At 33.0% G+C, this 57,671-nt stretch carries 48 protein-coding genes, 1 other RNA gene, 2 pseudogenes and 1 riboswitch (2 of these 52 only partly in view); of the genes and pseudogenes, 5 read left to right on the top strand and 46 right to left on the bottom strand.

All coding sequences use genetic code 11. The features are described 5' to 3' along the window. The 10 genes and pseudogenes from ebh to AC2D8K_RS00815 all read right to left on the bottom strand — a co-directional run. Positions 1-6,494: pseudogene (gene ebh, locus AC2D8K_RS00770) on the bottom strand (hyperosmolarity resistance protein Ebh); its annotated part reaches 2,545 nt to the left of the window's first position; the annotation flags it as partial. Between the two features lie 213 nt (positions 6,495-6,707). After that, positions 6,708-6,767: pseudogene (locus AC2D8K_RS00775) on the bottom strand (YSIRK-type signal peptide-containing protein); the annotation flags it as partial. Between the two features lie 341 nt (positions 6,768-7,108). Then, positions 7,109-7,987: a 5'-3' exonuclease gene (locus AC2D8K_RS00780; RefSeq protein ID WP_002451163.1), complete on the bottom strand. Its 879-nt coding sequence runs from the start codon at positions 7,985-7,987 to the stop codon at positions 7,109-7,111. Between the two features lie 18 nt (positions 7,988-8,005). Continuing rightward, positions 8,006-11,452: a dynamin family protein gene (locus tag AC2D8K_RS00785; RefSeq protein WP_002451162.1), complete on the bottom strand. Its 3,447-nt coding sequence runs from the start codon at positions 11,450-11,452 to the stop codon at positions 8,006-8,008. Positions 11,453-11,644: 192 nt separating this feature from the next. Then, the gene (locus tag AC2D8K_RS00790; RefSeq protein WP_002451161.1) at positions 11,645-12,283 is read right to left on the bottom strand and encodes an SDR family oxidoreductase; all 639 of its coding nucleotides are present in this window, start codon (positions 12,281-12,283) and stop codon (positions 11,645-11,647) included. Between the two features lie 132 nt (positions 12,284-12,415). Then, entirely contained in the window at positions 12,416-13,558 is a 1,143-nt protein-coding gene (locus AC2D8K_RS00795) for a THUMP domain-containing class I SAM-dependent RNA methyltransferase (protein ID WP_002451160.1), read from the bottom strand. A gap of 178 nt (positions 13,559-13,736) precedes the next feature. Beyond that, an RNA gene (gene rnpB / locus AC2D8K_RS00800) (RNase P RNA component class B) lies at positions 13,737-14,116 on the bottom strand. Between the two features lie 163 nt (positions 14,117-14,279). Further along, positions 14,280-14,621 carry a cell division regulator GpsB gene (gene gpsB, locus AC2D8K_RS00805; RefSeq protein WP_002451159.1) on the bottom strand — a complete coding sequence of 114 codons (342 nt, stop codon included), beginning with the start codon at positions 14,619-14,621 and terminating at the stop codon, positions 14,280-14,282. A 10-nt stretch (positions 14,622-14,631) separates the two neighbouring features. Then, positions 14,632-15,198, bottom strand: coding sequence for an SLOG family protein (locus tag AC2D8K_RS00810; RefSeq protein ID WP_002451158.1), 567 nt, complete (start codon positions 15,196-15,198; stop codon positions 14,632-14,634). 11 nt (positions 15,199-15,209) lie between these two features. After that, positions 15,210-15,542 (bottom strand): DUF1798 family protein, encoded by a 333-nt coding sequence (locus AC2D8K_RS00815; protein ID WP_002451157.1) that lies wholly within the window; start codon positions 15,540-15,542, stop codon positions 15,210-15,212. Positions 15,543-15,885: 343 nt separating this feature from the next. Between AC2D8K_RS00815 and recU the strand changes: the two genes are divergently transcribed. Then, a complete protein-coding gene (gene recU, locus AC2D8K_RS00820) occupies positions 15,886-16,512 on the top strand; it encodes a Holliday junction resolvase RecU (RefSeq protein ID WP_002451156.1) in 627 nt (208 codons plus the stop codon). After that, entirely contained in the window at positions 16,509-18,758 is a 2,250-nt protein-coding gene (locus tag AC2D8K_RS00825; protein WP_484697825.1) for a transglycosylase domain-containing protein, read from the top strand. Before recU ends, AC2D8K_RS00825 begins: the two co-directional genes overlap by 4 nt. A 126-nt stretch (positions 18,759-18,884) precedes the next feature. Here the strand turns inward: AC2D8K_RS00825 and AC2D8K_RS00830 are convergent, their stop codons facing one another. From AC2D8K_RS00830 to cmk, 25 genes are all read right to left on the bottom strand, one after another. After that, a complete protein-coding gene (locus AC2D8K_RS00830) occupies positions 18,885-19,211 on the bottom strand; it encodes a YpoC family protein (RefSeq protein WP_002451154.1) in 327 nt (108 codons plus the stop codon). Positions 19,212-19,216: 5 nt separating this feature from the next. Beyond that, complete coding sequence (gene nth / locus AC2D8K_RS00835) at positions 19,217-19,876, bottom strand: endonuclease III (RefSeq protein WP_002451153.1); 660 nt, start codon at positions 19,874-19,876, stop codon at positions 19,217-19,219. Beyond that, positions 19,866-20,552 (bottom strand): DnaD domain-containing protein, encoded by a 687-nt coding sequence (locus AC2D8K_RS00840; protein ID WP_002451152.1) that lies wholly within the window; start codon positions 20,550-20,552, stop codon positions 19,866-19,868. Before AC2D8K_RS00840 ends, nth begins: the two co-directional genes overlap by 11 nt. 134 nt (positions 20,553-20,686) lie before the next feature. Beyond that, positions 20,687-21,979, bottom strand: coding sequence for an asparagine--tRNA ligase (gene asnS, locus AC2D8K_RS00845; RefSeq protein ID WP_002451151.1), 1,293 nt, complete (start codon positions 21,977-21,979; stop codon positions 20,687-20,689). Positions 21,980-22,140: 161 nt separating this feature from the next. Beyond that, positions 22,141-24,849, bottom strand: coding sequence for a helicase C-terminal domain-containing protein (locus AC2D8K_RS00850; protein ID WP_002451150.1), 2,709 nt, complete (start codon positions 24,847-24,849; stop codon positions 22,141-22,143). Positions 24,850-24,873: 24 nt separating this feature from the next. Then, a complete protein-coding gene (locus AC2D8K_RS00855; protein ID WP_002451149.1) occupies positions 24,874-25,845 on the bottom strand; it encodes a biotin--[acetyl-CoA-carboxylase] ligase in 972 nt (323 codons plus the stop codon). Further along, complete coding sequence (locus tag AC2D8K_RS00860) at positions 25,832-27,034, bottom strand: CCA tRNA nucleotidyltransferase (RefSeq protein ID WP_002451148.1); 1,203 nt, start codon at positions 27,032-27,034, stop codon at positions 25,832-25,834. The genes AC2D8K_RS00855 and AC2D8K_RS00860 overlap by 14 nt, the downstream gene beginning before the upstream one ends. Next, positions 27,027-28,166: an N-acetyl-alpha-D-glucosaminyl L-malate synthase BshA gene (bshA, locus tag AC2D8K_RS00865; protein ID WP_002451147.1), complete on the bottom strand. Its 1,140-nt coding sequence runs from the start codon at positions 28,164-28,166 to the stop codon at positions 27,027-27,029. Before bshA ends, AC2D8K_RS00860 begins: the two co-directional genes overlap by 8 nt. A 35-nt stretch (positions 28,167-28,201) precedes the next feature. Then, a complete protein-coding gene (locus AC2D8K_RS00870) occupies positions 28,202-28,519 on the bottom strand; it encodes a nucleotide pyrophosphohydrolase (RefSeq protein ID WP_002451146.1) in 318 nt (105 codons plus the stop codon). Between the two features lie 167 nt (positions 28,520-28,686). Beyond that, positions 28,687-29,382, bottom strand: coding sequence for a zinc metallopeptidase (locus AC2D8K_RS00875; RefSeq protein WP_002451145.1), 696 nt, complete (start codon positions 29,380-29,382; stop codon positions 28,687-28,689). Between the two features lie 44 nt (positions 29,383-29,426). Beyond that, positions 29,427-30,023, bottom strand: coding sequence for a DUF1405 domain-containing protein (locus tag AC2D8K_RS00880; protein ID WP_037552081.1), 597 nt, complete (start codon positions 30,021-30,023; stop codon positions 29,427-29,429). Continuing rightward, a complete protein-coding gene (locus AC2D8K_RS00885; protein ID WP_002451142.1) occupies positions 30,013-30,588 on the bottom strand; it encodes a YpiB family protein in 576 nt (191 codons plus the stop codon). The genes AC2D8K_RS00880 and AC2D8K_RS00885 overlap by 11 nt, the downstream gene beginning before the upstream one ends. A gap of 15 nt (positions 30,589-30,603) precedes the next feature. Then, the gene (locus tag AC2D8K_RS00890) at positions 30,604-31,848 is read right to left on the bottom strand and encodes a tetratricopeptide repeat protein (protein WP_002451141.1); all 1,245 of its coding nucleotides are present in this window, start codon (positions 31,846-31,848) and stop codon (positions 30,604-30,606) included. Positions 31,849-31,853: 5 nt separating this feature from the next. Continuing rightward, a complete protein-coding gene (gene aroA / locus AC2D8K_RS00895; protein ID WP_037552079.1) occupies positions 31,854-33,152 on the bottom strand; it encodes a 3-phosphoshikimate 1-carboxyvinyltransferase in 1,299 nt (432 codons plus the stop codon). Between the two features lie 11 nt (positions 33,153-33,163). Next, positions 33,164-34,228, bottom strand: coding sequence for a 3-dehydroquinate synthase (gene aroB / locus AC2D8K_RS00900; protein ID WP_002451139.1), 1,065 nt, complete (start codon positions 34,226-34,228; stop codon positions 33,164-33,166). Between the two features lie 24 nt (positions 34,229-34,252). Beyond that, complete coding sequence (gene aroC, locus AC2D8K_RS00905) at positions 34,253-35,419, bottom strand: chorismate synthase (RefSeq protein ID WP_484697830.1); 1,167 nt, start codon at positions 35,417-35,419, stop codon at positions 34,253-34,255. A gap of 258 nt (positions 35,420-35,677) precedes the next feature. Further along, the gene (gene ndk, locus AC2D8K_RS00910) at positions 35,678-36,127 is read right to left on the bottom strand and encodes a nucleoside-diphosphate kinase (RefSeq protein WP_002451137.1); all 450 of its coding nucleotides are present in this window, start codon (positions 36,125-36,127) and stop codon (positions 35,678-35,680) included. 133 nt (positions 36,128-36,260) lie between these two features. Further along, positions 36,261-37,220, bottom strand: a complete 960-nt coding sequence (locus tag AC2D8K_RS00915) for a polyprenyl synthetase family protein (protein ID WP_049425243.1) — start codon at positions 37,218-37,220, stop codon at positions 36,261-36,263. A 20-nt stretch (positions 37,221-37,240) separates the two neighbouring features. After that, a complete protein-coding gene (locus tag AC2D8K_RS00920; protein WP_002451135.1) occupies positions 37,241-37,948 on the bottom strand; it encodes a demethylmenaquinone methyltransferase in 708 nt (235 codons plus the stop codon). A gap of 1 nt (position 37,949) precedes the next feature. Then, positions 37,950-38,522: a hypothetical protein gene (locus AC2D8K_RS00925; RefSeq protein WP_002451134.1), complete on the bottom strand. Its 573-nt coding sequence runs from the start codon at positions 38,520-38,522 to the stop codon at positions 37,950-37,952. Positions 38,523-38,960: 438 nt separating this feature from the next. Further along, positions 38,961-39,233 carry an HU family DNA-binding protein gene (locus tag AC2D8K_RS00930; protein WP_001043863.1) on the bottom strand — a complete coding sequence of 91 codons (273 nt, stop codon included), beginning with the start codon at positions 39,231-39,233 and terminating at the stop codon, positions 38,961-38,963. Positions 39,234-39,403: 170 nt separating this feature from the next. Further along, on the bottom strand, positions 39,404-40,402 hold the full coding sequence (locus AC2D8K_RS00935; protein WP_002451133.1) for an NAD(P)H-dependent glycerol-3-phosphate dehydrogenase: 999 nt from the start codon (positions 40,400-40,402) through the stop codon (positions 39,404-39,406). 21 nt (positions 40,403-40,423) lie between these two features. Further along, positions 40,424-41,734 carry a ribosome biogenesis GTPase Der gene (gene der / locus AC2D8K_RS00940; protein ID WP_002451132.1) on the bottom strand — a complete coding sequence of 437 codons (1,311 nt, stop codon included), beginning with the start codon at positions 41,732-41,734 and terminating at the stop codon, positions 40,424-40,426. Between the two features lie 175 nt (positions 41,735-41,909). Continuing rightward, positions 41,910-43,088, bottom strand: coding sequence for a 30S ribosomal protein S1 (gene rpsA, locus AC2D8K_RS00945; protein ID WP_484697834.1), 1,179 nt, complete (start codon positions 43,086-43,088; stop codon positions 41,910-41,912). A gap of 283 nt (positions 43,089-43,371) precedes the next feature. Further along, entirely contained in the window at positions 43,372-44,031 is a 660-nt protein-coding gene (gene cmk / locus AC2D8K_RS00950) for a (d)CMP kinase (RefSeq protein ID WP_002451130.1), read from the bottom strand. Between the two features lie 76 nt (positions 44,032-44,107). On the opposite strand from cmk, the gene AC2D8K_RS00955 reads away from it, so the two are divergent. Further along, entirely contained in the window at positions 44,108-45,082 is a 975-nt protein-coding gene (locus AC2D8K_RS00955; RefSeq protein WP_002451129.1) for an asparaginase, read from the top strand. Positions 45,083-45,139: 57 nt separating this feature from the next. Here AC2D8K_RS00955 and ypdA read toward each other — a convergent pair whose 3' ends face one another. The 4 genes from ypdA to AC2D8K_RS00975 form a co-directional block, all read right to left on the bottom strand. Beyond that, positions 45,140-46,126 carry a bacillithiol disulfide reductase YpdA gene (gene ypdA, locus AC2D8K_RS00960; RefSeq protein ID WP_002451128.1) on the bottom strand — a complete coding sequence of 329 codons (987 nt, stop codon included), beginning with the start codon at positions 46,124-46,126 and terminating at the stop codon, positions 45,140-45,142. Between the two features lie 193 nt (positions 46,127-46,319). Then, a complete protein-coding gene (gene ebpS / locus AC2D8K_RS00965) occupies positions 46,320-48,176 on the bottom strand; it encodes an elastin-binding protein EbpS (RefSeq protein WP_484697836.1) in 1,857 nt (618 codons plus the stop codon). 151 nt (positions 48,177-48,327) lie between these two features. Next, positions 48,328-49,707, bottom strand: coding sequence for a RecQ family ATP-dependent DNA helicase (locus AC2D8K_RS00970; RefSeq protein ID WP_002451126.1), 1,380 nt, complete (start codon positions 49,705-49,707; stop codon positions 48,328-48,330). Further along, entirely contained in the window at positions 49,688-50,656 is a 969-nt protein-coding gene (locus AC2D8K_RS00975; RefSeq protein WP_002451125.1) for a helix-turn-helix domain-containing protein, read from the bottom strand. Before AC2D8K_RS00975 ends, AC2D8K_RS00970 begins: the two co-directional genes overlap by 20 nt. A gap of 111 nt (positions 50,657-50,767) precedes the next feature. Here AC2D8K_RS00975 and AC2D8K_RS00980 point away from each other — a divergent pair, with 111 nt between their 5' ends. Further along, on the top strand, positions 50,768-51,016 hold the full coding sequence (locus tag AC2D8K_RS00980) for a ferredoxin (protein WP_484697838.1): 249 nt from the start codon (positions 50,768-50,770) through the stop codon (positions 51,014-51,016). Between the two features lie 51 nt (positions 51,017-51,067). Here AC2D8K_RS00980 and AC2D8K_RS00985 read toward each other — a convergent pair whose 3' ends face one another. The 6 genes from AC2D8K_RS00985 to AC2D8K_RS01010 all read right to left on the bottom strand — a co-directional run bounded on the left by AC2D8K_RS00985 (position 51,068) and on the right by AC2D8K_RS01010 (position 56,577). Beyond that, positions 51,068-51,616 carry an ECF transporter S component gene (locus AC2D8K_RS00985; protein ID WP_002451123.1) on the bottom strand — a complete coding sequence of 183 codons (549 nt, stop codon included), beginning with the start codon at positions 51,614-51,616 and terminating at the stop codon, positions 51,068-51,070. 62 nt (positions 51,617-51,678) lie between these two features. Next, positions 51,679-51,807: riboswitch (FMN riboswitch) on the bottom strand. Between the two features lie 187 nt (positions 51,808-51,994). Next, positions 51,995-53,737: an ATP-binding protein gene (locus tag AC2D8K_RS00990; protein ID WP_037552075.1), complete on the bottom strand. Its 1,743-nt coding sequence runs from the start codon at positions 53,735-53,737 to the stop codon at positions 51,995-51,997. Next, the gene (locus AC2D8K_RS00995; protein WP_002451121.1) at positions 53,721-54,446 is read right to left on the bottom strand and encodes a response regulator transcription factor; all 726 of its coding nucleotides are present in this window, start codon (positions 54,444-54,446) and stop codon (positions 53,721-53,723) included. Before AC2D8K_RS00995 ends, AC2D8K_RS00990 begins: the two co-directional genes overlap by 17 nt. Before the next feature lie 131 nt (positions 54,447-54,577). After that, on the bottom strand, positions 54,578-55,318 hold the full coding sequence (locus tag AC2D8K_RS01000; protein ID WP_002451120.1) for a pseudouridine synthase: 741 nt from the start codon (positions 55,316-55,318) through the stop codon (positions 54,578-54,580). Beyond that, on the bottom strand, positions 55,311-55,853 hold the full coding sequence (gene scpB / locus AC2D8K_RS01005) for an SMC-Scp complex subunit ScpB (protein WP_002451119.1): 543 nt from the start codon (positions 55,851-55,853) through the stop codon (positions 55,311-55,313). The genes AC2D8K_RS01000 and scpB overlap by 8 nt, the downstream gene beginning before the upstream one ends. Then, positions 55,846-56,577 carry a segregation and condensation protein A gene (locus AC2D8K_RS01010; RefSeq protein WP_002451118.1) on the bottom strand — a complete coding sequence of 244 codons (732 nt, stop codon included), beginning with the start codon at positions 56,575-56,577 and terminating at the stop codon, positions 55,846-55,848. Before AC2D8K_RS01010 ends, scpB begins: the two co-directional genes overlap by 8 nt. A 92-nt stretch (positions 56,578-56,669) precedes the next feature. Here AC2D8K_RS01010 and AC2D8K_RS01015 point away from each other — a divergent pair, with 92 nt between their 5' ends. Then, on the top strand, positions 56,670-57,206 hold the full coding sequence (locus AC2D8K_RS01015) for a DUF309 domain-containing protein (protein ID WP_002451117.1): 537 nt from the start codon (positions 56,670-56,672) through the stop codon (positions 57,204-57,206). A 41-nt stretch (positions 57,207-57,247) separates the two neighbouring features. Here AC2D8K_RS01015 and xerD read toward each other — a convergent pair whose 3' ends face one another. Beyond that, positions 57,248-57,671, bottom strand: the 3' portion of a protein-coding gene (gene xerD / locus AC2D8K_RS01020; protein ID WP_002451116.1) for a site-specific tyrosine recombinase XerD. It continues 464 nt past the right edge of the window; the window shows 424 of its 888 coding nt (coding positions 465-888); its start codon lies beyond the right edge, outside the window — the gene reads right to left on this strand; its stop codon occupies positions 57,248-57,250.

Below are 57,671 nucleotides of genomic sequence, written 5' to 3' on the forward strand. Positions count from 1 at the left end.
ACAAATGTTGTGATAACTTGACCATTGTGTTTAATGACTAAGCGGTCCGCGTACGTATCAACTTGCCCTGTACGAGTATCAATGGCTTGGTTTGCACCTGGTGCTATTGTTATAACACCTTGTTTTGACTCGGAAATTTGAGGTGCAGTTGGTTGCACATTTCTAATGATAAATCGTACAGTTTGTGACGTTGCGAAAGGTTGTCCTTGATAAAATACATCATATTTCGCATTTAATATTTGAGCAGCATTTGGTTTAGTTAATGCATCCCAACTTTCAGTATTTGTACCTGTTGTAGCTTGGTTCCAACGATATGTGAAACCATCAGTTGGTAAACCGTTTTGATTCACAATATGTTGATATTGAGAGGCTTCAATACCTCGTGCGAAAGTTGTACCTAATGTTGTTGTATAGGCATTTGGACTAAAATCAAATTGATATACGTATAAACTCACTGGTACTTGAACAGGTGTAGCTACTCCAGGATAAGTGACATTAATGGTTAAGTTTTGAACGCCAGCTTGGTTTGTACTCGGTTGTGCTTGGTTTGCCCAATCTGCTGTTATACCACTTGTGTTGGTATTAGGATCAAATGTAATATAATGCATTGCTTCAGTACCTTGAGATAGTTGACCACCTTGTACCTCGCGCGTTGGTGCTTTAGCACGTGCGACTGGGTAAATGGTAACAGGTATATCTACATTTCGAGTACCTTGTCCATTCGGCAGTGTAACGACTGCTGTTTTAGTAAAGTTCCCTACATTATTTTTCCAGTTATCAGCATTATCTTGCCAAACAGCTGAAGCACCTTGAGGTAAATGGGCGATATATCTTGCTGCGCTACTAAAATCATTTTGTGCATCATCTTTGATGAAATGTGCACCTTCAGAGATTGCATGCAATTGCGGTGTTACGTGTACTGGGTTACTATCGAATGAATCGATTGTTATATCTTGTGTGACATCTTCAACTTGACCTTGACTATTTTGTGTTGTATAGGTGATATTTCGAGTTATTAAGCTTGTTCTGGCTTTGATTTCACCATCTGGTAATGCATCAGATACAACTACCACTGCATTATGACCTGGACCATAAGTTGTACGAGCAATCGCTAAACTTGTGCCATCGGATTTTAATAAAGTCACTGGTGATTGATTTAAAACATTGCTCACGTTGACTTCTTGATTGGTAAGACCTGCTTTATATAACACTGTATTAGAATCAATTCTAGGTGGATCTGGTCGTACACTTACTAAGAATCTAACGTTTTCACTTTGACCATTTGCATAAGTAACTCGAACTACTCTCGTTTGACTACCTACGATATGGAGGTTTGGTGGCATATTACCACTACCAACAAAGGAGAATCTCATATTTTGCTGATCATTATCCCAAGAATGATTAATTGGTTTGAGATAATCTTTAGGATTGTTTGGATTATCAATTCCAGGAATAGGTGTTACCCTACTCGTTACAAAGACTTGTTTTGGAATTGTTCTTACTACCATATAAGATGATTCTTTAACTATTGGTGTTGTTTCGCCATCAAATAAGATGTTAGCTCTAACTGTAATGGATTCACCAATACGCGTATTATTCTTGTCTGGTGAATTGTTTGGAAGCCAAGTAATGGTTGCATCTGGAACAGGATCACCACTCTCTAATGTAAAGAAATCATTCGGTGATGCACCCTTACCATTTGGGAAATCTTGACCTTGAATCGTATATTTTGGGCTAGCTATGACATTGTAGATGACATGTTTGACAGGAACAGTGATTGTTGATGTTGAACCGTCTGCATAAGTCACTGTTACTGTTGCTACAGGTGATTGATTAGATCTTCCGACATTACCAGTCACAACTTTACTTCTAATCTCATTTGCACCAGCTTTTGCATATGGTCGTGTTCCTGCGATATCAATAGTTGTTATACTATCAATAATCTTTTGTTGATCCGCTTGTGAAATTGCTGCGTTTTCACGAATATTAGTAATACGAATTGGATTTCCTACTGTTGCATTCGTTGTTACTTGATATTTATCTTTTAATGGTTTGACTGTGACGTTAAATGACTGATTAGTCGTGTTTCCACTTGTATCAGCTGCAACTATCGTAACGGTTTTATCACTACTTGAAGTGACATTTGGTGCTTGTAAAGTTACGGTTTGATTATTATTGCTAACTGTGCCATTTACTTGAGATTGAGGTGCTACTTGAACACTACCTAAAGCATAATTATCATTCGCGGTAATAGTATTGGTAAATGATTCACCAGAGTATACAGTATGGTCATTGTAATTTCCTACATTTAATGTTGGATTTACACTGTCACTCGGTACAAAATACACATTAATGACGTCTGTTGTGTTTGCTTGATTAGTATTAATCGCTTGTAAATATGCTGGTGGACCATATGGTGATAAGAATAATTGTGCTCTATATACAGGACTATTATTACCAGTAATCGTGTTGTTCTTAATCACATGATCTATTGTAAATGCTGGTACACCATTTCTAGCAGATTCATTCACATTGGTTAATGAAGAATTGGTTGTATTAGAACTTAAGTTTGAATACTTGATAGGTTGACCACCATAACCACGACTTGTTTCTACTAAATCTAAAGCTTGAATGATTTTACCGTTATATGTGAATTCACGTTGGCCAGCAGCATCTGGAGCTGTTAAAGAATAACCTACTGAATTATAGTTTGGTGTTCCGCCAGCTTCTGCTAATGCTTTTTCAGTACCTATAATATTTGTTCTCAAGCCAGGAATCGTTGTATTCGCTGTAATAAGTTTCAATACATCATTAGCATTAATTGTTCTACCACTTGTTGCATCATAACGATAAATTAATGATTTATGATCTTGTGACCATTGGAACCCTCCATCTGTTTGGCGACCAGGAATCGTTTGACTTGTCCAACCTACTGTGTAGTCATTCGGGAAATCGACCCATCTTAAGAAATTCATATTAGTCGCATTTGATGTAAATGATTTTTGTAATTTATCTTTAATGATATTTACCGTAATTGTACTTGTAGACAAACCGTTAAGTGTATTAGTAATGACGACATTGCTATCAGATAATTGAAGTTGACTTCTATTAGCGTTTATAAAGGCTTGCTTAATTTGTGCTTTCTCTTCATCTGTGACATTAAATGTTGAAATACGAAATACACGTTGATCACCTGTTGGTTGATTTACATCTACAACCTTTAATTTCAATGTTAAAGGTGCTTGGTCTTGTCTATAGGCATCATTAGCATTTAAACGATACGTATGTGTACCTACAGCAAATTGAGATACTTGTGCAGCATTTGGTAATGAATCAACTGCGGTAATATTAAATAATGTACCATCAGGTAAATCTGCACCGTTACTTAATGCAAAATATTGTTTTAAATCACCAAATTCAAATTGTTGACCTCTAGCAATTGTTACTGTTGCTTCTTTAGTATTGTTGCCATCAGCATATATTGATTTTCGAATAGGTTCATACGTAATCGCATTAGAAATAGAAATTCTGTCCGTTGACCCGTCTTTATAATTGAAGCTAATCATTTCTGTTGAAGGTATATTGATTGGACTTGAACTATCTAAATATTGGGTAATATTTGAATTAACGGCAGTTAAAGCTCTAATGACCTCTTTTTCCTCTGCACGAGTTAAATCTCCAGGATTGACTACATTCACCTTTTGAACGTTAGGTAATACAATTGGAGAGAAATCATTACTCATTTGACCAATATTAATTAAGATTTTCTTAGATTGGCGATTATTTGTTGTGTTATTGGCGTTATCAGTAGCACTAATTTTAAATCTGATTTGACTGTTGAATGGTTGATTATCAGATACAGTTCCTGTAATTCTAAGTGTACCGCCCTCACCATTTGAATTTCGTACAAACTCAGACGTCCATCCCTGTGGTAATCTACTAATATTTGTCGATTTAATTCCAGTACCATTTGCGCCGTCTGTAATATCAAGCGTAAAGTTGACTTGTTCACCTTTATAATACTTGTTTTTTAAACCTACAGGATTACCAATCGTTGGTGGTGTGTTGTCTGCCTGTACTTCAACCGCATTACTAAAATTAGACATAAGATTATCATTGTAATAAACGATTGCTCTAATGATACCGGTATTTGGTAAGTTCTGCACGAAGTCCTCTTGATTGAATGTCACACTATTACTAGTACTTGTTGGCGTTGCACTGCCTATAATGTCATAATTTCTCGGCACTGAAGCGGGGTCATTAGTTCCATCTTGTGCTAGATTTCCAGTGACAACTAAATAAACAAGGGCATTAGGATCTGCAGGTACATTAGAGACTGTGATAGTAGGTTTAGTGCCCCCTTTACCTCTTAACTGTTCAACAGTTGTATCAATATGAGGCGGTAATGGCTTGACTCTTATCTCGAAAGGTTGTTCTTTCTTACGTAAACGCACTGTACCTAGGTAATCACCAGGTGCTATATTACCGACTAATTCAAGGTTTCGTTCACTATTATTATTTGTTCTACCTGCTGCGTTTTCAATTCGGAGTGAGCTTGGGATACCAGTAATTTCCCAATCATTATCATTAAAATCTTCATTACTTGCTAATTGAATACGTAGTGGTTGAACATAGTTAGATGAGTTGCCACTGTTTGTATAACTATTGCCCATGTTTCCTTCTAATACATTAAAGATCGGGTGTCCTGCTGATTTAGATTCAGGCAAATCAGCACGGTTCTTTGGATCATTATTAGTGTAAAATCCAATATTATTTTGCAGTTCAGGTTTCACATATAAATACACTGACTTCAAGGTTTCTTCATTACCATATCCATCTTGAATATCGAATCCAATATTTAATTTAATAGGGTTACCAGTTCGACTAGCATTTGTTAGTGTATCGTTGTTGATAAGTTTATGAATTTCAAATTCATTTAATGGTGCCTTCCCTACTCCACGATAACGATTAGTAGGTAATGAAGGATCGTAGAAGCCACCTACATAGAGACTAGGTGTTTTGGCATAGCTCATCGGATCTGAAGCAAAGTCTTCTGAATTCTCATTATTCGAATCTAAAATATATTTTGTGACTTCTCTTCTTGCATTTAAATCGTAAATATCTTTTGTGTTGCCAAGATGATAAGTTCGGTTTATGCCTTCAGTAAATGTTTTTACTCGCTCTGTAAAAACATTTAGTGGTTCTACATATAATTCGTTAAAGCTAAATAATTGTCTGTATTCTAGTGCTCTACCACCTGCTGCATAATAAAATCGTTCGGCAGTATTACCTTGTGTTTTAAATTGTATTGTATAACTTGCATTACCTTTTCCTATAAAAGCATACAATCTATCTATACCATATATTTGATTTTTAAATTCACCATTTAATAAAGCAAAATTTTGTTCACCATTTGTTTTAGCTTCATCTGATGCATCTTGTTCATGTTGAAACTCAGGTGCTCTAGCAAACTCTTTAAAGTTCTTAATGTGAATCGTAGGTTCATCATAAAAGGTATAACCTGTAGGTGGGCCTTGCACAAAATTAGAGGCACGAGAACTATCGATACCACCTGCAGTTCGCCACATGGCAGGTAATGATTGTCCTTCTCCAGCACCAACACCTAAACTACTAATCTTATTTGAGTGGTCAGGGTTTTCGATAGTAAATCTAACTGGCCCTACTGGAACTTGTGGATCCGGTAAACCGAACCAAAAGACCATATGTTCATGCATTCTATGGCTTTGATTAAATTTAATTGTCCATTCATAGCCATCTTTTAATCTTTTCGTAGTGACATAGGCAATCCCTTTAGAGTCTGAAGCACGTAAAGGCTTCCATGGTGTATTTGGTAAGGCAAACGGTGTTCCTTTGTTTGCAGCATAAATATACGTACCAACTGGATAGCCTGAACCATCGTTTGGACTTTTTACGTAATAAGATGTGATGGCTGATTGATAACTTTCTGATGATTTTGGATCAGTAGAGCGTTCTTTTATTTCATGTTTACGTCGTTCTTGTAACTGACGCTTAGGTAAAGTACGCATGGTTGCTACTGCTTGTTCTAAGTCTTGATATGCAAGTTGTAAAGATTTTTCACTGATTGGATGATTGCTTCCAAGTAATGTATTAACTTTATCGAAAGCTTCCTTAACTTGGTCGAGCGTTGGTTGATCTACTTTATCTCTATCTATAAAGCGATAATCATGATAGTTTGCATCAAAGAAAGCTTGTAACGAATCTTTATTAATTTGAGTCGGCTGTTTTAAATCACTTTCTTGTTGCATGCTATTATGTGTTTCACTTTCTACATGCGCGGTTAACTTATTTTCTGTGTTATTTACTTCTGCGCTATGAGTTTGATTAATTTGATCTAAATCATTTGAATGATTAGAATTTGCTGTTTGATCTGTCGTTTGAATCGATTTATCATTATCTATTGAAACATTTTCTGTAGATTGCGTCTCTGTGTGTTCTGTATCAGCTTGAGACATCACCGTTTCTTTAGATGGTTGTTCAGAAGTTACAGATTCCTTGTTAGTTAGTTGGTTGGATGTTTGCAAATTGGAATCAGACTGCGAAATGTTTGTCCCCCCATCATGCTGCTGCAGCGTTTGTAGTGCATTCTTTTCTGTTACACTTAATTCATCAGCTTGTACATGAGAAGCGTTAAAACCTAAAAAGACTAACGTCGCAATGACTGTTGAAAACGTACCAACTGTATATTTACGAATACTAAACTTCTGTAATTTCTCACGATTATTCACAGCTATTGTTCACTCCTTATCTTGTTGTTGTGTCTCTGATGTTATAGTTGTGATAGGTATGTATGTCTGTTAATTAAGGTTATGATTTGATATATATTGATTCATTATCATTACTATGATTTCTCAAATATATGATAAAAAACAGACAAATCGACATACATCACAACATAATGTTGAACAATTTATTAACGTTCTATTTAATAATATCATAAATTTTATATAAGTGTAATTGGATATAGGATAAATTAAAATTATTTTAATTTAATTCGATTATAAAAATAAAAAGCGACTCATAGATTACCTTGTTTAAGATAATTGTATGAGTCGCTTTGTTTATGATTTTATAAATGGCTTGATATATATTTACCGGAAACGTATAGTTCATGTTCATTACAGATTGATAATATATGGTTAAGCGTAGTTGCAAATGCCATATCTTGGAACAATTGCGCACTATCGATAGGTACATTTGTATGAATTTCAGCTAAACGCTTTGATAAGTGTAGTTCATTTATATTGTCGTTAATTTTCTTTCTTTGGCCCGGTGTTAAGGCATCAATTTGATTAATTACCTCTTCAACACTACCATATTGTTGAATCAATTTGAGTGCAGTTTTCTCGCCAATACCTTTAACGCCTGCATAACCATCAGCTGTGTCACCCATAAACGCTTTGATATCGATCAATTGTTTCGGCGCTAATTCATATTCTTCATTAAATCGATGTAAGGTATATCGATTATAAATATTAAAGCCTTTCTTAATGAGCCATACTTCAACATTTTCGTTGATGCATTGTAACAAATCTCTATCGCCGGTAATAATATAAACATCGTTATCAGTGGAATAGGTTTGTGCTAATGTACCAATCACATCATCGGCTTCATAATTTGTCACACCGATATTAACGAAACCAAATTGTTCAGAAATCTCTTTGACATAGTCAAATTGTGGAATGAGCTCCTCTGGTGGTGCTGAGCGATTTTGTTTATAACCTTCAAACATGTCATTTCTGAAGGTTGATTGCCCCATATCCCAACAAACAGCTACATGTGTAGGTTGGATCTCGTGGATAGCTGAAAAGATATGACGTACAAACCCTTGAATTCCGTTAGTCGGAACTCCTTTTGAATTGTACATAAATTGATTGTGTAGACTCGTTGCGAAAAAATGTCTAAATAATAAAGCCATGCCATCGACGAGTAATACTTTATTAGGCATTTCGATTGTCCTTCTTTCTTAATATATAATTGCTTCGAGTTGTTGGTGCTTATCTTTAAGTTGTGAAATTAATGATTCGTCTAATTCAAATGATAATAATTCATTGATCTGACTTTGAATATTATCTTCAATGCTATTGAATTGTTGTTCTGCTTCATCAGACATTTGATCAACATATGTTTCAAGTTGTTGTCTTAAGCGACTAAAGTTAGGTTGAAGTAGTTCTAATGTACTTTGACAAATTGCTTCGTGAATATCTTTTTGAGCATTCGCATTTAAAATTTTACGTTTCGTTAATTGTTTAGGCAATTCAGCCATCATATCGTTTAAATCAATATGAAGCAATGGTTGATCGACAACATCTGGTTGTAAATTGAAGCGTGGATGTACAATAATATGCAATTGACTTAATTGTTGCAAGACAGGTGCAACTTGTTCGTCTAATTGTTGGTTAAAATATTTCTTGATTCTTTCAGTAATTAATGATTGCTCTAAAAACATTCTTTGATGAATTTGATCTAGATATATTTTAGTTGAATTTTTCTTTTCAGCATTGAAATCACTATTTTGTGTCATTTGACTGTTATAAACAGACTTAATATCATCCATTAACTGAAGCTTTAATCTTTGATTTAAATGATAGACTTGTTCTTCGACTTCATTATTCGTATGTTGGGTTGTAGTAGCAATTAATTGGTTTTCAAGTCTCTCTTTGTCTTTGTATGATTCTAATTTACGTTGACGTTTTGCGATATCATCTTTATTGGTTTCAAACTCTGAAATCATGTCTTGATAGGACTGATCAATTTGTTGGAGTTGGTGAATCATTTGTTGTTCTAAGATAGTTTTAGATTCTACATCGACGAAATGTTGAATGCTTTCTTTTAATTGATCCATACCCTCATCACTTGATTTTAATGCTTCACGACTAGACACACCAAATACTTCAGATTGTAATTGAACTTGGTTAAGTGCATCGGCAACATAATCTTTAACAGCATTAAGATCTTCATCACTTTCGGCTAAATCAACAGCATTAATAATCATTTTGAATGCTTGGTTTTCATTTAACTGATTCATATCTTTCATATGTTCAATGAATGCTTTGTCATTATCAGTAAATGAATGATTGAAATAACTGACGTATAAAATTAAGTCTGATGACGTAAGGATTTGTTCAGTTTCGTTTGTATGACGTTGGTTATTGGAATGTAAACCAAGTGAATCGACAACAATCTTACCTTTAAGCCATTCAACAGGTACTTGTAAATGTACTGTTTTAACGAAAGTTGCATATTCATCTTCGGCAGACCATTTTTTGACATCTTCTTGTGAAATGTGATGTACTTCCCCTTCTTCTAGCATATTGATATACATGTCGTAATGCTTTTCAACTGCTGAAATAAAGGCAAGTTGATTTTTTTCTAGTTTTGATTTTAATTGAGTAATATCGCTATTGATAAACTCATCTAAAGACGAGAATGACTGATTAAAGAACTCTAGTAATTGGTTAATCTCATCTAGTAATTGCTTTGATGATTTTAATGTAATGCTACTACTTTCCCCGTAAGTTAGTTCTGTGGTAGCTGCCGTTGTCGGATTTGGTGAGCTAACTAAGTAATTATCACCTAGTAAAGCATTTATTAAACTACTCTTACCTGCACTAAATGTACCGAATACACCAATCTTAGTGATTTTTTGGTCTAAACGCGTGAGTGTTTGTTTAATATCCGTTTGTGTACGCTCGAATAATGGAATATCTTCGATGATATTTAAAGCTTTTTCTATATCTACTTGTGAACGACTTAATGTGTCATCACTGGCTTGAATATGATCACGATGTTGATGATGTGTTGTATCATGTTCTTCTTTAATAGTGAAATTCGCTTCAGTGCGACCAGTTAACTTATCTAAAGAGTCTTCCAAATGTATATAGTAATGTTGATAATTGCGTGTAGTGATGGAGTCTTTTAAGTTATTTAATTCTAAGTATCGTTGATATTCATCTGATGTATCATTATCTTCAGTTTCAATCTCATTAGCTTGTACATGTTGAATAGCTTTTTCAAATAACGGATTCGATTGACGTTCAACAAATTGATTGATTGCTTTAACCACTTCATCTGAAAAAGTTAATACATACGTATTACTAATCGTTGTTTGAGGTTGATATAGTGATGAAACTAAATCATTTGGAATATCATATGATTGGTTAAGTATATGTTCGTTTATATTTTTTTGATTGATAAAACGCGTTAAGAATGACATGTCTTCGCGCATAGGTTGACGTATTTGAGTATTAATCTTTTCTTGAAGCATGCTGATGGCTTTATCTAAACGTTCAGTTTGTGCTTCCTCTTTCTTTTTAGCCTTATTAAAGAGTCCGCCTACTTTAAAGTCAGTAGCCTTACTTTCTAAATAAGAACGTAGTTGTTCGCGCATATCATGTGTCATAATATAGGCGTTTTCTAATATATCTTTACGTTTTTGTTTAAGGTACGCTTTTAATTTGTCTTTATCATTGAGTAGTTGTGCTTCTTCTGAAACGGCTTGTGTTTGTTGGAAATTTAAATAAGCTTGTTCAAACTCATCCTCTTCAATATTCAGGTATTCAAGTATACTTTGCATTTCATTTTGAATATATGAAAGTTGAGCATCTGTGATGAATGAAACAGTACGTTCCACATATGTTTCCATTGCCTCTCTATGCTTGTCTAAATACAATAGGTACTCTGATAATTCATCGATTTGATTTTTAGGATGATCGAATTTTGAGACGTAATATATATGTTGTAAATCGATGTCCCATTCATTGATAGATTTCTCAACTCTAGATTTGAATGTATCAAATGAAAGTTCATCATCATTATGTTTATCTATTTGATTAATGATAAATACTACTGGAATACCCACTTCATTAATTCTTTTCATAAATTGAAAATTAAGTGCAGATTGCACATGATTATAGTCAACAGTATAAAATAAAACATTACTCGTATACATAAATTGCTCAGTAGTTGTTTGATGTGTTGCGACATTAGAATCGACACCAGGTGTATCTTGGAATGTAAACCCTTTGTCGAATTTATCAGATTGGAAGTTAATCTCTACAGATTCTACATCTATATTTTGACGATTCATTTGTTTAACTTCATCATATGTTTTTAGCTTTGTGTATTGTTGGTTTGGCAAGTTTGCGATGATATCTTCTGTATCAGATACCGATACAATGGCTGTATTACTAGTAGTAGGTACTGGAGAGCTTGGTAGAATATCTTGCTCTAATAACAAGTTGATAAGTGTTGATTTACCAGCTGAAAAGTGACCAACAAATGATATTGTAAATTGATTTTTATATATTTTTTTAATCACTTGATTAATAGTATTTAGTAAAGCAGTGTTATTTGATTTTTCTACTTCTTTTTTTAATTTATATAAAATGTCTAACTGTTCTGTATGTGTCATGCGTATTAATCCCCTTTAGTTCAGTCAATAAAAAAGAAGAGATTAAGACAAAGTGATTTAAAATTCTATACCAAATTTTAATGTAAGTGACGTTGTCATAACCTCTTCTTAATAAGTCAGTTATCATAGATTATGATATTACTTAAAATATTATCATATATATCGTTTAAAACCTATGAATTTTAGGCAGGATTATTCAAACCATGAGGGTTTGTTGCCTTCAGTTCCTGGCTTAAATACACCGATATTCTCTTTTGAATGTAATTCAGGGTGCTTTGCAATTTGTACTGCTAAATTAGCGACACTTTTTCTTGATACTTCAGTACCTTCAAAATCCCCTTCTTTACTGCTGATTTCATATATATTTTCATTTTTATCTGTTAACCAACCTGGTCTAATAATTGTATAGTCTAAGTCGGATTGCTCGATTGTATCAGCTGCTTGACGGTATAAGTTTAACTTGTCTCCAAACTGTTGCTTATTCCATTCATTGAAAGCTTCTGGTAACTCATCGTAAATACCAGGTGCAGCAATTAAAATTAATCGTTTAATACCTTTAGCATCCATCGCTTTAACAATCGTTTCAGCGTGACGATTTAATGAGCCAGAGGTACCAGTAAAAACAATATCTATATTGTCTAAGGCTTGTTCTAAATCTTGTTGGTTCTTAGCATCGCCTTCAAAGACTGTAACTCTGTTTGAAGCGTAGTCAGGGATACGATGTGCATTTCTTAAGAACAGGTTCACATTAAAGTTTGAATTCTCTAAGAAAATTTTTGTCGCTTCGATAGCCACACGTCCATTTGCCCCAATAATTAAAACATTCTTCATATTAATTACTCCTCTCAATAATAATGATTATTATATTTATTAATTATAAAAGTAATTTAAATTAAAACACTCTTAATCCAACCTTACTACAGTTGAATTGAGAGTGCTAATGAATTGATTTGATTTTAATCATTATGATTCTTTATTGAGTTGTGGTTTCTTACCCCAATATTGATAATACGTACATTCGATATAGCCATTAAACAACTTACGGCGTTTTGTTGCTTTTTTATTAACTAAATGTTCGTATTCTTTATTACTTGTTAAGATATAAGTTGATAAATAATCGTGTTGTTTCATTAACTTACCAATATATCGATACATTTCTTCAACTTCGTCTCTATCACCGATACGTTCACCATAAGGTGGATTACCGATTAGTGCAATGGGTTCTTCAGTATCGATTGTTAATGTATTTACATCTTTTACACTGAATTGAATGATATCAGCTAATCCAACTTCTTCTGCATTGCGTTTTGCGATTTCAACCATCTCTGGGTCAATATCTGAGGCATATACTTGGATTTCTCTATCATAATTTGCGTGTTTGTCAGCTTCATCCCGCATATCGTCATAAATGTTTGGTGGCATAATATTCCATTCTTCAGATACAAAGTCTCTGTTAAATCCAGGTGCGATATTTTGTGCGATAAGACATGCTTCAATGGCAATCGTTCCTGAACCACAGAATGGATCGATAAGTGGTGTATCGCCAGTCCAATTAGCTAACTTAATCAAACTAGCAGCTAATGTTTCTTTAATAGGCGCTTCCCCTTGCGCTAAACGATAGCCACGTCGATTTAACCCTGAACCAGACGTATCAATGGTAAGAAGTGCTTTATCTTTTAATATGGATACTTCTACAGGATATTTTGCACCTGATTCGTTGAGCCATCCTTTTTCATTATATGCATGTTTAAGACGTTCTACGATTGCTTTTTTAGTAATAGCTTGGCAATCTGGCACGCTATATAAGGTAGATTTGACACTACGACCTTGGACTGGAAAGTTCCCTTGTTGGTCTATAATTGACTCCCATGGTAATGCTTTTGTTTTTTCAAATAATTCATCGAAGGTTGTTGCTTTAAATTGGCCCATGACAATTTTGACACGGTCTGCGGTACGTAGCCATAAGTTACATTTGACGATGGCGTTTTCGTCACCTTCAAAAAAGATACGCCCATTTTCTACTTGTGTTTCGTAACCTAGTTCTTGAATTTCTTTGGCTACGATTGATTCAAGCCCCATTGGACATACTGCTAATAATTGAAACATGCGTTGTTCTCCTTTTGGATTAATTTCGTTATGTTTATTCTAACAGAGTTAGATTTAAAATTTAATCATATAGTGTGATTCATTTCGGCTTATAGTTGATCATTTATAAATGTGAATACCGTTTATTGACATTAAAAAAGCTCTCCGTTGTATGGGAGAGCTAAACTAGTGGTGATATTTCTGTAAGCCATGTTCTGTTCCATTGTACTCATAACGTGCACTAGTCACACTGGTACGTTGGTGGTAACCATCTGTCTACACATAACAAATATATGCATGTGTCTCGTTTATACGTTGAATTCCGCTAAACAAGTGCTCCTACCTAATTTGGATTGCTCACTCGAGGGGTTTACCGCGTTCCACCTTTTATATTTCTATAAAAGCTACGTCACTGTGGCACTTTCAAACTATTCTAACCATATCAATTGACTTAGGTTATTTCGTTGCCGTCAAATTAATGCCTTGATTTATTGTTTCATCAAGCACGAACACTACAGCCATCTCAGACTGTGTGAGCATGGACTTTCCTCTATATCACTATAGCGATCACCCAAAATATCACCTTTGAGAGTATAACATAAAAAAAGGTTGAGACAAAGCATTTTCAAGTATGATAGCAACATCTTCATTATTAAAAAGGAACATGTGTCACAATACTTATCAGTTATATGATATAACGCATTGGCTTATATCACACGGATTGTCTCAACCGATTCATTTATTATTTCCCAAATACTGCTTTTTCTAAATTAGAAATACGTTTTAAAATATCAACATTATTTGATGATGCATTGTTAGAACCATTTGAAGAAAAGTTTTTATTCTCTTGTGGTCTAGTTGTCGCTACGCGTAATCTTAATTCTTCAAGTTCTTTTTTCAGTTTGTGGTTTTCTTCTGAAAGTTTTACAACTTCGTTATTCATGTCTGCCATTTTTTGATAATCTGTAATAATATCATCTAAAAAAGCATCTACTTCTTCTCTTCTATAGCCACGAGCCATAGTTTTTTCAAAATCTTTTTCATAAATATCTTTCGCTGATAATTTTAATGAAACATCTGACATTTTTTCCACCTCATTCGAAACTTTGATCTTGAGACCACTGCAAGTCGTTGATGAATTCAGTGAGTTCATCAAACGTCACAATATCACAAGTATAGTTTGTTTTTTCCATAAAATCAACTAACATCGATTTGAAGAATTTAGGACTCGCTTCTTGTTCTTCATCGTATATTAATAATGTTTGGTCAGTATGGTCTAACATAAATTGGTCCGCCCGTTTAAATTGGAATGGCCCTTGATATTCTGAATGAAATACGCTTTCTAAGAAATCTGCTTGATTAATCATATTTATGTATTTCGTTTGATTTTGTTCATTCCATTTAGATGTATGACCTTCAAAAGGTGTAATAACACCTAATTTAAGTTCAGGATATGTTTCTTTTAATTCAATCACGACTTCTGCTGACCATAATTCTATTCCCATCTGCCCTTGAATTAATACCCATTCTAATCCTTCATCTAATAATTGTTTGATTTTATGTTTTATAAATTCCTTTAAATAGTAAACTTCAGGTGCATCATCTTTGAATATATTTAATTCATAAGATTTATACCCTGTGATATAAACATTTTTAACCATAATTTCCCTCTTTAAACATGTTTATTTAAAATATTGTTCAAATCATATTGTACTGCTTTTATTTTTTCAGTGAAAAGTTTTCTACTTGTACGCTTAAAATGGCATTCAACGGATAATTCTTCTATATTCTTAATTAATAAGTCTAATTTTGGTTTATTCATATAAGTAGTATCAATGAGTGATTGCTCATATGGTTTTAGTTGATCTAGTAGTGAATCGATATGTCGAACATAAGGTTCAACCACTTTGTGAAAGTCTTTGTCTTCGTCATATTCTCTAACTTGTTCGTAAATGTCATTCATATGATTGACTTCCTCTATTAACTGTCGAATAGTATCTAGCATCTAGTTGCCTCCTACATGACTAATTTATCATAATGTTCTTAAAGCGTCATATCAAAGTGTTTAATAATGGACAAAAGCCAGAAAATATTATCAAAGTTGATATTAATTTATGATTTTTACATTAGAGCATTAATGACATGCTATTAAAATGATAGAAAGATTGTCGATATACATGGAGATAAATGTGATTGTTTTTATTGTTTATTTGATAAAAGCACGTTAAAATAAGGTTTGATGTATTTTTGGTTAGTTAAATATACATTAATTTTATAAAAGTTTGGTAAATCGTAAATTGTTGTGTATAATAATTGCAGTTTACTACCAAGCTTGTGTGGTGAAATATATGAATTATCCTAATGGTCAACCATACAAAGAAAATAAGTCTTTGGACGGACGCAAATCGACGTCAAACTCAAGTAATATTGAGTATGGCGGACGAGGTATGTCACTTGAAAAAGATATAGAGCATTCTAATGCTTTTTATTTAAAGCGTGGCATCGCAGTCATTCACAAGAAACCTACGCCTGTACAGATAGTGAATGTTCATTATCCAAAAAGGAGTAAAGCTGTGATAAATGAAGCTTATTTTCGTACGCCTTCAACAACTGATTATAATGGTGTTTATAATGGCTATTATATTGATTTTGAAGCAAAGGAAACGAAGAACAAAACATCATTTCCTTTGAATAATATTCATGATCATCAAGTGGATCATATGAGAAACACATACCAACAACACGGTATTGTTTTTTTAATGATAAGATTTAAATCACTTGATGAAGTATATCTATTACCTTATTCTAAATTTGAATTCTTTTGGGATAGATATCAAAAGGATATTAAAAAATCAATAACAGTTGATGAAATACGAAAAAATGGTTACCATATTCCTTATCAGTATCAACCTAGATTGAATTACCTCAAAGCAGTTGATAAGTTGATATTAGATGAAAGTGAGGACCGCGTATGACGGAAAACAAAGGGTCTTCTCAGCCTAAGAAAAATGGCAGTAATGAGAAGTCCGACGAAAAAAAGAATAGAAATGTGAAGAGAACGATTATTAAGATTATTGGCTTTATGTTTATTGCCTTTATTGTTCTATTGTTGCTCGGTATCTTACTATTTGCATATTATGCATGGAAAGCACCTGCTTTTACAGAATCTAAGTTAGAGGATCCAATCCCTGCTAAGATTTATGATAAAAATGGTGACTTAGTCAAGACGTTAGATTATGGTCAACGTCACGAACATGTCAATCTCAAAGATGTACCACAAGGTATGAAAGATGCCGTATTAGCTACTGAAGATAATCGCTTCTATGATCACGGTGCTTTAGACTATAAACGTCTATTCGGTGCAGTTGGTAAAAACTTAACTGGTGGATTTGGTGCACAGGGTGCTTCAACTTTAACGCAACAAGTTGTTAAAGACGCATTCTTGTCTCAACAAAAATCTATCGGTCGTAAAGCGCAAGAAGCTTACCTTTCTTACCGTTTAGAACAAGAGTATAGTAAAGATGAAATCTTCCAAGTTTACTTGAATAAGATTTACTACTCTGATGGTGTAACTGGTGTTAAAGCTGCTGCTAAGTACTACTTTAATAAAGATCTTAAAGATTTAAACTTAGCTGAAGAAGCATACTTAGCTGGTTTACCACAAGTACCTAATAATTATAATATTTATGATCATCCTAAAGAAGCTGAGAGTCGTAAAGATACAGTGCTATATTTAATGCATATGCATAAGAGAATTAGCGACAAAGAATATGAAAAAGCTAAGAAAATCGATCTTAAAGCTAATTTAGTTCAAAGAACTGATAAAGAACGTCAAAATACGACTGAAGAAAAAGATCCTGAATTAGCATCTTATGTGAACTTTGTTAAATCAGAATTAATGAATAACAAACATTTCAAAGATGAAAACTTAGGTAACGTTCTTCAAAGTGGTATTAAGATCTATACTAATATGGACAAAGACGTTCAACAAACGCTTCAAGATAAGATTAATAATGGTAGCTTCTACAAAAATGATGACCAACAAGTTGGTGCCACTATTTTAGATAGTAAAACTGGTGGTTTAGTAGCTATTTCTGGTGGACGTAATTATAAAGACGTTGTTGACAGAAACCAAGCTACAGATGCTCACCCTACTGGTTCATCACTGAAACCATTCTTAGCTTATGGTCCAGCAATAGAAAATATGCATTGGACAACAAACCATGCGCTTCAAGATGAATCATCATATCAAGTTGATGGATCAACATTCCGAAACTATGATACTAAGAGTCATGGTACAGTAAACATCTATGATGCTTTACGTCAAAGTTTCAATATTCCAGCCTTAAAAGCATGGCAACAAACAAAAGAACATGCTGGTAATGATGCACCTAAGAAATTCGCATCTAAAGTTGGTTTAGATTACGAAGGTAAAATCGGACCTTCTGAGGTATTAGGTGGTTCTTCATCTGAATTCTCACCTACTCAATTAGCATCAGCATTTGCTGCAATTGCTAATGGTGGTACGTATAACAATGCACATTCAATTCAAAAAGTTATCACTCATGATGGCGATACGATTGAATATGATCATACAAGCCATAAAGCAATGAAAGATTCTACAGCATACATGTTAGCTGAAATGCTTAAAGGTACTTTCAAAGCTTACGGTTCTGCTTATGGACACGGTGTATCTGGCGTTAATATGGGTGCTAAAACAGGTACAGGTACTTATGGTGCTGAAATTTATAGTCAATATAACTTACCTGATAATGCAGCCAAAGACGTTTGGATTAACGGATTCTCACCTCAATACACTATGTCAGTGTGGATGGGCTTCAACAAAGTTAAAGAATACGGTACAAACTCATTCGTTGGACATTCAGAACAAGAATATCCACAATACCTATTCGAAGACGTTATGTCAGACATTTCATCTAGAGATGGTAAAGACTTTGAAAAACCAAGCTCAGTTGAAGGTAGCGATCCAGACTCATTATCTGTTAGTGGTCACCCTGACAACGATACTACTAATAAGAGTACGCATGGTGACGGCGATTCTTCATCATCTAACAGTAGTAACACAAACGGATCAAATGGTTCATCAAATAGTTCAAATGGCAGTTCACAACAACAAGGTACTAGCTCACAACAACAAAGTGGCAATGCCTTAACTCGTCTATTCAGTTTTAATGCGATATTTAACAATAAAGCATCATAACTCATAGACGAAAAGCACAAACCTTACAACAAGGTTTGTGCTTTTTTTATGTTCGAATATACAAATAAACTCGCTAATGACAAATATGTCTAGTTAGCGAGTTTATGATAAAGTACTTCTAATCTTTTATTTTCTCTTTTTGCGAATTTGATATGAGGCATTCATTTTAATCAGCTCTGTTTTTAAAGTTTTCATTTGTCTATATCCCATAAAATGATATTTTCGAGCTTGCATATATTGATAACGCTCTGAAAAGTTCATTGGAACAACTGGATAATCATCTAATAAAGCTAAGTCAAAATCACTGATTTCATTAATTTGCTTAAAATAATCTATAATCATATCAAAATAGTCATCGAGTAAAGGTTTAGCTTCTGATGAATTTAACTTTTTTTGACTTGCTAATGTATCAAGTTGTTGTTCCAATTCCTCAAAGTCCTGTTTTTCAATCATTTATTTCACACTTCTTTCAAACTTGCTTTATATCGTTTCTGGCCTTCTCTACAATCATTGAATAAAGGACAAATATCACATTTAGGCTTACGAGCTAAGCAATGATATCTCCCAAAGAAAATGAGTTGATGGTGACTTTTGTTCCATCGTTCTTTAGGTATGACAGAGCAAAGTCTATCTTCAACTTGTCTCACATTATCTTTCCAACGGTTAATACCTAATCGTTTAGATACTCGTTCTACATGGGTATCGACAGCAAGTGAAGGTTCATTAAATGCAACACTCATGACTACGTTTGCAGTTTTACGTCCAACACCTGCTAAACTTTCTAACTCTTGATGTGTTTGTGGAATTTCACCATCAAACTTGTCTAATAATGACTGACATAATTTTTTGATATTTTTGGCTTTATTTCTATATAATCCAATTGATTTAATATCGTTTTGTAATTCCTCATCACTGACATTCAAATAGTCTTCGGGTGTTTTATATTTAGCAAATAATGATTTAGTTACTTTATTGACTAAGATATCCGTACATTGTGCTGATAAGAGCACGGCAATTGTGAGTTCGAATGCATTATCATGTCTTAATTCGCATTCTGCATCTGGGAACATATCTGCTATGACATCAATCATTTCTAATGATTTTTTCTTACTTATCATCTGATTTCTCTCCATTTAGCCAATCAAATTTAGGCACCTTTTTAACTGTATGTTTCATTTTAGGTTGATTAAATTGTTTACGAATTTCTTTTGAATCATCGATTGTTTTAACATTATTCTTCTTCCAATTTAATAATATACGATCCATATATTTAAAGCTTAACTTGTTCTGACTATTGGCTTCATCTAGTGCTGCTTGAATAATATCAATATCGTGTTGATCAACATCGATCCATTGATTTAATGTTTCAATTTCATAAGGTGATAAAGGTCTCGCAAAGGTTTGCTCAATCATTTGGAATAAAGTTTTAAACTTTTCTTTATCGCTTTGTACATTGGTAGTCATTGTTTCTTTTTTGAGTAATTGACTTAATTTCTCATAAAAAGGATCTAAATTCATGTATTCAGTGAAGCGACCTTCTTCATCTTTATTAACATTTAATTCTAAGAGTTCACGTTGAATTAAATTTTGAATAACTGCCGTTACTTCACGTGGTTGCATATTAGACCCTTTTTGTAATAATTCTATAGATGGTTGCTTGTTTGATGTTTCAGATGCATAGATGAGTTTAATTAATATAATTAAGTCTTGTTCATCTAATCCTAATTCACTATAATGATCAAGCAATTCTCGCCGAATAACGACAGGTCTCGTTTTTAATTGAAATTTATCCATCTTACCCCTCCCATCATTATTTGTATTTAAGAAATTATACAAGATACAGCTAATATAAAAATCTAGCCTGTGACATGATTTTATATCCCAGGCTTAGTAAGTGTAGTATCTATCTAAATTGAATTCATTCAATATTATGGGTATAAACGATTTAATAAACGTGGGAATGGTGACGTTTCACGCACGTGTTCTACACCAGAGATCCAAGCAACAGTACGTTCTAAACCAAGTCCAAAACCACTGTGAGGTACACTACCATAGCGGCGTAAATCTAGGTAATAACTATAGGCTTCTGGATCTAATTCGTGTTCATTAATACGTTGTTCTAGTAATTCTAAATCATTAATACGTTCAGAACCACCAATAATTTCACCGTAACCTTCTGGTGCAATTAAATCAGCACATAATACAGTATCTTCATTATCTGGATTTGGTTGCATATAGAATGGCTTAATTTTAGTTGGGTAATTTGTGATAAATACTGGTAAGTCATAATGATTTGCAATAGCTGTTTCATGTGGTGCACCGAAATCTTCGCCCCACTCGATATCATCGAAGCCTTCTTCTTTTAAGAACTTAACAGCATCATCATACGTTATTCTTGGGAATGGTGCTGCTACTTTTTCTAATTTAGAAGTGTCACGATCTAATGCTTTAAGCTCTAACTGACAATTTTTAAGTACTGATTGAACGACATGTGCAACATATTGTTCTTGTACTTCTAAGCTTTCTGCGTGTTCAGTAAATGCCATTTCTGGTTCAATCATCCAGAATTCAATTAAATGACGTCTTGTTTTTGATTTTTCAGCTCTGAAAGTTGGGCCAAATGAAAATACGCGACCATGTGCCATTGCTGCTGCTTCCATATATAATTGTCCACTTTGTGATAAGAAAGCATCTTCATCAAAATATTTTGTATGGAATAATTCACTCGTACCTTCTGGTGCACTTGCTGTTAAAATAGGTGGATCAATTTTAGTGAAACCATTTTCATTAAAGAACTCATATGTTGCTCTAATGATTTCATTTCTAATTTTCATCACGGCATGTTGTTTTTTAGAACGTAACCATAAGTGACGATGATCCATTAAGAACTCTGTACCATGGTTCTTTGGTGTGATTGGATAATCATGTGCTTCGTGAATGACTTCGATAGATTTTACTTGCATTTCATAACCTAAGTCTGAACGATTATCCTCTGTAATTGTACCTGTTACATATAAAGAAGACTCTTGTGTAATTTCTTTAGATAAGTTAAAAACGTCTTCGTCTACTTCAGATTTAACTACGACACCTTGCATAAATCCAGTTCCATCACGTAATTGTAAAAACGCAATTTTACCACTTGAACGTTTGTTAGTTAACCAAGCACCGATTGTCACTTCTTGGTTAAGATGTTGCTTTGCTTGTTTAATCGTTGTTTTCATAACCAGTCTCCTATTTTTATCTTTTTTCAATACCTGTTTATTTTAACAAAATATGTAGGTAACTTCTAGAACTTGAATTAAAAGTATGTGCATATACTCACGATTTAAATATGATATGAATTTAAAATGGTAATCACAGTGAAGCGTGATTACCATTTTGATTATTGATTGATGTCTTTATCAACTGTCTTTTGAATTTGCTTCAATAATTTACTAAATTGATTCAAATCACCCTTTTTCTGGCGATAATTTTCTAATGTTTGTTCAAAGAAACTTTTATAATTACTATTTACTAAGCGATCATCGAATGACACAATTAATCCTTTATCATTTTCATGTCGTATTAAACGACCTAACCCTTGTCTAAATCGGGTAACGGCATCAGGTAATACATAATCTTTGAAGGTAGATTCAAATTCTGAATCCATTAGCCAATATTTGGCATTGTTTTTATTCATAAATGGCAATTTAGCAATCATGACACATTTGATGCCATTTGCTTGAAAGTCAAATCCTTCAAAGAACGTAGAGGTACCTAGTAATATAGATTTATCAAAGTGATTAAATTGTTGAACGATTTTGTAATTTTGATTTTGTTGCTGTGTTAAGATGACATAATCCTCAAATTCTGGTAATTCATTTAACATATCTTGAACCATATGCATCATTTTATAGCTTGTAAATAATATGAGACATTTAGATTCGGTAGTGTTGGTATATTCTATAACATAATTGACAATGGATGCGACATAATCATCAATATTTTTATAGTTATAAGGAGCCACATCTGAAGGTATAAAAACATTCGTATTTTTAGTATTTTGAACTGATGTCGTGACTTCATACGTATTAAATTGAATATCCTTATTGAACCAATTTTTGAAGGAATCGAATGAATGATTGAATGTTAATGTACCTGAAATAAATGTTAAAGCATTAAATTTATCTAATACTTGTTGCGTCAAAATGTCTTTAACAGCGTAATCTTTAACGAATAAGCGTATAGTGGATTTCTGACTTAAGTTTTTAATAGAGATAAAGCTTGTATGATGATTTTTTAAACTTTGTTCTATTTGTCTAAAGCGTTCTTTTAGATATAGTAGCTGTTTACGCATTGTTTTAATCGTTTTATGACTCATACCATTAAAGACTTCTAATGTTTTATTAAGTTTGTTTATTAAAAGATGCAAGTCCTTCAGAATTTGGTCATTTTCAAATTCATAGACATAGTGATATTTATGAATATCGTCGTCATAAACGTCTGAGCTTTGTACGATATCATAAATATCGTCAAATAAACGTTCATTAAGATCATGTATGTCATTAATATTAGATTTCAAACCAAACACATCGATGGGTGCAATATCTAGTTTTTCTAAAATACGTTGTTGTTCTAAATGATCAATGGCTTTTAGAAGTTTTTCATTTTCGTTTTTACCAATTAAGCCCAACTGATATTTAATATCTGCATAGTTTAACTCATTAGTTACTTGATTAAGAGCATAATCTGGTAATCGATGTGCTTCATCAATGATACAATCATCAAACAATTGATATATAGAATTTTCAGCATCCGAATGGATTAGATGTGCATGGTTGGTAATACCAATTTGGATGTTCTGCGCATTACGTTTGAGATAATTATAGTAATGTATATCATGACGGACTGGCACATAGGTTTCAATCTTCTGATCGAAATACATTTTCTGTCCGCCTTTTAAATTCAATTCTTGAATATCACCTGTTTGTGTTTCAGTAATCCATATTAATAATTGCATTTTAAGAATACTAACTTCGTAATTATTCGTTTCTTCTTTTAGAATTTGGCTAATTAAGCCTAAAGAGATATAGTCATTTTTGCTCTTAATTAATGTAGCATTGACTTTAAAATCAAGTGCTTGATTGAGCGCTGGAATATCTTTTTCTAATAATTGACTTTGTAATAATTTGGTATTTGTTGAAATCATCACATGTCTACCAGTTTCAATATTATACATTAACGCTGCTAATAGATAAGCTAATGATTTACCGCTTCCAAGAGGCGCTTCTATCATTGCTTTTTCACTATGCATAAGTTGTTCTAATATGATTTCAGACAAATAGAGTTGTTGTGGTCGATAGGTTAAGCCTAATTGTTTTGTTGCTTTTTTATATAATGTTTTCAATGATCCGTTAAATTCTGTAACTGGTCCTTTTAAATCGACTTGCTTTTTATAGATGATTTGTTCGAATTGACCATATTGACTGTCTAACGCCACGTTATTATGTTGGCGTACCATTTCAAATAAAATGTGATATAAATCATATTTTAAGTCCTTACTTAAGTAATATAATTGTTTTAATGTATCTAATGGTAATTGTTCGAACTTTTCGAAGGCTTTAATCATGAGTTGAGCTGTAGTTGTCGCATCTTCATCAGCTCTATGTGCATTGTTTAAAGGAATATCATGCGCCTCAGCTAATTCGCTAAGTTGATAGCTTTTATCAGTTGGAAATGCAATTTTAAATAGCTCTAATGTATCCAACACACGTTTTGGACGGTATTTGATATTGCAATTTTTAAATGCCTTTTTAATGAAATTTAAATCAAAGGCGACATTATGTGCAACAAATACACATTCTTGTAATTGTTGATAAATATCATGGGCAATTTCTTTGAAATACGGTGCCTTTTCAAGCATTGTTTCTTCTATAGAAGTGAGTGCTTGAATAAACGGTGGTATATCCAAATCAGTTCTGATCATTGAATGATATGTACCTATTATTTTGTTTTGTCGAACGAATGTAATGCCAATTTGAATAATATCATCATAATCAAGTTGATTACCTGTTGTTTCCAAATCAACAACTGCATATGTTGCTATGCCCATAGCTATCTCTCCTAGTTAACTTTGTTATAATTCTATATCTGCACTGATTAACCTTCTAAGTTGCCCCTCATCATCTTTAACCATTAAAAATCCATCATGGTCGATATCTATTGCTTCGCCAATAAATTGTTTATCATTTTCAGTAAAGCGTAATGGTTTATTCCACATATTTGTTGCAGCGATATATTCTTCTCTGATCTCTTCAAATGGAACAGTCAAAAATTGTTGATAGCGGCGTTCAATATTTTGAGTTAATACATCTAGAAATTCATATCTATTAAAGTTATTTTCAGAATGAATTCGTATACTGGTTGCGCTATGTTGAATCTCTTCATCAAAATCAGAAACGTCATGATTCATATTAATGCCTATACCACATATAATTGCTTCAATAGCATCATAATTAGCAACCATCTCAGTTAAAAAACCACATACTTTTTTGCCATCTATGTATATATCGTTTGGCCATTTTATTGTTACATCATGCCTTGAAAATTGTTGTATCGCATCTCTTATACCTAATGCTATAAATAAATTGAATTTAGGAATCATCGCATATGGTACATCGGGACGTAGGACAATCGACATCCAAAGTCCTTTCCCTTTACTAGAACGCCAATATCTATTGAAACGTCCACGCCCTTTCGTTTGTTCATCGCTTAAAATAATAAATGAATCCTGGTTCCCTACTAGTGCTTGCTTTGCTTTGAGTTGTGTTGAATCTACTGTACTCATGACGTCAACATAGTCAAATATGTGACGTTGCTCAATAATTGGATTAACAATGCCACTGTACCATTGATCAGGTAATTGTTTCAGTAAATGCCCTTTATGATTAATAGATTCTATTTGACACCCGTTCATTTTTAATTGATCAATGACTTTTTTAACAGCTGCTCTTGAAATATTTAATTGATATGCAATATATTGACCTGAAATATATTCAGGTTGATGTTCATATAACATTCTAACGACATCTTGACTATATTTCGACATGTTTATCCACCCATTTCATTATTTCATCGTGTGTGTTAATAACTTGTTTCGTTATTACTGCACATTCTATTTGTCGTAAAACATCTTTTACCCAAGGTCCACCTCGTTGATTTAAATGTTGCATTAAATCACTACCATTCACTGCAAGTTGTTGTCGTTCATGTATTGGTAATTGATGATAACTTTCCATGATTGACTGTGGATTAATCATCAGTGGATTGGGTGTCTCAAATTGATTCTTAGAAAGTAGCGTACTAAGCTCAATTACAGTTAATATATCATTGATATCATAGTCGTATACCATCATTATTAAATCTTTTTTAGTGCTAATGGTTGGTAATTGACTAATAATGTTTGTTAGTTGTTTAATATGAGACTTCTCTTTATTACTTATTTTAAGTGGTGACAAAGATTGTTGTTCATCAAATTTTGAGTTAATCAATGCTATCCATGTATCAAAATGCATCGGTTCGTCAATGTTTAATAGATGCATTTCAAAATTTTGAAAATAAGGTATATAGTTAAACGCCTTTAATTGATTGAGATGATGATAACTCGTAGCAACATTTCGCCCAGAAATTAATTTTTTTAGCTCAACAATGATACGTTCAATTGATAAATATTTAATATCTTCAATTTGATTTGCCATAGCTTTAAATGTATGATTTTCAATTTTGAAATTAAGTTGTGATTGAAAACGCAATCCTCGTAATATGCGCAGTGCATCTTCTTCAAATCGTTCAGTAGGTTGTCCCACCGTTCTGATAATGCCATTTTTAATATCATCTTCGCCATTAAAATAATCAAATGTTTGATAATCTGTATCCATTGCAATGGCGTTGATGGTAAAATCACGACGTTGTACATCTTCATATAAATCTCGAACAAAATGTACGTCACTAGGTCGTCGATGATCAATATATTCTTCTTCTGCACGAAACGTAGTTACTTCATAATTTTCATGATTGTATACCACATTAATCGTTCCATGCTCTTTGCCAATAGGTATCGTATGATCGAATATGGACTCAATTTCATCTGGTGTGGCACTTGTAGTGATATCTATATCATGGATGGGACGTTGCATTAAGTAATCTCTAACAGAACCACCAACAAAATATGCTTGATACCCGTGCTGTTGTATTTGGTTTAAAATGGGTTTAGCACTCTCAAATAGTTCATTAGTCATGCAAGTCCTCACCTTTATTTAGCATTTTACGATAATAATATTCATATTGGTCAGTAATTAATTCTGAACCGAAACGCTGCTCAATGTCTAATAGCATTTGTGACTGAAATTGTTCATAAAGTTTGCGATCTTGTAACAGTTTAATAGCATATTGTGCTGCTTGTTCGCTATCCCCTACATCGACAATATAGCCTGTTTCACCATGTTTGATAACTTCTTTAATTCCGCCTGCGTTTGATCCTATAGGTACGACGCCTGTTTTCATTGCTTCTAACAGTGTTAAACCAAAACTTTCTTTTTCACTTAATAAGAGTACTAAATCGGACAATTGATAAAATGCGCTCACATTGTCTTGTTTCCCTAAAAATAAGACATGTTCTTCTACACCTAAATCTCGTGTCTTTTGACGCATATCAATAAGTTCAGGCCCATCACCTAAGAGAACTAATTTACTTGGTATTTTTTCATGAACTTTAGCAAACGTTTCAATTATGGTGTCGATACGTTTGACGGATCTAAAGTTAGAAACATGTATGAGTACCTTTTCATTGGGTGAAATACCATAATCTGTTTTAAATGTTTCATCATGTCGTGTAGGGAATTCATTTTCTCTTACAAAATTATAAATTGGAACAATTTCTTTGTCAGTATGAATAATTTCTTTTGTTTGTTCTGCTAAAGAATGACTCACACTTGTAACGATATCACTTTCTTCTATACCAAATTTAATGGCACCTTTTAATGAGTGATCATAGCCGAGTACAGTAATGTCTGTACCATGTAAGGTCGTCATCATTTTAATATCTTTACCTGACATATGCTTCGCTAAAATACCACAGATGGCATGAGGTACAGCATAGTGCATATGTAGAATATCTAAATCATATTCTTTAATAACTTCTGAAATTTTTGTGCTTAATGTAATATCATATGGTGGATATTGGAAAACGGCATATTGATTTACTTCGACTTGATGGAAAATCATATTTGGTAATGGTTTACGGATTCTAAATGGTATATTTGAAGTGATAAAATGGACTTCGTGTCCTCTTTCTGCCATTTTAATGCCTAACTCTGTAGCAATAATGCCTGAACCACCCATGGACGGGTAACAAGTAATACCTATTTTCATAAATAACCCATCCTTTCTTTATTATTTTTAACGATTTATTTTCTTTCAAAGCGATTATGATCTCGAGTATTAAATTTGTCCATTGTTTCATTAAAACTTTCTGTCATATCGATATCTAGAGAATTGGCAATACATAATAATACAAATAGATTATCGCCTAATTCTGCTTTAATGGTATTTTCTTCTTCTGTATCCTTCTTTTTCTTTTCACCATATTGATGGTTGATTTCTCTAGACAATTCTCCGACTTCCTCTGTTAGTCTAGCAAGATTAGCTAATGGAGAAAAATAACCTGCTTTAAATTGACTAATGTAGTCATCTACTTCTTTTTGCATTTGAGTCATTGATTTCAATTAACGTCTCTCCTTTGAATGCATTTCTAATATAGTATATATCAAAATAAAGTGATATGCATTCTTAGTGCAATCAAAGTGAGCGCTTGCTTTAAATAAAAAATGGTTGATATCATCATTTGGACGATATCAACCATTAGGTGTGTCTAAATTTAAGTCTGACGAGATTAATCACTTGATCTAGCGATTAAAATAATACGAGCTAATTCGGCTAATGCTACTGCAGTAGATGCAACATATGTCATTGCTGCAGCTGATAATACCTTCTTAGCGTGTTTGTACTCTTTCTCATTTACGATATTCAATGCTGTGATTTGTTTCATTGCACGTGAACTGGCGTCGAATTCGACTGGTAACGTCACAATTGAGAATAAAACAGCAAGTGACATTAAACCTGCACCAATCCATAATGCAGTAGATCCGAAGGCACTGCCTAATGCAGTTAACACGATACCTAACATAATAACCATATAACTTAGTGAACTACCTAAGTTTGCAACAGGTACCAATGCTGATCTGAATCTTAAGAAAACATAACCTTGTTGGTGTTGTATTGCGTGTCCACATTCATGGGCTGCAATAGCTGTACCAGCAACAGAAGGTCTATCGTAGTTTGCAGGAGATAAACAAACAACTTTTTTGTTTGGGTCATAGTGGTCTGTTAAGAAGCCATCACCTTTAACTACATCGACATCGTAAATGCCATTAGCATGTAAAATCTCTTCAGCTACTTCACGACCAGTTTTACCACTAGTGGATCTAACCTGTGAGTATTTTTCATAATTAGATTTAACTTTATGTTGTGCCCACATAGGGATGACCATTAATATTACAAAATAAATAATCATTGATATTAAAGACAATAAACTCACTCTCCTTTAATCATATTCTACTGTCAAATTGCACTTTAATCAAATGATTTAACTTTAATGATACGTTCTAAATACAAATATAAAAATAGTGAAATCATACTTAGACAAATAGATAATACTCCAATTTCTACAACATGGGAAGCAATAAACTTATAATAAGGAAATTGCATTTTTACGTAATCAATATAATCGTTCACTAACACCCAAATGAAAGAGACGATAAAACCTATTGTCGTAATATTAAAACGAGGATAAAAGTAAAAGGCTTGAAGTGCCATGATACTGTGAGATAACAATAACATAAGTCCATTTATAGTTATATCACCGTCAATGATAAACATAATGATATTCATAATCACTGCCCACACCCCATATTTAACTAGTGTGACAAAAGCGAGTGCTTGGATGATAGATGAAGATCGATTAAGTAAAAGTAAACCAATCGCAATTGATAAAAATAATGAAGCGGTTGGACTATCAGGCACAAACGGTAAAAAATATGTTGGAGTGATATAGAGTTGCCCACTATACCAATCGTAACCATAAATTGTCCCTAATACATTGCAAATCAATAAAAAAATTAAAAATGGACGATTGTACAACGAAATTTCCCAATATTGTTTAATTGTCATCATCAGAGTCTCCGTTATCACTATTCATTTGTTTCGTCTTTAGAACGTTCAGAATTTGAGTAAGCTGATAAAATCGTTCTTGTTCTTTCATTTGAAGACTTAAATCAATATTATCTTGTAGTCGCTCAATTAATGTTGCCTGTTTACGTTCATTTATCGAAATGGCATATAAATCTTGTACATATGATGAATAATTGGGTGAATGAATTAATTGTGCTAATATCAGATCATCTAAGCGACTTTCACGTTGTTGCTTATTTGAAAAATGCAATTGAATATCAAATGAAATTTCATTATTAGCTATTAATTCAAATATTTCATTCGTATTTACAAGTTGTAGTTGTTCACCATTAAATTGAATTGCAGAAGCATGTGATTCTACTTCTGCAATTTGTAAAGTTTGATGATGCGTGATACCTTCATCAACAAAGTGAATATATTGTAGTTTTTTAGGACTAGCTTTTAAATAATTTAATACCCAAACTGAGATACGAGATTTAAATTCATAATGAAATAAAAGATACTCGATAAAGCTTTGTTTCATTTTAGTTAGGGAGTTATTCATTCATTAATCACCCTTTTAAGACTGTAAGCGCATTGCTTCATCGTGCCATGTTTCATTGCTTGGATCCATTTCTAATAATTGATCTAGTATTGATTTAGCTGTATCTTTTTGACCGATTTCTAATAAATAGAAATAGTAGTCGCTTAAAAATTCAGATTGTGATTTAAGTGTAGGATAAGCCAATTCGAAGAAATGCTGTGCTTCTTTATCTCGTTCTTCTTGTCCATATGCATAGGCTAAATGCCACATAAATACTGGATCTAGGTCTTCTTCATCTACATAAGTTAATAATTCAATGATTGCTTCGTAGTCCTCTTCACTTCTATACAAATCACTTAAAATAAGTAATGGTTCATGGTAAGCATTATCTACTTCTAATGCTTGTTTTAATAAAGTAACACCTTCATTAGCATCGCCATGTTCAATTTCAAGACTGCCTGTTGATACCATTAATTCCTTATAAAATTGACTCAGTCGCAATCCTTCTTTACCAATTTCAATCGCATCTGGATAATTTTTTTCATTTTCGTATAAAGATTGTAAGTAGAAGTAGCCTTGTAAGAAATCAGGGTCTTTAGATAATAATGATTTCATAATCTTAATGGCTTCTTGTGTTATATCATTTTTTTCATATGCTATTGCCTTTTTGAAATAGTCTTCTGAATTCATTTCAGTTTCATTAATTTCATCATATAATCGAATCGCATCGCTGTAATTACCACTCTGTAAACTACAATCTGCTTGTCTTGAGAACAGATTGATACCATTGACTTCGTATTCACCAGTTTCGAGAACTGTTTCATATTCAGTAGTTGCACGAAGGTATTGTCCATCAAAATAAAGTAATTCTGCTAAAGCAAAATGTAAAATAGGATCGTTTGGTTCTAGCTGAATGGCTGACTGTATCTTGTCGATTGCGACTTCGAGCATGTTTATTTGTTGATATAAGTCTGCTTCAAGCATTAATTTTTCAGTAGATGCTTCAACTTGACTTAAATATTCTAACGCTTCATCAGTTTGATTCTCTGACATTAATCCTTCAATAAAGTAGATGAGTAGTTCGCTTTCGTCAGGATATCTATGATATAACGTTCTGAAAACTTCTAAACCTTGAGGTGTTAAGCCGAAATTATATAGCGTTTCACCTAATATGAATAGTGCGTCATCGTTATTAGAACTAAGCGCTTCATTCACACGTGTATCTAAATTTGTTAATTTTTGTAAATTGATATCGTCTATTAATTTGTAGATATCTTCCATTACTATTATCCCTCATTTTCTAAAAGCTTTAATTTTGGTAAGAAGCCTGGAAATGAAACATTGACTGCATCAAATTGTTCAATCGTTAAAGGTTCTGAGCTTAGTAACGATGCGATAGCTAACATCATACCGATACGGTGATCGGTTTGACTATCTACAGTCACACTTGTTTTAAATTCTGACGGATGAATAATAAGGCCATCATTTGTAGGTTGTAATTCGAAACCTAATTGATTTAACATGTCTGCTGTTGTATCGATACGATTGGTTTCTTTAACCTTCAACTCTTCAGCATCTTTAATAACGCTTGTACCAGATGCTTGTGTACATAATAATGCAATCACTGGCAACTCATCTATGGCTCTTGGTACGAGTTCTCCATGAATTTGTATTGGCTTTAAATTAGGTGTGTATTGAACTCTAATAGACGCAGTTGGCTCAGCTTCTTTAGTCACATTAGTTAATTCAATACGACCACCCATTTGTTGAACGATATCTATGATACCGGAACGTGTTGGGTTAATGCCAACATTATGAATTGTAACATCACTTCCAGGTGTTATTAAGGCTGCAACGATGAAAAAGGCTGCTGAAGAAATATCACCAGGTACATAGAAGTCATGTGGTTTGATATGTTTTACTGCTAAAGGCTCTGTGACAATCGTTTTACCATTTACAATAATAGGAATATTAAAATGATTAAACATTGTCTCTGTGTGGTTACGACTCACATCAATTTCAGTAATACTCGATGATTCATTTGAAAAAATGCTTGCGAATAAAATAGCACTTTTCACTTGAGCACTCGCTACTTCCATTGTATAAGTCATTCCTTTAATGTCAGAAGGCTTAATGATGAGTGGTGTATAGTTACCCTCTACACCACAAATATTGGCATTCATTTTCAATAAAGGATTGAGCACTCTATCCATGGGTCTTTTACCAATAGATACATCTCCAGATAGAACACTTTCGATACCAATACCGCTCAGTAGACCGGCTAATAAGCGTGTGGTAGTTCCTGAATTACCTGTATAGAGTACTTGGTGCGGTGTTTTAAAATGTTGGTAGCCAGGTGAATCGACGATTAATCTATCTTCTTCTTCAGTAATTGAAACACCTAAAAGTCTAAAAATGTTCATTGTTCTTTTACAATCTTCACCGAGTAAAGGTTTGTGAATTTGTGTTTGACCAGTAGCTAATGATGCGAGCATAATTGCTCGATGTGTCATTGATTTATCACCAGGTACTTCTATTTCGCCTTTTAAAGGACCATTAATTTGAATTGTTTCTGCAGTCGACATCATTTATTCACCTACTTAATTTTTGATTGAAGTTCTTTAAATGCAGCTAAATGTGTAGATTGATCAACGTGTTGAACGACTGCATTACCTAAAGATTTTAATAATACCATCTGAATACCATCATGATTATTCTTTTTATCTAATAGCATAAATTGATAAATATCATCGAAATGAAGTTCTTTAATGATTTGGATTGGATATGCTAAAGCATCTAAATAATTTAAGTAATGATCAATATCGTAGTTTGTTTTTAATAAATGATTTGCCACTATAAACTGATACACAATTCCAATCATAACTGCATGTCCATGTGGAATTTTATATTTATACTCTATTGCATGTCCAAAGGTATGTCCTAAATTTAAAAATTTACGAACACCTTGCTCTTTTTCATCATTAATTACAATATTAAGCTTCGTTTCAATCCCTTTATAAATAAAAGTTTCCATATCATTTAATGAGGCTAAAGCATCTTTATTTGAAAAATGTTGTTCTATCTTTCTAGTATCTGCTTCACCATTGAGTAAAGCATGTTTATAAACTTCCGCATAACCACTAAGTACTTCACTATAAGGTAAGGTTGTTAAAAAGTCTAAATCATATAAAACGGCACTAGGACGATAAAAGGCACCTATCAGATTTTTACCATGTTGAGAATTAATACCTACCTTACCTCCGATACTTGAATCGTGAGCTAATATAGTTGTAGGTACTTGTATAAATGCAACGCCTCTTAATAAGCTTGATGCAACGAATCCTGCAAAATCTCCTGTTGCTCCACCACCAATAGCTACAATTGATGTATTACGCGTAATTTGATGACTGAGTATGGATTCAATGATGTCATGGAAATGTGCAAATGTTTTTGTTTGTTCACCTGATGGTATGATTATTTTAGTAGCATGATTGGCTTGAATCAATTGGTCTAACTTGTTTTTAAATAATTGATATACAGTATCATCGATGATAAAAAATGATTGATCATATGATTGGTTGATTTCATTTAATAGATTGATTGCGCCATGTTCTACAATGATAGGATAGTTGTTGTTTGCGTATGTTGTGTTTAACTTCATATTTAATCACCTGAATTATACGAATTAGAATTCGATATTTAATTGTCTACGTTCTGCTATTTGTGCTTTAAGTTGGTCGATATGATTAGCTTGAAACTCTTCTAATAATGCTTTAGCAAGTTCGAATGCAACGACATGTTCACAAACAACACTTGCTGCAGGTACAGCACAACTATCAGATCTTTCAATAGTCGCTTTGAAATCTTCTTTGGTATTGATATCTACAGAGTTTAAAGGTTTATATAAAGTTGGTATTGGCTTCATCACACCATTGACAATAATTGGCATTCCATTAGACATACCACCTTCAAAACCACCTAAATGATTGGATGCTCTATAGTATCCTTTGGTTTCGTTATACATAATTTCATCTTGAATTTCACTGCCTGGTTTCTCAGCAGCTTTAAATCCTTCACCGAAACTTACACCTTTAAATGCATTGATACTTACAACGCCTTGAGCAATACGGCCATCTAATTTTCTATCATAGTGGACATAACTACCGATACCTACTGGCATATTTTCAGCCATAACTTGAACAACACCACCGATTGAGTCGCCTTCTTTTTTGGCTTGATCTATTTTATCTCTCATTTGTTGTGCGATATCTTCATTAATGACACGAACATCATTTTTATCAACATTAGATTTAAATGTTTCAACGTCATATAGCCCTTCGTCTTTAATACCACCAATTTCTACCACACGATTATAGATATGGATATCTAATTGCTCTAATAATATTTTAGAGACGGCGCCGACAGCTACACGAGCAGCTGTTTCTCTAGCTGATGAACGTTCTAAAACATTACGTAAATCACGATGGTTGTACTTCATACCTCCAATCAAGTCTGCATGACCTGGTCTAGGTTTAGTAATTGTACGTTTCATATTTTCTCTTTCTTCATCACTAATTGGCGCAGCACCCATAATTTTTCTCCAATGTGTAAAGTCATCGTTTGTAACAACAAGTGTGATGGGACTACCTAGGGTATAACCATTTCTTACACCTGAAACAATTTCAATTGCATCTTTTTCAATCTGCATGCGACGTCCTCTGCCGTATCCACCTTGTCTCTTAAACATCTCTTTATTAATATCTTCAGCTTTAATTTCTAAATTAGCTGGGACACCTTCAATAATTACTGTTAGTTGTGGGCCATGTGATTCACCGGAAGTTAAATATCTCATCAAAGCACACTCCTTTCCATTGAGTTCGTTTATAAATTATTATATTGGTTTAATCATATCATAATCAATAAATCAATATAAGTTTAGCAAACGATCGCTATATTTATTGATTTTAAAATATTTAAATTTCCATAAATATGATTGATTAATAGATTTAATCATTATAGAGTTTTAGCGTAAAAAGTCGAAGAAATAAAAAAAGTGATGTGTCATGGACACATCACTTTGGATAAAATGAATAACGTTTTATGTTTGATATTATTCGTACAACCAAGCGTCTCTAGGAGATTCGTAACTACTGATTTCTTCTTCTTTGAACCATAAGTTAATTTCTCTTTCTGCTGATTCAACAGAGTCAGAACCGTGGATGATATTTCTACCAACTGTTAAACCTAAATCTCCTCTAATTGAACCAGGAGCAGCCTCAGATGGATTTGTGCTTCCGATAATGTGACGAGATACTGCAACAGCATCTTCACCTTCAACAACCATTGCAAATACTGGTGCTGAAGTAATGAAAGAGATTAAATTATTGTAGAAAGGTTTTCCTTCATGCTCACCATAATGTTTTTCTGCCAATTCTTGTGGTACTTGCATTAACTTACCACCTACAAGTTTTAATCCTTTGTTTTCAATTCGAGAAATAATTTCTCCAATTAAATTTCTTTGTACTGCATCTGGTTTAATCATTAAAAATGTACGTTCCACTTGCGTAGTCCCCCTGTAATTTAATGTAACAAGTTTCTAGTGTATGTATAAGTTGACTTGTCCGGCTATTAATAACCTAGCTAACTATTATCATACCAATTATTTAAAACGCTTTCAAGTTGATTTACATGCTTTACACATTTCGAGAGCCCATTTTTTTAATTAACTTTTTAAATAATTGACGTGCTTGATTGTCTTCTAATTCATCAATTAAATTTAATGCTTTTTCTAAGTATTTTTCACTTATATCTTTAGATACTTGAATATTATTAGATTGACGAATGATATTGATACACGCTTCGAACTGTTCTTTATTACTATTTGGATGTAGTTCTTCAATCATTTGTCTAAATGCTGAATTATCTCTCATTTCAAGTAATACTGGTAAAGTGATATGTCCATTCATTAAATCACTACCAACAGGTTTACCTAGTTTCTTTTCAGTGCTCGTAAAATCGAGTATATCATCAACAATTTGGAAACTCATTCCAATGTAATGACCAATCATTTTTAACTTGTGAATGGTTTTAATATCAGAGCCAGCTGTGATTGCACCCACCTCGGTAGCAAGTTGAATTAATAGTGCAGTTTTACGGTTGATTCGTCGTAAATAGTTGGTCATTGTTTGTTGGCTATTGAATTGATCTTGGAATTGAAATAGCTCTCCTCGACAGACATCTACAATAGATTCTGATAAAATTTCATGAACACGTTTGTCCTTAATCTCTGATAAATGTTGTAGACCTAATGCTAGTAAAAAATTGCCTGTAATAATAGCTGTAGTTTGATCCCATTTTTTAGATATAGTTAAACGGCCTCTACGTTTATCACTTTTATCTATGACATCATCATGAACTAATGTTGCCATATGAATAAGTTCTAATGCGACGGCTACTTTGTATGTATCTTCAGAAACGCCTTCTTCTTTACCGAATTGGCTACTAAGTATAACAAAAGCGGGTCTTACACGTTTTCCCCCTGAAGATAGTAAATGAAAAGCAGCCTCTTCAAGTACTTTATCTTGACTATGGATAGCTTGTTCAAGACGCTTTTCAACTTTTTTTATTTCATTGTTCATGTTTAACTTTGCCACGTTAATCACCTTTGGTCTGATCATTTTTGTTTATAGCCAAGGTGCATTGCAGCAACGCCACCTGTGAAGCTACGTACTTTAATATTACTAAATCCTGCTTGTTCAAATAGTCGTTTTAATTTTTCTTTACCTGGGAAGTCAAAGGTTGATTGTTGTAACCATTCGTATTCTTCTTTAGATTTTGCGAATAACTTACCAAATATAGGCATTACAAATTTGAAATATAAACGATAAACTTGTTTGAATACTGGTAAAGTTGGTTGGCTAGTCTCTAAACAGACAATCATGCCACCTGGTTTTAGCACACGTTCCATCTCTTTGAGTGCACCTAAGTAGTCAGGTACATTTCTCAAACCAAACCCTATTGTCACATAATCAAATGATGCATCATCAAAAGGTAAATTCATTGCATCACCATGGACTAAATGAATGTTGTCCATATGAGCGGTCTTTTCTTTCCCAACTTCTAACATGTTTTCACTAAAATCTAATCCAGTCACCTCTCCTTGAGGTCCTACTGCTTTACTTAATGCGATTGTCCAATCGGCAGTACCACAACATACATCTAAAGCTGTACTACCTTTCTTTACTGCCATTTCTTTCATAACACGCTTTCTCCAAACTTTGTGTTGTTCGAAGCTAATGATATTATTCAATCTATCGTATTTTTTTGATATGTTTTGGAAAACTGTATGAACTTGTTCTTTTTTAGCATTATTTTCAGCCATCTTAATTACCTCTTCTTTTTTCTAGCGTTTGTTTGATGTCTTTCATTATTTGGTTAATACGTTCTTTATTATAGTTTTTTAAATATGATGGATAGTAATCATGTACATCATCATATAAAAATTCATATATACGATTAGCATTTTCTTCATCGCAAAAATGTGACAACGTAATATATGGGAATAAAGTTTCAACTTTAAATATGGCGTTACTAGCTTCATCATCAGTTAAAACATGTTGATGAAGTGATGATTTCAACTCACTTACTTCAACAATAGCTTTACTCATTGCAAGCTGATATGTTGGATCATTGATTTCAGCTAGAATAGTATAAAAATGTGCACTAAGTAGATCACCAACTAAAATTGAATGTTTTGATAACCCACTGTTAGATATATCATCTAAATGTTTCATTGAAGTGTCGATTGTGAGGCAAGCTAACTTAGCTTTTTCTGGTAAATCATATGAATCTAATAAATCCCCCAACTTCTCGTTGATTTGGATAGATTCATAATCAACAATACCCTTAAGTCTTTGATTGATATCTATATTTAATTTACTGACAGTAGTTTCCATGTTCACACCTCACGATATTATCACTATTTATATTAACATTATATATCAAAAAATTAAATGTTAGAGTACCTTTTTCTTACAAAGAAAGAAGTTAGGTACTCTAATGAAAAAGCAAAGGCTTTTGTAAACCGCAAAGAACCTTCTTCTTACAAAGAAAGAAGTTAGGTACTCTAATGAAAAAGCAAAGGCTTTTGTAAACCGCAAAGAACCTTCTTCTTACAAAGAAAGAAGTTAGGTACTCTAATGAAAAAGCAAAGGCTTTTGTAATATTAATGATAGTTATAGCATTAAGATGCCATTATATGTATAAAATTTAATCGTATGTATTGTGCTATCTATCTTCCATCCAAAAATTTAGTAGTTTTAATTAACTGGCTTATATATTCGAAATTCATTATAAAAACAAAAAAGCCCCAGAAGGGCTTTTTTTAAGTAAAATTATTTTACTGCATCTTTTAATGCTTTACCAGCTTTGAATGCTGGGACTTTACTTGCAGGAATATCAATTTCTTTACCTGTTTGAGGGTTACGGCCTTTACGAGCAGCACGCTCACGTACTTCAAAATTACCGAAACCGATTAATTGTACCTTTTCACCTTTAGCAAGTGAGTTTTGGATAGATTCGAATACAGCGTCAACTGCTGAACCAGCTTCTTTTTTAGTTAAATCAGCTTGCTCTGCTACTGCATTGATTAAATCAGTTTTATTCATTATGAATTCACCTCCTGAGGTTTGATAATGATATCTTTATATCATTATGGTATGACTTTAACACACTGATTACTGTCATCGCAACGATTTATATATTAAAAACGTTGAAATAAAGCGAATAGAATTAATTTTTTTGAAAATCTCATAAAATAAGTGTTATATTACACTAATTATTCAGATTTTTTGTCACGACCCATTAATTCTTTAATACTTTCTTTAACGGGTACATCTTCAAATAACACCTTATATAACGCAGTTGTTATTGGCATTTCTACGTTAACTTCTTGCGCTAAATAATATACTGATTTTGTTGTGTAAATACCTTCAACTACCATTTTCATTTCTTCAAGTGCTTCATCAGTCGTTTTACCTTGGCCTAATTTGTATCCTAAAGTAAAGTTACGTGAATGTGTTGATGTACATGTGACGATTAAATCGCCAATGCCACCTAAGCCAAGGAATGTCATTGGATCTGCACCTAATTTTTCACCTAAGCGACTAATTTCGGCTAAACCTCTTGTCATAAGTGCTGCTTTTGCATTATCACCAAAGCCCATTCCTGCTACTATACCACTGGCTACGGCAATGATATTTTTTAAAGCGCCACCGAGTTCAACGCCTACAAGATCATTGTTAGTATATACGCGTAAATAGTCATTCATAAATAAATCTTGTATTAATTGACTTACTTTTTCATCTTTTGAAGAGGCAGCAACAGTTGTAGGTTGTTTGATGACCACTTCTTCTGCATGGCTTGGACCTGATAATACACCAATACCTGCATTGTGTTCTGGAGAAATAGAATCTTCTAACATCTCAGAAACGCGCTTAAAAGTACCATTTTCAATACCTTTTGCTACATGTATAAATGTCTTTTTAGAAGTTAATAAATCATCAATTTGTGTTGCTACTTCTCTCATTGCTTTTGTAGGTAAAGCCATTAAATAGATATCAGCAAAGACAACTCCTTCACTTAAATCAGTTGTAGCTTTGATAGATGGCTCAAGCTTTGCTTCTTTTAAATAGTTTTTATTCATATGATGTGTATTTAATTCTTCAACGTTTTCACTATTTTTACCCCACATTAATACGTCATGTCCGTTTTGTGCTAATACATTTGCTAAAGCAGTACCAAAACTTCCCATACCAAAAACTGATATTTTAGTCATATTAATATTCCCCTCCGTTTATTAGTTTCTTTTTCTTGGAATGATATGAACAGGTGTACCTTCAAATCCAAATGCATGTCTGATTTGATTTTCTAAGTAACGTTTATAAGAGAAATGCATTAATTCAACATCATTTACAAATACTACGAATGTAGGTGGTTCGATAGCCACTTGTGTTGAATAAAAGACATTTAATCTTCTACCTTTATCTGTAGGTGTTGGATTCATAGAAATAGCATCAGTAATGACTTCATTTAAAGTTGAACTTTGAACACGTTTTTTGTGATTTTCACTTGCTTCTTTAATATATGGGAATAATGTTTTAAGTCTTAATTGTTCTTTAGCAGAAACAAAAGCAATTTGTGCGTAATCTAAGAATTGAAATTCTATTCTAACATCTTCAGTGAATTTCTTCATTGTTTTGCTATCTTTTTCAACGGTATCCCATTTATTTACTACGATAACAATCGCTTTACCTTCTTCGTGTGCATATCCTGCAACACGTTTGTCTTGCTCGATAATACCTTGTTCTGCATCGATAACAACTAAAACGACATTTGAACGTTCAATCGCTTTTAATGCTCTAAGTACTGAATATTTTTCAGTTGATTCATAGACTTTACCTTTTTTACGCATACCAGCTGTATCGATTAATACGTAATCTTGACCATCAAATGAATATTCTGTATCTACTGCATCTCTAGTAGTGCCTGCTACATTTGATACGATTACACGTTCTTCTCCTAAAATAGCATTAACTAAACTAGATTTACCAACGTTTGGTCGTCCTATTATAGATAATCGAATTGTGTCATCATCATATGGATCTTCTTCCTCTTCGCCGAAGTTTTCGACAACAGCATCTAATAAATCACCTAAACCTAGACCATGTGATCCAGAAATAGGATAAGGTTCTCCAAAGCCTAATGAATAAAAATCATAAATATCATTTCGCATTTCAACGTTATCAACTTTGTTTACTGCAAGGACTACAGGTTTTTTACTTTTATAAAGCATTTGAGCAACCATTTCATCACTTTGCGTCAATCCTTCTCTAACATTGACCATAAATACAATGACGTCTGCTTCTTCAATCGCAATTTCAGCTTGTGCTCTTATTTGTGTTTGGAATGGTGCATCTCCGATTTCAATACCACCTGTGTCAATAATATTGAATTCATGCGTTAACCATTCACCTGATGAATAGATTCGGTCTCTGGTTACACCAGGTGTGTCTTCCACGATGGATACACGTTCGCCGACTACTCTATTAAAAATTGTAGATTTACCTACGTTAGGCTTTCCTACAATTGCTACTATAGGTTTAGTCATTTGTTAACTTCCTCTCTTTCTTAATCTCTATAATTTTATCACATGCAAGCACCGATTCAAAATACGATTATAATAAACAATGTAATATATGGAGTTGAATGAGTTATTCGTAAAAAAACACTCCAATTAAAGTTTAACCTCTAATTGGAGTGTTCATTCTTAGCATAATTAATTATTAAAATTTAAGATCTTTAAATTTATCACCGAAGACATCACCTAAAGTAGGATTATCTTCATCAGCGTCATTGTTTAAGTAAGATTGTGTTGTAGAAGCATCACTTTCAACAACATCTTCATTAGGTAATGTTGCTTTAATTGATAAAGAAACACGTTCGTTTTCTTCATCAATACCTAAGATTTTAACACTTACTTGTTGACCAGGATCTAGTACCTCACCAGGTGTACCGATGTGTTTGTGGTCAATTTCAGAGATGTGAACTAATCCTTGAACGCCAGGAGCAATTTCAACAAATGCACCGAAGTTAGCTAATCTTACAACTGTACCTTCGATAACATCATTTTCATGGAATTGACCTTTAATTTGAGCGAATGGTGTTGGTAACGTATCTTTGATTGATAATGAAATACGTTCAGTATCTTTTTCTACTGATTTAACTTTAACATTGACTTTATCTCCAACAAAAACGACTTCTTCAGGAGATTGTACGTGTTGATGTGATAATTCAGAAACGTGAACTAAACCGTCTACACCACCAATATCAACAAATGCACCAAAGTTTGTTAAACGTGCTACTTTACCTTCAATCACATCGCCAGCGTTAAGTGAATCTAATAGTGAAGCTTTTTTAACTTCGTTTTCAGCTTGTTCAACTGCTTTACGGCTTAAAATAACACGATTATTTTCAGGGTCTAACTCTTCTACTTTAATTTTAATAGTTTGGCCTTCGAAATCAGAGAAGTCTTCGATAAAGTCTGTAGAAATGAGAGATGCTGGAACGAAACCACGTTGTCCAACGTCTACTACTAATCCACCTTTAACAACTTCTGTTACTTTTGCCTCAATCACTTCATTGTTATCAAGTTTTTCTTGTAAATAATCATAAGATTGTTCAGTTTCAAGTTGTCTTTTTGATAAAATATAAGCGCCTGAATCATTTTCTTCATCAAATTCTATTTTCGTTACGTAGGCTTCGATTTCGTCGCCTTCTTTAACTACTTCATTAGGTTTTTCAATATGATGTGTGGATAATTGGCTAATAGGGATTATACCATTGTATTTTCCACCATTAATATGCACAACAACTTGTTTATCTTCAACTTGTTGCACCTCTCCAGTGACTTTGTCACCTTCTTTAATATCATTAATCATTGATTCATTGAATTCTTCAGTCATCTTGTCTGCCTCCTTATACACTACATAATTATAACATCTTACAAACTGACAGAATTGTCAAGAAATTCCCCTTTTACACTTTAAGAAAAAGATTGTTATTTATAAAAGTTGAGCTTTAAAGTGCTTTAGGTTTCAATTTTTATTCAACATTAAGAGGTAAAGATGCATATTTATAGTATATATGATTATTATTTCAGTTTGAAATAACTCAAGTTCATTATAAATCACAATAAAAGCTATATAAACGTTTATGCTTAAGTCGTTTATATAGCTTCTTAATTGATTATTTAATTTGGTTAACCATGTCTAAAATTTCATTCGTAACTGTTTCAATTGATTTGCCTGTCGTATCCAATGTGATAGCGTCGTCTGCTTTTCTTAGAGGTGAAATTTCTCTGTTCATGTCATATTGATCACGTTGCTCAATCTCCACTTTAAGTTGTTCTAAATTAGATTCAATACCGCGAAGTTCATTTTCTTTTTGACGTCGTTCTGCACGTTCTTCAACAGACGCAATCATATAAACTTTAAGTTCAGCATTTGGGAGTACAACGGTACCAATATCTCTACCATCCATAACAATACCTTTTTGAGCTGCTAAATCTTTTTGTTTTTTTACTGCAAATGATCTTACAGGTTCTTTAGAGGCAACATATGAAACATTATTCGTAACATCATTTTCTCTTAAGTAATCAGTGACATCTTCGTTATCTAGTATTACACGTTGTCCCTTAGTTTCGTCATAAGTTAATTCTAATGTTGTATCTTTGATTAATGCTTCGAAGTCTTCAGTTTGATTAGTACGTAAATATTTATATGTGATTGCTCTATACATCGCACCAGTATCTACATAAATCATTGATAGTTGGCTAGCAACCTGTTTAGCAATTGTACTTTTACCTGCAGCTGCAGGGCCATCTAAAGCAATATTAATTAAACTCATTATCGAAATACCTACCTTGTTGTTTGATGAATAATATTTTATCATAAATATGTATTTTATTAATAGGAGGAAAACTATGAAACGTCTACTTGTTATACATACCGGTGGCACTATTAGTATGTCACAGGATAGTTCAAATCGAGTTATTACTAATAAAGAAAATCCAATTTCTCAACATCAGGATATCATCAAACAATATGCACAAGTAGATGAAATACATCCTATGAATGTTCCTTCTCCTCATATGTCCATTCAACATGTTAAAGAACTAAGGGATATTATCATTAATGCAAATCTTAAAAATGAAAGTGTTTATGATGGTTTTGTAATTACACATGGTACAGATACCCTAGAAGAAACAGCTTATTTGTTAGATTTGTTATTAGATATAGACGAACCAGTAGTGATTACTGGTGCTATGCGTTCATCAAATGAAATTGGTTCAGATGGATTATACAATTTTATTTCAGCTATAAGAGTGGCGTCATCTAATAATTCATATCATATGGGTGTCATGGTTGTCTTTAATGACGAAATTCATACAGCGCGAAATGTAACCAAAACACATACCTCTAATACAAATACCTTTCAAAGTCCGAATCATGGTCCATTAGGTGTATTAACTAAAGATAATGTGCAATATCACCATCATCCATTACATCATACTAGTTATAAAATGATTAATCCAAAGTTAAATGTACCATTAGTAAAATCATATATGGATATGCAGAGTGACTTGTTGCATTTCTATGCCGAGAGCGATATTGATGGTTTAATTATAGAAGCTATGGGACAAGGTAATTTACCACCTACTTGTTTAGAAGGTTTATATGCTTGTATTGATAAACAAATTCCGATTGTCATCGTATCTCGGTCATTTAACGGTATTGTCAGTCCTGTTTATGCATATGAAGGTGGCGGATATCAACTTGCTGAAAAAGGATTAATCTTTTCAAATGGATTAAATGGTCCTAAAGCAAGATTAAAATTACTTGTAAGTTTAAGTAATGAATTAAATCGTGAACAAATCAAACAATATTTTGAAGAATAAACTATAAATTAAATAGGCGTAGAAGGTATCAACAATTTACCTTCTACGCCATAATTATTATGATTCAAGTGGTGTTTGCTTTTTAGTAAGAATGCTTTGAGTAATTAAACCACCATGATATTTACCATTTTCAATAAAGATGGTATTCGCATCATTACCTGCAGCAATAACACCAGCGATGTAACAATTTTCTACATTGGTTTCGTATGTTTCACGATTATAAACTGGTGCAGTACCATATTCATTTGTATTAATTTCAATACCGATTGATTCTAAAAATTCATAATTAGGATGATAACCAATCATAGCAAAAACATAATCATTTGGAATTGTAATCGTCTTTCCATCTTTTTCATATGTAACGTTTTCTTCAGTGATTTGAGTTACATTGGCATTAAATTCCATCGTGATTTTTTCGTGATTAACTAATGATTCAAAATTTGGTAGAATCCATGGTTTAATGGCTTTTGGATAGTGATCTCCACGATAGATCACTGTCACATTTGCTCCAGCTTTTTCTAATTCTAAAGCAGCATCTACAGCTGAGTTTTTACCACCTATCACGACAACATTTTGGTCAAAGTATGGATGTGCTTCTTTGAAGTAATGGAATACTTTTGACAATTCAGCACCTTCAACTTCTAATGTATTATGCTGTCCGTAATAACCTGTCGCAACTGTTAAAAACTTACATTCATATACATCTTTAGTTGTTGTGATTGTAAAACGATTATTCATCTTTTTGACAGTTAAAACTTCTTCAAATGCATGGATATTTAATTGATGATGTTTAACGACTTCTCGATAATATACAAGAGCTTGATTTCGACGTGGTTTACTTTCTTCCACGATAAATGGAATATCTCCAATTGATAATTTATCGCTAGATGAGAAGAAAGTTTGATGTGTAGGATAATTATAGATAGATTCCACAACATTACCTTTTTCAATCACTAATGTTTCAATACCTTTTTTCTTTTGTTCGATGGCTGCACTTAAGCCACAAGGTCCTCCACCAATGATGATACTTTCTATTTTTTGCATGTAAAACGGCCTCCTTTAATCACCAAATTATTATATCAGTTATATCCTATTTTCGCGAAGTCCTTGTTTTAGAAAAGTTTAAATTATTTATGACTTTTTTTGGGGATTTGCTTTGATTTGAATAAAATCTAATAAAAAAACTGTAAGTAATGCGTTAACATTACTTACAGTTAATTTGATTGTCGAATAGTACCTATGGAATCACTAATGTTTGTCCATTATGGATATTATTACCATTTAATCCATTAGCTTTTCTGATTTTTTCAACATTAGCAGGTGAACCACTGCCGTAATATTGAATGGCAATTCTGTATAGGTTTTCTTTACCGTTTACGGTATGTGTTTGCTTACCTTGTTGGTTACTATTGCTGTTTTGGCTATTACTGCCTTGTTGGCCATTTTGTTGTGAGTTTTGACCTTGACCATTTTGGCTATTTGAGCCATTTTGACTTTGGCTATTAGATGCTTGTGAGTTAGCACCATTAGTATTATCACTAGCACTATTTTTATCTGAATTTGATGCGTCAGATGAATCAGATTCATCACTAGTTGTTGCTTTATCTTTATCAGAGTCTTTTGATTTATCTTTATCTTTTGAACTGTCTTTATCTTTTGAGCTGTCTTTATCTTTTGAACTGTTTTTATCTTTGCTAGTATCGTTGTTTTTCTTGCCATCTTTACTATCTTCATTAGCTATTTTGTTATCATCATTACCACTATTACTATGATTATTTAAGGCCATACCTGCGAAAATAGCGATTGCACCTAAAATTAATACTGCAGCTATAATTGGTAAGATGATTTTCATAAAGCCGCCTTTTTTCTTACCATCATGATTGTCTCGATGATTATTATTATCATCATGTTGGTTAGCTTCTTTTTTATCATGATGGTGTTTAGCACCCGCAGCACCAGCAACACCTGCAGCGCCTGCACCTACTGCAGCAGCTTTCTTACCTTTATTAGACTTATGCTTATCTTTATTATCATGCTTGTCATGGTCATCATGTTTGTGGTCATCTTTGATATCTTTATCGTTATGATGGCTCTCTTTTTTATCATGATGATTTTTCGCTAAACCAGCGGCGCCTGCAGCACCAGCAACGCCTGCACCAGCTGCGGCAGCTTTTTTACCTTTACCAGATTTCTCATCATCTGATTGATGTTTATCTTTCACATCTTTGTCGTTATGTTTATCATCACGATGATTTTGATTACGGTCATTCTTCAATTCATTGTCGTCAGTATGATCGTCTTTCTTATCATGATGATGTTTTGCTAAACCAGCAGCACCTGCAGCACCAGCAACACCTGCACCAGTTGCAGCAGCTTTTTTACCTTTTCCTGAATCGTGGTGTTCTTCATCATGATGACCTTTTTTAAGTTCGTCTTGGCGATCTTTAGATGAATCTTGACGATGTTCATCTTTAGTAAAGTCATCATGACGGTCGCGATCTTTTTGATGGTCACTTACACGATTCTCTTGCCGATGATTGTCATCCTGCTTATGATCACTTGTCATTTTTTTACCGACTGCAGCTCCACCTACAGCAGCGCCACCTGCTAGAGCAGCATCTTTACCGTGTCCGTCTTTCTTGTCATGACGATCATCATGTTGCAAATCGTCACTTTTACGACTACGATTTAATGGTTCATCTTGTTTAAAATCTTGTTCAGACTCACGAGTCGAATGATCTTCAGGACGATGATCTTGTTTGTGATCTTTATTTACATCATTGTGATTGGATGCATCATAATTTTTGTTATCTCCATTATGTAATGATGTATCATCATGTCTATCATCTAATGAACCATCTTGGCTAGCTTTTGTACGCGAATCTGCCTGACGGTTATTATTTGTCGCTATATCTCGTCGACGTTTTCTTCTCTGTGCATTTCTTGGTGGGAATTGTTGATTTGATTTGTCTTCAGTTCTGTCTACTGCATTATCTTCTTGTTCTTCATGTGAAGATGTCTGCTCATTATGATCTTCTGGGTCTATCGCTTGACGATTTTTTTCAAAATCATCTTTGAAGTTATTATTAGACACAATCATCATCCTCTCTGTTTAATTTTATAATGATACATAAACTATACCCATAAATTAAATGATTATGTATAGTAATCAAGAATTTTTAGGTATTAAGATTTTTGTTCATAAGTTAATTATAGCTTGAATAAAGAGTTAAGCAAAATAAAATCTATAGTTCAAATAAATTTTGAAGTTTTTCACTATATGAAAGCTTACGTTTAACTTTCTTACGATTAATGACTTTCATACTTGGTAATTCAGTATCATTGTCACAACAGACATCTGGCAGTTTAGGATGTTCATTGAAAAATTCCAACAAATATTTACGGCGACATTGGTCAAGTTGTGTGTAGCCTAACATACGACTATAACCTAACTTTTTGCGTCGAAATGATTGATCAAATATACGTTGCATTTGATTAATTGTATATTGATTATAAAGTATTGTTAAAATGGATTCTTTTTCAGGAGGAATAAATTGTCCTAATTCAAATGAATGAATATCTTCAGATGTAATTCTATCGGCAAATAATATGGTTTCTAAAATATAAGCGTCGTCGGGTTGGAATAAACTAATAGCTTGGCTTGCTTCTCCGTCTCTCCCCGCTCTACCAATCTCTTGTAGATAATTAGAAGGACTTGATGACAAATGAAAATGAATCACTGTGCGTATGTCTTTTTTATTTATGCCCATACCAAATGCACTTGTTGCAACTATGATTGGAATATCATTGTTTAAAAATTGTTGTTGTACTGTCTGTCTTTCTTGATAACTCAAATCACCATGATATATCCCTGTTAAAAAACCTGAGTCATAAATAAGTTGCGCTAATGTTAAACATAATTTTTTTGAAGATACATATATAATAGTGGGCCCAGTTTCATTAAGTTGTGGTAACAACCAATCTATTTTTTCTTCGTAAGAGCCAAAGTTAAGATGTTTCAATGAAATATTTATACGATTCATACTTGTTTTAATGGTATTGAAAGTAACATTAAGCATTTCATTTAAATCGCTTTCTAAATGTGGTGGTGCCGTAGCTGTTAATGCTAGAATTGTAGCTGATTTAAAGGACGTAGTTATTTTTCCAATTAAAGCATAATGTGGTCTGAAATCATAGCCCCATTCAGACAAACAATGTGCTTCATCAAGAACTATTAAACCAAAATCTATATTGGCAATAAGTTTAAAGTTTTGAGGTTGTAATATAAATTCCGGACTTAAATAGATAAATTTACTCTGACGAATGTTACTTAGGTTTTGTCGTTTTTCCGTATTGTCCATACCTGAATGAATACAACAAACCGCGTGTTCACCATTTAATTTCATTTGCATGACCTGATCGTCCATGAGAGAAATTAATGGTGAAATAACAAGTGTTGGCTTTTCTAATATATAAGTAGGTAATTGATAACAAAGGCTTTTGCCACTACCCGTTGGTAAAATACCTAGCGTATGCTTTTGGTCTAATACACTGGAAATGATGTCCTCTTGGCCAGGTTTGAAGGAATCAAATCCAAACCAATCTTTAAGTTTCTGTTGAAGCAACTAAGTCTCCCCTTTCAATACCAACAATCATCAATTTAATTTGAAAATAAGTTAATGTATCAAATTGCTGCTTATACTCACGTAATTTTATTCCAATATGACTTTTATAATAATCGATAAAGGGTTGAATGCTTTTGATGTCTAAATATGTATCATAATCATTGATATAACCTTTGATAAATAACTCTAAAAGATGATCTTCAATCGTATTTAATTTAACATTTTGAATTGTTGAGATGTCGTGTATTGAGTGTCCTTGTCCTAATTGATGTAAGGTTAATTTCGTTTTATTGAGCAATGTTGGTCGTATAATCGTTTGATTTAATATAGGGTGCTTTTGCATATCTTCAATTTCAAACATGACATCGACCAATTGGTTCATTTCTATTTCAAATAATTCTTGTTGAGACTTCGATTCTATTAAACTGACTTGTTGTCTAGTATACATCGCCTCATCATAGCCTTGTAAATAATAGTGTAAATACACATGTTCATGTTTGCTAGCGATGTCTTCAAATAATTGTTCTAATTCTGTGATGAATTTTGATTCTAAATCATTAACTTTAATGTGTTGATAAATATGTTTAACACGTTGTTGAATATATGTTTGTTGCGTTAAAGGAACGAATCTAAAATCGTTGCGTATGCTTTGTGATACCGTTTGAATGAGCAATTGGATACAGTTGAATGTATTAATAAGACTATCATATGTACATCTTGGATGCGTTTTGATATTTACTTTTGGTTCCTCATCATTCAATTCATTTAAATATCGCTCAAAAGACGGATATTTTAATCTCGGTAAACTATGATATAATGACAAAAGTTGTTGACTACTTGCGTCAAAAAAAGTTTGATGGGATTTTTTTCCTGTTAAAATATTATAAATACTTTTATTTGTTTTGTAGTTGAATGCGTGTTGATACGCATGATTGATAATTTGATACAAGATAAACCCTCACTCTATAAAACGAATATATTGAAAATGATACTATCGATGTCTACAATAGTAGTATTGTTATTACTAGTGTAGCATTTTTTTCAAAGGAGGCGAATGAAATTGGCTAAATATACAATCGTTGATATGGATACTTGTATAGCATGCGGTGCATGTGGTGCAGCAGCTCCAGATATCTATGATTATGACGACGAAGGTATTGCTTTCGTAATCCTTGATGATAACCAAGGTACTGCAGAGGTGTCAGAAGAGTTATATGAAGATATGGAAGATGCACTAGAAGGTTGTCCAACAGATTCAATCAAAATTGAAGACGAACCATTTGATGGTGACGCACTTAAATTTGAATAATATATTATATTAAAAGCGCCCTTGCACATCATGTGTAAGGGCGCTAGTTATTTATATGTGAATGTTATTTTTAATTCTATTGAATATAAAGTAAAAGATGATTGAAATGACAATACCTTTAATAATATTAAAAGGTATGATACCTGAAACAATAATTACTTTAAGATTATGAACAATGTCACCTAAGTTAAATATCATACCGTAGAGTGGTAACAGTATAAAATAATTTAAAATACTTAATACGACGGTCATGACAACTGTACCTAAAACAAGACCTGTTAATAATGACTTTTTATTGCGTTTGTTTCTATAAATATAATATGCAGTTAATAAGAAACTGGCAATTGCTAAAAAGTTCGCTAATGGTCCTACTGGATCGCCCATATTGAAAAAGAAATTGAGTAAATTCTTAATAAAAGCTACTATTAGCCCTGCAATTGGTCCTAATAAAAATGTGGCAAGTAATGTAGGTACATCACTAAAGTCCAACGTTAAGTATGGTGGTAAAAATGGCAATGGGAATTTAATAAAGGTAAGTACGAAAGCCACTGCACTTAGCATACTTATAAAGATTAGACGTCTATTTTGATTGTGTTGCATATATTATTTTCTCCTTCCATTCATCTTGCTAGAAAAGGAGGAAATTTGCACAACAAAAAAACCTCCATCTTCTCCCATCCAGACTATACTGTCGGCTTCAGAGTTTCACTGAATCAGGTAAAATGAGACATTTTACGTCGCAGGCTTAATTTACTGCCGGTTGGGAATTACACCCGACCCCGAAGATGAATTAACTATATTTTTAATTTAAATATATCATACATGATAACTCTGTTATGTACAATGAGTTTGCTCCGATATATTTATATAGATATAAGTTGTCATAAAAATAATCAAGTTGTTTAACAATCTATAGATTTCATAATAAATAAAAAACCTGTTAGAGCCATTATTTGACTCTAACAGGTTTTAAAATGTTTATTTTGGTAATTTAATGATAAAGGTTGTTCCTTTACCCACTTGACTTTCTACTTCAATCGTACCGCCATGTTCTTCTATAATCATTTTACAGATGAATAAGCCTAATCCAGTACCTTGTTTACCCCTTTTTCTTGACGCATCTACTTTATAGAAACGATCGAAGACTTGTTGTAAATGTTCAGGAGCAATTCCAGTACCAGTATCAGCGATGCTTAAAATATGAGATCTATCATCTTCATCAGTTTTTACCGAAATGGTATCTCCAGGTTGTGTATATCTTGATGCGTTATCGATTAAATTGGTTAATACTTGATCCATTCTATCCATATCGTAGTCCCATAGTTGTTGATTGCTTACTTCAAACTGCATATTAAGTTCTAAATCAGTCGCTTGTTGACGATATTTTATTCGCATTTTGTTGAGCAGATCAGCGATTGGTTGTGACTCTTTCTCAACAGATAATCCTTCAGCATCCATACGTGCTACGTTTAATAATTCATTAACTAAGCGGTTCAGACGTTTAGATTCATCTAAGACAATTGCTAGTGATTCATGTATCTCATCTGGTTCAGTTACAACACCATCTACAATAGATTCTGTATAGCCTTGTAATAAGGCAATCGGTGTTCGTAATTCATGAGATACATTTGCGATGAAGTCTTTTTTCATTTGATCAAGGTTATGTTCATTTGTCATATCACGTATAATAGCAACAATACCGCTTCTGCCATCGTTTTGAATACGGTCAATATAACTCATGATAATCACATAATACCTTGTGTTTGCTTCAATTTCTTGGAATTGCGTTTCTTTAGTATTGAAAGTTTGTTCAATTTGTTTTTCTATTAATTCAACAGCATTGTCATCTAATGTATGGAATACTTGGTCTGCCATTTTATTTGATAAAATAATATCCTTTTGTTCATTAATACCAATAACACCTTCAACCATCGAATTAATTAAGCTATCACGTATATTTTTGGATGTGGATAGTGCTTCTACATGTTCTTGAATTTCAAAGCTCATATTATTAAATGCACGTGATAATTCTCCAATTTCATCTTTTGTTGATACTGACGTGATATGTGAATAATCACCTTGTGATACCTTTTGTGCTTGATTTCTTAACTCTCTTAAAGGTTTAGTAATTCTAGATGATAAGAAAAATGCAAAGATGGTACTAACTGCTAAAAATATAATTGCGGTAATTAAGATAATAATTGTTATCGCATTATTGGTATCTTCAATAGATTTTAAATCTTTAAAAATAAAGACGCCGCTATATTCTGTATGACTTCCTGGCTCGGCTTTCATTGGATAACCCACTAATATATACGGATGTGAATTCCCCTGTTCTTTAATCATGACATTACGTGTCATTGACTCACCATGTTTGAAAACACGGTTAAAATCTTTATTATTTTTAATTTCTTTGAGCATAGCTTGTTTATCTGTTGAAATGGTTTGTTGATATGCGGTAGATGTATTTTTCATGATAATTAATCCACCGGGATTATCAATCAATGTTCGGCTATTTTTGATGGCTAAGTTTTGATTTGTAGAGTTTTCTACCAATTTACTTATGCGTTTGGCGTCTTCTTTAATGGAATCTTCCGCTTCTTGTGTATAGTAATATTGAATAAAGGTAATTAAGGCAGCACTTAATAAAATTAAAACTGTCGTTACTATAAAAATTATAGTTAACCACAGTTTTATTACTACACTATTTAGCCGGTTCATCGTTTGTATTAACCTCAAATTTATAACCGACGCCCCAAACAGTTTGTATCATGTGAGCTGCATCACTCGATACTTTATTGAGTTTCTCTCTTAATCTTTTTACGTGCGTATCCACCGTACGTAAATCGCCATAAAATTCATAATGCCAAACTTCTTTTAATAATTGTTCACGATCAAATACTTTATTAGGCGTTTTAGCTAAATAAATTAATAGTTCATATTCTTTTGGTGTTAAATTAACCTGTTCATTATCAGCTAATACTCTATGTGCATCATTATCTATCACTAAGTGATTGAATTCAATTACGTCTCTTGCATGAGGTTCACTTTGTTCAGGTGTTGTTGTTTGCGTTCTTCTTAATAATGCTTTGACTCTTAAAACGACTTCTCTTGGAGAGAATGGTTTAACGATATAGTCATCGGCACCTGATTCAAACCCTTCGACACGATTCGTCTCTTCGCCTTTTGCAGTGAGCATAATAATAGGTGTATCTTTATGCTCTCTTAATTGAGTGGCTACTTCGATACCGTCCATTTCTGGCAACATTAAGTCTAAAAGAATGCACGCATAGTCATTTTCCATAGCAAGTTGATAAGCTTCTTTACCATCTCTTGCTTCATGTGTTTCAAAAGATTCTCTTTCTAGGTATAGTTTAAGTAATCTTCTGATTCTGTCTTCGTCATCAACGATAAGTATTTCATTCGTCATAATACTAAATTACCTCCTACACATGCTGTTCATTTCATTAGTTATTATAGCATATGAAATAGTCATTAAGTTAGTGTTAAAGAAATCTTTGTGAAAAAAATCTCAAAGATTAAAAATATGAGTGTTTTATTTTAATCATTACCATTTTCTGCTAAATGGCGAATCGTTTTTACTTCATGAGGTGTGAGTACACGACCTTCACCTGCATTCAAGCCTTTTAAATCAAGTGGACCAAATTGGATACGCGTTAATTTACTAACTTGGTGACCAAAATGTTCGAACATACGACGTACTTGTCTATTTCTACCTTCACTAATCGTAATTTCAACGAGCGTCGTATTTTTATCTTTGTCTTGGTTTTTCACTTTTACTTGAGCAGGTTGCGTGAAACCATCTTCTAGTTCGATTCCTTTTTCTAAAGCTTTAACTTCTTCTCTCATTAAATATCCTTTAAGCTTAGCAACATATTTCTTTTTAATATGGTATCTAGGGTGCGTCATTAAATTAGTGAATTCACCATCATTCGTTAATAATAATAATCCAGATGTATCGTAATCTAATCGACCTACAGGATAAATACGTGTTTCGATATCTTTAAAGTAATCAGTCACAACTTTACGGCCACGATCATCTGATACACTTGTAATTACTTGTGCAGGTTTATTAAATAAAATATAAATTTTATCTTCTTGCTCTAATTTGATACCTTCAACTTCTACAGTATCTGAATTTGAAACTTTTGTACCCAGTTCAGTGACGACATGTCCGTTAACTTTTACTTTGCCATCAGTAATTAATGTTTCTGCTTTACGACGTGATGTATAACCACTACTTGCAATTCTTTTTTGTAATCTTTCTAATTCTTTACTCATTTGTATCTCCCTTTTGATTTACCAAGTTACTAAAGAATGCGTCCATTTCTTCTTCATCTTCTTGAGTGGTTGGTAAATCTTCTAATTTTTCTATACCAAATACATTTAAAAATAAGTCTGTCGTGATTAATTGTTGACTACGTGAATGATGGACTTCTTTAGCTTCTACCAAGCCTCTTGCAATGAGGGTTTTAACTGCACCATCAGAATTAATGCCTCTAATAAGTTCGATATCACTTCGAGTTAAGGGTTGATTATACGCAATAATAGATAATGTTTCCATTGCAGCCTGTGATAATTTCATTTTAGATTTTTGTTCGATTAATGCCTCGATGTATTGTGAGGCATCTTTTTTTGTTGTAAGAACACATGTCGTTCCGAATCGTTGAATCATAAGACCATTTGATTCATAAGTGTCAATTAACTCTGCTAATTCATCTTCATTTACTTCTAATATTTCGATTAATTGTTTGACTTCGAGACCTTCGTCTCCTGATGTGTAGAGCAATGCTTCTAATATGCCGTGTTTATTCAACGCCGTAGTTCACTCCTCTTAATATATTAATGTCATCAAAGTTTTGATGTTGTTCAATATTAATAATCCCTGATTTGGACATTTCTAAAATAGCTAGAAAGTGTGTCACCACTTGTTCTATAGGTTCTGTAAATGTAAACAGACTAAAGAAATTAAAGGATGCTTTTGTTTTTAATCTGTCCGTAACTTGTGCCGTAGCTTGTTGTATGGTAAATATTTCTTTCTTAATTTCTACGGAATGAGGTTTATTGATTTCTACTCGGTTTTTAACACGTTGATAAGCAACTATTAATTCGGTTAAATCGATCGTGTTCGATGGATCCCACGATTCATCTGTTTCCATATGTGATAAATCAGTTGGATGTTTAGTGTAATAGTGATCACGTTCTACTTTCATTTCATTTAATATTTCAGTGTACTCTTTGTAGTTTTGATATTCTATTAATCTACCGACTAAATCTTCACGTGGATCTTCTTCTAAATCGACATCTTCCTCTGATTGTGGTAACAATAATTTACTTTTAATCATCAGTAATTCTGAAGCCATAACCAAGTATTCACTAGCTACGTTGATTTCTAATTGGTTCATTGCGTGAACATATTGCATATACTGTTCTGTTAATGACTTCATAGGAATATCATAAATGTCTATTTCAAATTTTTGAATTAAATGTAATAACAAATCGAGTGGACCGTTAAATGCATCCAGTTTTACTTCATACATAGTATCTACCTCATGTTGCAACTTATGTGCATATTTCACTAAAATATTATAGCATGAATTTATATAACTTTTAAAATTAAGGTGAAATTCAGATGGAACAAGCATTAATTCAATTTTATTACTACTTTCATACTAGGCAACACTATTTTTTATGTCATGACATACTAGAAGAAGCTTGGAAGGAAAATGAGAACTTTAGTAAACAAGATGCTATCGTGAGTTTGATTTTATGTGCGACAGCTTGCTATCACTTTCGTCGTAGCAATTTTAAAGGAGCTTATAAATCTTTCTCCAAAGCAAAACAAGTGATTAAAAATGCTAATAAACAAGATCAATCGCAATTACATTTGAATATTCAACGATATTTAGAGATACTTGACGAACAAATGACATGCGTAGCACAACAACAACCCTTTGAACCTATTCAATTGCCAATTAATGCTGACATGTTGAATCGAATTCAATGTCATTATTCAGATTATCATTTTGTTTCATCACCTATTTTAAATGATGATATTGTTCATCACCATTTATTAAGAGACCGAAGTGATGTTGTTTTAGCACGCCAAATGGCATTAAAGGATAAACGGTATCAAAGAATTCAATTAGATAATAATAAAAACCAATGATACGATATGCATTAAAGGTATCATTGGTTTTTAACTGTTTATTAAGCTCTAGGGTGGTATTGATTATACATTTTTCTGATTTGTGATTTTGAAACATGTGTATATAATTGTGTTGTTGAAATGTCAGAATGTCCTAGCATTTCTTGAACGGCACGTAAATCGGCACCATTTTCAAGTAAATGTGTTGCAAATGAATGTCTCAATGTATGTGGCGTGAGTGTTTTATTAATATTAGCTTTTAGACCATTTTGTTTCATCATTTTCCATATACCTTGTCTAGATAAAGGTTTGCCATGCATATTTAAGAATAAGACATTGGTCACAGTTTGCTTAAGCAATTGTGGTCTTACGGTTTCGATATAGGTAGTTAAATAATCTATCACTGTATCGCTTAATGGCACAATGCGCTCTTTGTCCCCTTTACCAAATACGCGAACAAATCCCATCATTAAATTGACGTCTTCA

Source organism: Staphylococcus sp. 510 (assembly GCF_057219715.1).

Bases quoted from the DNA above. Each gene is read 5' to 3' on its own strand.
- AC2D8K_RS00955 (WP_002451129.1), top strand. From the start codon at position 44,108: ATGAAACGTCTACTTGTTATACATACCGGTGGCACTATTAGTATGTCA.
- AC2D8K_RS00785 (WP_002451162.1), bottom strand. From the start codon at position 11,452: ATGACACATACAGAACAGTTAGACATTTTATATAAATTAAAAAAAGAA.
- AC2D8K_RS00930 (WP_001043863.1), bottom strand. From the start codon at position 39,233: ATGAATAAAACTGATTTAATCAATGCAGTAGCAGAGCAAGCTGATTTA.
- AC2D8K_RS01015 (WP_002451117.1), top strand. From the start codon at position 56,670: ATGGAACAAGCATTAATTCAATTTTATTACTACTTTCATACTAGGCAA.
- AC2D8K_RS00810 (WP_002451158.1), bottom strand. From the start codon at position 15,198: ATGGTTAAAAATGTTTATATCACAGGGTATAAATCTTATGAATTAAAT.
- AC2D8K_RS00840 (WP_002451152.1), bottom strand. From the start codon at position 20,552: ATGGATAAATTTCAATTAAAAACGAGACCTGTCGTTATTCGGCGAGAA.
- AC2D8K_RS00815 (WP_002451157.1), bottom strand. From the start codon at position 15,542: ATGCTAGATACTATTCGACAGTTAATAGAGGAAGTCAATCATATGAAT.
- AC2D8K_RS00850 (WP_002451150.1), bottom strand. From the start codon at position 24,849: ATGGGCATAGCAACATATGCAGTTGTTGATTTGGAAACAACAGGTAAT.
- aroB (WP_002451139.1), bottom strand. From the start codon at position 34,228: ATGAAGTTAAACACAACATACGCAAACAACAACTATCCTATCATTGTA.
- AC2D8K_RS00780 (WP_002451163.1), bottom strand. From the start codon at position 7,987: ATGCCTAATAAAGTATTACTCGTCGATGGCATGGCTTTATTATTTAGA.
- AC2D8K_RS00880 (WP_037552081.1), bottom strand. From the start codon at position 30,023: ATGACAATTAAACAATATTGGGAAATTTCGTTGTACAATCGTCCATTT.
- AC2D8K_RS00995 (WP_002451121.1), bottom strand. From the start codon at position 54,446: ATGACGAATGAAATACTTATCGTTGATGACGAAGACAGAATCAGAAGA.
- AC2D8K_RS01010 (WP_002451118.1), bottom strand. From the start codon at position 56,577: ATGTATGAAGTAAAACTGGATGCATTTAACGGTCCACTCGATTTGTTA.
- AC2D8K_RS00920 (WP_002451135.1), bottom strand. From the start codon at position 37,948: ATGGCTGAAAATAATGCTAAAAAAGAACAAGTTCATACAGTTTTCCAA.
- AC2D8K_RS01000 (WP_002451120.1), bottom strand. From the start codon at position 55,318: ATGAGTAAAGAATTAGAAAGATTACAAAAAAGAATTGCAAGTAGTGGT.
- cmk (WP_002451130.1), bottom strand. From the start codon at position 44,031: ATGAGTTTAATTAATATTGCTTTAGATGGCCCTGCAGCTGCAGGTAAA.
- rpsA (WP_484697834.1), bottom strand. From the start codon at position 43,088: ATGACTGAAGAATTCAATGAATCAATGATTAATGATATTAAAGAAGGT.
- AC2D8K_RS00825 (WP_484697825.1), top strand. From the start codon at position 16,509: ATGACGGAAAACAAAGGGTCTTCTCAGCCTAAGAAAAATGGCAGTAAT.
- aroC (WP_484697830.1), bottom strand. From the start codon at position 35,419: ATGAGATATTTAACTTCCGGTGAATCACATGGCCCACAACTAACAGTA.
- AC2D8K_RS00985 (WP_002451123.1), bottom strand. From the start codon at position 51,616: ATGCAACACAATCAAAATAGACGTCTAATCTTTATAAGTATGCTAAGT.
- der (WP_002451132.1), bottom strand. From the start codon at position 41,734: ATGACTAAACCTATAGTAGCAATTGTAGGAAAGCCTAACGTAGGTAAA.
- AC2D8K_RS00885 (WP_002451142.1), bottom strand. From the start codon at position 30,588: ATGAATAACTCCCTAACTAAAATGAAACAAAGCTTTATCGAGTATCTT.
- AC2D8K_RS00795 (WP_002451160.1), bottom strand. From the start codon at position 13,558: ATGTTTCAATTATTAGCAGTATGTCCAATGGGGCTTGAATCAATCGTA.
- AC2D8K_RS00925 (WP_002451134.1), bottom strand. From the start codon at position 38,522: ATGGAAACTACTGTCAGTAAATTAAATATAGATATCAATCAAAGACTT.
- AC2D8K_RS00855 (WP_002451149.1), bottom strand. From the start codon at position 25,845: ATGTCGAAATATAGTCAAGATGTCGTTAGAATGTTATATGAACATCAA.
- gpsB (WP_002451159.1), bottom strand. From the start codon at position 14,621: ATGTCAGATGTTTCATTAAAATTATCAGCGAAAGATATTTATGAAAAA.
- recU (WP_002451156.1), top strand. From the start codon at position 15,886: ATGAATTATCCTAATGGTCAACCATACAAAGAAAATAAGTCTTTGGAC.
- AC2D8K_RS00860 (WP_002451148.1), bottom strand. From the start codon at position 27,034: ATGACTAATGAACTATTTGAGAGTGCTAAACCCATTTTAAACCAAATA.
- asnS (WP_002451151.1), bottom strand. From the start codon at position 21,979: ATGAAAACAACGATTAAACAAGCAAAGCAACATCTTAACCAAGAAGTG.
- AC2D8K_RS00935 (WP_002451133.1), bottom strand. From the start codon at position 40,402: ATGACTAAAATATCAGTTTTTGGTATGGGAAGTTTTGGTACTGCTTTA.
- AC2D8K_RS00790 (WP_002451161.1), bottom strand. From the start codon at position 12,283: ATGAAGAATGTTTTAATTATTGGGGCAAATGGACGTGTGGCTATCGAA.
- ypdA (WP_002451128.1), bottom strand. From the start codon at position 46,126: ATGCAAAAAATAGAAAGTATCATCATTGGTGGAGGACCTTGTGGCTTA.
- aroA (WP_037552079.1), bottom strand. From the start codon at position 33,152: ATGTCGACTGCAGAAACAATTCAAATTAATGGTCCTTTAAAAGGCGAA.
- AC2D8K_RS00990 (WP_037552075.1), bottom strand. From the start codon at position 53,737: ATGAACCGGCTAAATAGTGTAGTAATAAAACTGTGGTTAACTATAATT.
- nth (WP_002451153.1), bottom strand. From the start codon at position 19,876: ATGATAAGTAAGAAAAAATCATTAGAAATGATTGATGTCATAGCAGAT.
- AC2D8K_RS00890 (WP_002451141.1), bottom strand. From the start codon at position 31,848: ATGGAAGATATCTACAAATTAATAGACGATATCAATTTACAAAAATTA.
- AC2D8K_RS00830 (WP_002451154.1), bottom strand. From the start codon at position 19,211: ATGATTGAAAAACAGGACTTTGAGGAATTGGAACAACAACTTGATACA.
- bshA (WP_002451147.1), bottom strand. From the start codon at position 28,166: ATGAAAATAGGTATTACTTGTTACCCGTCCATGGGTGGTTCAGGCATT.